At 69.7% G+C, this 42,729-nt stretch carries 46 protein-coding genes, 1 tRNA gene and 1 riboswitch (1 of these 48 running past the window's edge); of the genes, 27 read left to right on the plus strand and 20 right to left on the minus strand.

Annotation, left to right across the window (positions count from 1 at the left end; genetic code table 11):
- Window position 1 carries a 1-nt sliver of a YtxH domain-containing protein gene (locus LDL49_RS48675; RefSeq protein WP_225301767.1) on the minus strand. 500 nt of this gene lie to the left of the window's left edge, so just 1 of its 501 coding nucleotides falls inside the window; the start codon is cut by the window's left edge — 1 of its three bases falls inside, at window position 1; the stop codon falls past the left edge of the window.
- Window positions 2-159: 158 nt separating this feature from the next.
- Between LDL49_RS48675 and LDL49_RS48680 the strand changes: the two genes are divergently transcribed.
- Complete coding sequence (locus LDL49_RS48680) at window positions 160-696, plus strand: peptidylprolyl isomerase (RefSeq protein ID WP_225301768.1); 537 nt, start codon at window positions 160-162, stop codon at window positions 694-696.
- A 100-nt stretch (window positions 697-796) separates the two neighbouring features.
- Complete coding sequence (locus tag LDL49_RS48685) at window positions 797-1,666, plus strand: rhomboid family intramembrane serine protease (RefSeq protein ID WP_225301769.1); 870 nt, start codon at window positions 797-799, stop codon at window positions 1,664-1,666.
- A 33-nt stretch (window positions 1,667-1,699) separates the two neighbouring features.
- On the opposite strand, the gene LDL49_RS48690 is transcribed toward LDL49_RS48685, so the two are convergent.
- Entirely contained in the window at window positions 1,700-1,945 is a 246-nt protein-coding gene (locus LDL49_RS48690; protein ID WP_225301770.1) for a cell division protein CrgA, read from the minus strand.
- A 145-nt stretch (window positions 1,946-2,090) separates the two neighbouring features.
- On the opposite strand from LDL49_RS48690, the gene LDL49_RS48695 reads away from it, so the two are divergent.
- Genes LDL49_RS48695 through LDL49_RS48705 form a run of 3 tightly spaced genes read left to right on the plus strand, consistent with a single transcriptional unit; the run spans window position 2,091 to window position 3,443 of the window.
- A complete protein-coding gene (locus LDL49_RS48695) occupies window positions 2,091-2,714 on the plus strand; it encodes a class E sortase (RefSeq protein ID WP_225301772.1) in 624 nt (207 codons plus the stop codon).
- A gap of 1 nt (window position 2,715) precedes the next feature.
- A complete protein-coding gene (locus LDL49_RS48700) occupies window positions 2,716-2,874 on the plus strand; it encodes a hypothetical protein (RefSeq protein ID WP_225301773.1) in 159 nt (52 codons plus the stop codon).
- Entirely contained in the window at window positions 2,871-3,443 is a 573-nt protein-coding gene (locus LDL49_RS48705; protein WP_225301774.1) for an anthranilate synthase component II, read from the plus strand. Before LDL49_RS48700 ends, LDL49_RS48705 begins: the two co-directional genes overlap by 4 nt.
- A gap of 202 nt (window positions 3,444-3,645) precedes the next feature.
- On the opposite strand, the gene pknB is transcribed toward LDL49_RS48705, so the two are convergent.
- The 7 genes from pknB to LDL49_RS48740 all read right to left on the minus strand — a co-directional run bounded on the left by pknB (window position 3,646) and on the right by LDL49_RS48740 (window position 12,424).
- The gene (gene pknB / locus LDL49_RS48710; protein ID WP_225301775.1) at window positions 3,646-5,502 is read right to left on the minus strand and encodes a Stk1 family PASTA domain-containing Ser/Thr kinase; all 1,857 of its coding nucleotides are present in this window, start codon (window positions 5,500-5,502) and stop codon (window positions 3,646-3,648) included.
- 82 nt (window positions 5,503-5,584) lie between these two features.
- Window positions 5,585-7,036 (minus strand): serine/threonine-protein kinase, encoded by a 1,452-nt coding sequence (locus tag LDL49_RS48715; RefSeq protein ID WP_225301776.1) that lies wholly within the window; start codon window positions 7,034-7,036, stop codon window positions 5,585-5,587.
- Window positions 7,037-7,057: 21 nt separating this feature from the next.
- Complete coding sequence (locus tag LDL49_RS48720) at window positions 7,058-8,521, minus strand: peptidoglycan D,D-transpeptidase FtsI family protein (protein WP_225301778.1); 1,464 nt, start codon at window positions 8,519-8,521, stop codon at window positions 7,058-7,060.
- The gene (locus LDL49_RS48725; RefSeq protein WP_225301779.1) at window positions 8,518-9,897 is read right to left on the minus strand and encodes an FtsW/RodA/SpoVE family cell cycle protein; all 1,380 of its coding nucleotides are present in this window, start codon (window positions 9,895-9,897) and stop codon (window positions 8,518-8,520) included. Before LDL49_RS48725 ends, LDL49_RS48720 begins: the two co-directional genes overlap by 4 nt.
- The gene (locus LDL49_RS48730; RefSeq protein ID WP_225301780.1) at window positions 9,898-11,199 is read right to left on the minus strand and encodes a Stp1/IreP family PP2C-type Ser/Thr phosphatase; all 1,302 of its coding nucleotides are present in this window, start codon (window positions 11,197-11,199) and stop codon (window positions 9,898-9,900) included. It abuts the gene before it with no gap.
- Entirely contained in the window at window positions 11,196-11,666 is a 471-nt protein-coding gene (locus LDL49_RS48735) for an FHA domain-containing protein FhaB/FipA (RefSeq protein WP_225301781.1), read from the minus strand. The genes LDL49_RS48730 and LDL49_RS48735 overlap by 4 nt, the downstream gene beginning before the upstream one ends.
- Window positions 11,667-11,683: 17 nt before the next feature.
- A complete protein-coding gene (locus LDL49_RS48740) occupies window positions 11,684-12,424 on the minus strand; it encodes an FHA domain-containing protein (RefSeq protein ID WP_214635378.1) in 741 nt (246 codons plus the stop codon).
- Between the two features lie 199 nt (window positions 12,425-12,623).
- On the opposite strand from LDL49_RS48740, the gene LDL49_RS48745 reads away from it, so the two are divergent.
- Window positions 12,624-12,706, plus strand: a tRNA-Leu gene (locus LDL49_RS48745).
- 517 nt (window positions 12,707-13,223) lie between these two features.
- Here the strand turns inward: LDL49_RS48745 and LDL49_RS48750 are convergent.
- Both LDL49_RS48750 and LDL49_RS48755 read right to left on the minus strand, forming a co-directional pair.
- Entirely contained in the window at window positions 13,224-14,240 is a 1,017-nt protein-coding gene (locus LDL49_RS48750; protein ID WP_225301782.1) for a hemolysin family protein, read from the minus strand.
- Window positions 14,237-15,583, minus strand: coding sequence for a hemolysin family protein (locus LDL49_RS48755; protein ID WP_225301784.1), 1,347 nt, complete (start codon window positions 15,581-15,583; stop codon window positions 14,237-14,239). Before LDL49_RS48755 ends, LDL49_RS48750 begins: the two co-directional genes overlap by 4 nt.
- A 260-nt stretch (window positions 15,584-15,843) precedes the next feature.
- Here LDL49_RS48755 and LDL49_RS48760 point away from each other — a divergent pair, with 260 nt between their 5' ends.
- On the plus strand, window positions 15,844-17,094 hold the full coding sequence (locus tag LDL49_RS48760; protein WP_225301785.1) for an LCP family protein: 1,251 nt from the start codon (window positions 15,844-15,846) through the stop codon (window positions 17,092-17,094).
- A gap of 50 nt (window positions 17,095-17,144) precedes the next feature.
- Here LDL49_RS48760 and LDL49_RS48765 read toward each other — a convergent pair whose 3' ends face one another.
- On the minus strand, window positions 17,145-17,798 hold the full coding sequence (locus LDL49_RS48765) for a GOLPH3/VPS74 family protein (RefSeq protein WP_225301786.1): 654 nt from the start codon (window positions 17,796-17,798) through the stop codon (window positions 17,145-17,147).
- 23 nt (window positions 17,799-17,821) lie between these two features.
- On the opposite strand from LDL49_RS48765, the gene LDL49_RS48770 reads away from it, so the two are divergent.
- The gene (locus LDL49_RS48770; RefSeq protein ID WP_225301787.1) at window positions 17,822-18,427 is read left to right on the plus strand and encodes a TenA family protein; all 606 of its coding nucleotides are present in this window, start codon (window positions 17,822-17,824) and stop codon (window positions 18,425-18,427) included.
- A gap of 43 nt (window positions 18,428-18,470) precedes the next feature.
- Window positions 18,471-19,349, plus strand: a complete 879-nt coding sequence (locus LDL49_RS48775) for an Fpg/Nei family DNA glycosylase (RefSeq protein WP_225301788.1) — start codon at window positions 18,471-18,473, stop codon at window positions 19,347-19,349.
- 8 nt (window positions 19,350-19,357) lie between these two features.
- Here LDL49_RS48775 and LDL49_RS48780 read toward each other — a convergent pair whose 3' ends face one another.
- Window positions 19,358-19,918, minus strand: a complete 561-nt coding sequence (locus LDL49_RS48780; protein WP_225301789.1) for an MFS transporter — start codon at window positions 19,916-19,918, stop codon at window positions 19,358-19,360.
- A gap of 98 nt (window positions 19,919-20,016) precedes the next feature.
- Here LDL49_RS48780 and LDL49_RS48785 point away from each other — a divergent pair, with 98 nt between their 5' ends.
- A complete protein-coding gene (locus LDL49_RS48785; RefSeq protein WP_225301790.1) occupies window positions 20,017-20,340 on the plus strand; it encodes a rhodanese-like domain-containing protein in 324 nt (107 codons plus the stop codon).
- Between the two features lie 25 nt (window positions 20,341-20,365).
- Window positions 20,366-20,478, plus strand: a riboswitch (TPP riboswitch).
- Window positions 20,469-21,812, plus strand: coding sequence for a purine-cytosine permease family protein (locus LDL49_RS48790; RefSeq protein WP_225301791.1), 1,344 nt, complete (start codon window positions 20,469-20,471; stop codon window positions 21,810-21,812). Its footprint overlaps the riboswitch before it by 10 nt.
- A 9-nt stretch (window positions 21,813-21,821) precedes the next feature.
- On the opposite strand, the gene LDL49_RS48795 is transcribed toward LDL49_RS48790, so the two are convergent.
- Complete coding sequence (locus LDL49_RS48795; protein ID WP_225301792.1) at window positions 21,822-22,388, minus strand: methylated-DNA--[protein]-cysteine S-methyltransferase; 567 nt, start codon at window positions 22,386-22,388, stop codon at window positions 21,822-21,824.
- 96 nt (window positions 22,389-22,484) lie between these two features.
- On the opposite strand from LDL49_RS48795, the gene LDL49_RS48800 reads away from it, so the two are divergent.
- Together LDL49_RS48800 and LDL49_RS48805 are read left to right on the plus strand one after the other, a co-directional pair.
- Window positions 22,485-24,353, plus strand: coding sequence for a sensor histidine kinase (locus LDL49_RS48800; protein ID WP_225301793.1), 1,869 nt, complete (start codon window positions 22,485-22,487; stop codon window positions 24,351-24,353).
- A 142-nt stretch (window positions 24,354-24,495) separates the two neighbouring features.
- Window positions 24,496-24,927, plus strand: a complete 432-nt coding sequence (locus LDL49_RS48805; RefSeq protein WP_225301794.1) for an ATP-binding protein — start codon at window positions 24,496-24,498, stop codon at window positions 24,925-24,927.
- An 11-nt stretch (window positions 24,928-24,938) separates the two neighbouring features.
- Here the strand turns inward: LDL49_RS48805 and LDL49_RS48810 are convergent, their stop codons facing one another.
- The 3 genes from LDL49_RS48810 to LDL49_RS48820 are packed head-to-tail and all read right to left on the minus strand — an operon-like array spanning window position 24,939 to window position 26,030.
- Entirely contained in the window at window positions 24,939-25,586 is a 648-nt protein-coding gene (locus LDL49_RS48810) for a YidC/Oxa1 family membrane protein insertase (RefSeq protein ID WP_225301795.1), read from the minus strand.
- Window positions 25,587-25,638: 52 nt separating this feature from the next.
- Complete coding sequence (locus LDL49_RS48815) at window positions 25,639-25,860, minus strand: DUF6412 domain-containing protein (RefSeq protein ID WP_225301796.1); 222 nt, start codon at window positions 25,858-25,860, stop codon at window positions 25,639-25,641.
- On the minus strand, window positions 25,857-26,030 hold the full coding sequence (locus LDL49_RS48820) for a hypothetical protein (RefSeq protein ID WP_214635541.1): 174 nt from the start codon (window positions 26,028-26,030) through the stop codon (window positions 25,857-25,859). Before LDL49_RS48820 ends, LDL49_RS48815 begins: the two co-directional genes overlap by 4 nt.
- A gap of 94 nt (window positions 26,031-26,124) precedes the next feature.
- Between LDL49_RS48820 and LDL49_RS48825 the strand changes: the two genes are divergently transcribed.
- Both LDL49_RS48825 and LDL49_RS48830 read left to right on the plus strand, forming a co-directional pair.
- Entirely contained in the window at window positions 26,125-26,838 is a 714-nt protein-coding gene (locus LDL49_RS48825) for a response regulator transcription factor (protein WP_225301797.1), read from the plus strand.
- Entirely contained in the window at window positions 26,835-27,947 is a 1,113-nt protein-coding gene (locus LDL49_RS48830; RefSeq protein WP_225301798.1) for a sensor histidine kinase, read from the plus strand. The genes LDL49_RS48825 and LDL49_RS48830 overlap by 4 nt, the downstream gene beginning before the upstream one ends.
- A 31-nt stretch (window positions 27,948-27,978) precedes the next feature.
- Here the strand turns inward: LDL49_RS48830 and LDL49_RS48835 are convergent, their stop codons facing one another.
- Window positions 27,979-28,278 (minus strand): hypothetical protein, encoded by a 300-nt coding sequence (locus tag LDL49_RS48835; protein ID WP_225301799.1) that lies wholly within the window; start codon window positions 28,276-28,278, stop codon window positions 27,979-27,981.
- Between the two features lie 326 nt (window positions 28,279-28,604).
- Between LDL49_RS48835 and LDL49_RS48840 the strand changes: the two genes are divergently transcribed.
- The 11 genes from LDL49_RS48840 to LDL49_RS48890 all read left to right on the plus strand — a co-directional run bounded on the left by LDL49_RS48840 (window position 28,605) and on the right by LDL49_RS48890 (window position 38,630).
- Entirely contained in the window at window positions 28,605-28,952 is a 348-nt protein-coding gene (locus tag LDL49_RS48840) for an STAS domain-containing protein (protein WP_214635395.1), read from the plus strand.
- Window positions 28,949-29,671, plus strand: a complete 723-nt coding sequence (locus LDL49_RS48845) for a glycosyltransferase family 2 protein (RefSeq protein ID WP_225301800.1) — start codon at window positions 28,949-28,951, stop codon at window positions 29,669-29,671. The genes LDL49_RS48840 and LDL49_RS48845 overlap by 4 nt, the downstream gene beginning before the upstream one ends.
- A 185-nt stretch (window positions 29,672-29,856) precedes the next feature.
- Window positions 29,857-30,297 (plus strand): PaaI family thioesterase, encoded by a 441-nt coding sequence (locus LDL49_RS48850; protein ID WP_225301801.1) that lies wholly within the window; start codon window positions 29,857-29,859, stop codon window positions 30,295-30,297.
- 259 nt (window positions 30,298-30,556) lie between these two features.
- Complete coding sequence (locus tag LDL49_RS48855; RefSeq protein ID WP_225301802.1) at window positions 30,557-31,372, plus strand: SAM-dependent methyltransferase; 816 nt, start codon at window positions 30,557-30,559, stop codon at window positions 31,370-31,372.
- A 330-nt stretch (window positions 31,373-31,702) separates the two neighbouring features.
- Window positions 31,703-32,230 carry an ECF RNA polymerase sigma factor SigK gene (gene sigK / locus LDL49_RS48860; RefSeq protein ID WP_225301803.1) on the plus strand — a complete coding sequence of 176 codons (528 nt, stop codon included), beginning with the start codon at window positions 31,703-31,705 and terminating at the stop codon, window positions 32,228-32,230.
- Window positions 32,227-33,036 (plus strand): anti-sigma factor, encoded by an 810-nt coding sequence (locus LDL49_RS48865; RefSeq protein ID WP_225301804.1) that lies wholly within the window; start codon window positions 32,227-32,229, stop codon window positions 33,034-33,036. Before sigK ends, LDL49_RS48865 begins: the two co-directional genes overlap by 4 nt.
- Before the next feature lie 192 nt (window positions 33,037-33,228).
- Window positions 33,229-33,750 carry a DUF305 domain-containing protein gene (locus LDL49_RS48870; RefSeq protein WP_225301805.1) on the plus strand — a complete coding sequence of 174 codons (522 nt, stop codon included), beginning with the start codon at window positions 33,229-33,231 and terminating at the stop codon, window positions 33,748-33,750.
- A 2-nt stretch (window positions 33,751-33,752) separates the two neighbouring features.
- On the plus strand, window positions 33,753-34,331 hold the full coding sequence (locus tag LDL49_RS48875; RefSeq protein ID WP_225301806.1) for an MFS transporter: 579 nt from the start codon (window positions 33,753-33,755) through the stop codon (window positions 34,329-34,331).
- A gap of 66 nt (window positions 34,332-34,397) precedes the next feature.
- The gene (locus tag LDL49_RS48880; protein WP_225301807.1) at window positions 34,398-35,132 is read left to right on the plus strand and encodes a YcnI family copper-binding membrane protein; all 735 of its coding nucleotides are present in this window, start codon (window positions 34,398-34,400) and stop codon (window positions 35,130-35,132) included.
- Between the two features lie 158 nt (window positions 35,133-35,290).
- On the plus strand, window positions 35,291-36,388 hold the full coding sequence (locus LDL49_RS48885; protein WP_225301808.1) for a serine hydrolase domain-containing protein: 1,098 nt from the start codon (window positions 35,291-35,293) through the stop codon (window positions 36,386-36,388).
- Window positions 36,389-36,395: 7 nt separating this feature from the next.
- On the plus strand, window positions 36,396-38,630 hold the full coding sequence (locus tag LDL49_RS48890; RefSeq protein WP_225301809.1) for a polysaccharide lyase 8 family protein: 2,235 nt from the start codon (window positions 36,396-36,398) through the stop codon (window positions 38,628-38,630).
- Window positions 38,631-38,641: 11 nt separating this feature from the next.
- Here the strand turns inward: LDL49_RS48890 and asnB are convergent, their stop codons facing one another.
- Window positions 38,642-40,456 carry an asparagine synthase (glutamine-hydrolyzing) gene (gene asnB, locus LDL49_RS48895; RefSeq protein WP_225301810.1) on the minus strand — a complete coding sequence of 605 codons (1,815 nt, stop codon included), beginning with the start codon at window positions 40,454-40,456 and terminating at the stop codon, window positions 38,642-38,644.
- A 135-nt stretch (window positions 40,457-40,591) separates the two neighbouring features.
- A complete protein-coding gene (locus LDL49_RS48900; protein WP_225301811.1) occupies window positions 40,592-41,005 on the minus strand; it encodes a hypothetical protein in 414 nt (137 codons plus the stop codon).
- 115 nt (window positions 41,006-41,120) lie between these two features.
- Between LDL49_RS48900 and LDL49_RS48905 the strand changes: the two genes are divergently transcribed.
- On the plus strand, window positions 41,121-42,614 hold the full coding sequence (locus tag LDL49_RS48905; RefSeq protein ID WP_225301812.1) for an NB-ARC domain-containing protein: 1,494 nt from the start codon (window positions 41,121-41,123) through the stop codon (window positions 42,612-42,614).
- The last annotated feature ends 115 nt before the right edge of the window (window positions 42,615-42,729 follow it).

Consider the following 42,729-nt stretch of genomic DNA (forward strand, 5'->3'; position numbering starts at 1 on the left):
CAACAACCTCCCCTGCTCGATGGGGCCCCGAGCCTGACCTTCCCGTAGCGAAGCGGCTCAATCATGGCCGTCCGTGGCAGGATGGCTTTCGCGGCCTAACGACCGTGGTCATCAAAATCCACAAAACCAACCCTGTACATAGAGGGGGGCAGCTGTCTCGTGGCCGAGAAGCTGATCGCAAACCTGCAGACAAATCGCGGAAATATCAAGATAGAGCTCTTCCCCAACAAGGCTCCCAAGACGGTCCGCAACTTCGTCGAGCTCGCCGAAGGCGGCCGTGAGTGGACCCACCCGGGCACCGGGGAGACGAGCACCGGCCGTTACTACGACGGCACGATCTTCCATCGGGTGATCCCCGGCTTCATGATCCAGGGCGGTGACCCGCTGGGCGAGGGCATCGGCGGCCCCGGTTACGACTTCGACGACGAGATCCACCCGGAGCTCTACTTCAACCGCCCTTACCTCCTGGCCATGGCCAATGCCGGCATCCGGTTCGGCAAGGGCACCAACGGCTCGCAGTTCTTCGTCACGGTCGTGCCCACGCCGCATCTCAACGGCAAGCACACCATCTTCGGCGAGGTGATCGAGGGCCAGGACGTCGTCGACGCGATCGCCAAGACGCCGACCGGCCAGCGCGACAAGCCGATCGACGCGGTGGTCCTGGAGTCGGTCACGATCGACCGCGTCCAGGGCTGACCAAGACGCACCGTCCAAGGCCCTCCAAGGCTGCCAAAGGCGCACGGGGCGGGCTGAACACGCCAGCGCGGCGATGCCGCGCAGGCCATAGGCTGCGGTCATGACCAGCCAGCCGCCCAGCCCGCCCCCGCAGCCAGAGCAGCCCGCGGAGACCGTGCCGACGTGCTACCGGCACCCCGACAAAGAGACCTGGGTCCGCTGCCAGCGCTGTGAGCGCCCCATCTGCCCCGACTGCATGCGCGACGCCGCCGTGGGCTTCCAGTGCCCCGAGTGCGTGAGCGCGGGCAATCGAGGGGTACGCCAGGCGCGGTCGGCGTTCGGCGGCGCCGTGGTCACGACGCCATACGTCACCTGGGTGACCCTGGCGCTCAACGTGCTCGTCTTCGGCGCCCAATATGTGACGAGCAACGCGGTCACCGAGCAACTGGCCATGCGGCCGTACAACGTCGTCGCCGGGCATGAGTACTATCGGCTGCTCACGTCGGCGTTCGTGCACGACGGGCCGTTCCACATCCTGTTCAACTGCTGGGCGCTCTACGTCATCGGCCCCTACCTGGAGCGGGCCTTCGGACACACCCGCTACCTGGCCGTCTACCTGGTCAGCGCGCTGGGCGGCTCGGTGCTCGGCTACTGGATCGACCCGCTCGGCCAGTACACGGTCGGGGCGTCAGGAGCCATCTTCGGCCTGTTCGGCGCCGTGTTCGTGGTGGGGCGCAAGCTGAACATGGACGTACGCGGCATCGCCGTGCTGATCGCGATCAACCTGGCGATAACCTTCCTGGTCTCCGGCATCAGCTGGACCGGCCACATCGGCGGCCTGATCACCGGATCGGTCCTCGCCGGAGCCCTGGCCTACGCTCCCAAGAGCAACAGGACCCTCTGGCAGGTGCTGACGGTCGTGGGAGCGCTGGCCATCCTGGTCGTGCTCGTGGCCGTCAGATCCTCGGCCCTTCTGAGCGGCGTGGGCTGACTTCCCCAGGGTGTGGAAAAACTGTGGAAAAAACTAACGCCAGCGGGTGGAGAGCACCACCCCGAAGATGATGAAGACGAACCCGATCAGCAGATTCCAGTTGTGGAGATCGCCGATGAAGGGTGCGCTGGGCGCCACGTAGTAGACGGCGATCCACAGGATGCCGATGATCCACGACACCACCATCGTGGGAGCCAGCCAGCGCGGGCTGACCGTGACCTGCTGGGACTTCTGCGGCGGCGTGTAGACCGCCTTCTTGCGAGCCTTGGACTTGGGCACTGGAAACTCCTGCTGGGCGCCTGGGCATCCGGGTTGTCCACAGGCTATTAGTTTTGAGCGTAGTGGAAGCGTGCCCCAGGATAGTCGCCACGCGCATGAGATGGCGATCCCCGGCCTCCGGTTAGGCCGCGCTTACGCTGGGTGAGTGAGGGCCGTGCTGCGGGCCGCGGGGGAATCGAGCATCACCGCGGGCCTGATCCTGTTGTTGTTCTGCGCCTACCTGCTGTGGGGGACGGGCGTCTATACCCAGCGCATGCAGCTGCAACTGCAGCAGGAGCTGGTGGAGGAACACGCGCGCCCGGAGCCGGCCAAGCTCCGGAAGATCGAGCTGGGCCGGGCCGTGGCCATGCTGCGCATCCCGAGGCTCGGGCGCGACTACCACTACGCCGTGGTCGAGGGCGTGGACGCGGAGCACCTGAAGAAGGGCCCGGGCCACTACCCCGGCACCGCCCTCCCCGGACAGATCGGAAATTTCGTCATATCGGGTCATCGGACCACGTACCTGGCGCCGTTCAACCGGATCGATGAGCTCCAACGCGGCGACGAGATCATCGTCGACGCCCCCGAGGCCCGCTACACCTACCGGGTGACCTCGCAGGACATCGTGTACCCCGACGAGGTGGACGTGCTCGCCTCGGTGCCCGGCAAGCCCGACATCGAGCCGATCAGGGCCTACATCACGCTGTCGACCTGCCATCCCGAATACTCCGCCGCCCAGCGGCTCATCGTGTTCGGCGTGCTGAAGAAGACCGAGCCCAGGAAGGAATGACATGTACGGATGGCTCTGGGACAGGCTGCCGGGCGGCATGGGCACCAAGCTGCTGACGGCCACCGTGCTGGTCGCCGTGGCGGGCGTCGTACTCTGGTATGCCGTGTTCCCGCTTCTCGAACCCGCGGTGACGCTCGACGAGGTGACCGTACGGAAATGACCCGCGTGCTGGTCGTGGACAACCACGACAGCTTCGTCCACACGATCGTCCAATACCTGCGTGAGCTGGGCGCCACGTGTCAGGTGCGCCCGCGCGACGACGTCCGTGTGAGCGACGCCGACGGCTTCGACGGCGTCCTGGTGAGCCCCGGGCCCGGCACGCCGGAGGCGGCGGGCGTGAGCGTCCCCCTGGTGCGCCACGCGGCCCTGTGCGGCCTGCCGCTGCTCGGCGTCTGCCTCGGGCACCAGGCGATCGGCCTGGCCTACGGTGCCACCGTGTCGCGGGCGCCCGAGCTCGTACACGGGCGGACCAGCGCGGTCTCGCACGACGGGCTCGGCGTGTTCGCCGGGATCCCCTCGCCGGTGCGGATGACCCGCTACCACTCGCTGGCCGTACGGCCCGACACGGTGCCCGCCGAGCTCGACGTGACCGCCCGCACCGCGGACGGCGTCATCATGGGGCTACGGCACCGCACGGCGCCCATCGAGGGCATCCAGTTCCACCCCGAGTCCGTGCTGTCGGAGCACGGGCACCGGCTGCTCGGCAACTGGCTGCGCGGGATCGTGTAACACTCGGCCGCCGCCGGACGACAGACAGATGAGCGTCCCCGCCGTCGCCCCCGAGCGGCGGGGACGCTCTTTTACGTGTCCGACGTGCCAGGGCCGCCCCGGCGTGGGAAGGCGGCCCTCTTTTCCCTGCCCGACGTGCCAGGGCCGCCCTCCCGGTGTGGGAAGGCGGCCCTGTTGCCGGCTCTGCTCAACGCCTCTCGGGTCAGCCTCCGAGGCTGTCGTCGTCGATCGGTGAGTCGTCGGTCGGCTGCGTGTCGTCCGTGGGCGAGTCGGTCGGCTGTGGCTGGTCCGTCGGTTGGTCCGTCGGCTGTGGCTGCTCCGTCGGCTGCTGCTCCGGCCCCGTGGAGACCACGATCGTTATGGTGGTGTTGGGGTTGACCTTCGTGCCCTCACCGGGAACCTGCTGGATGACCGTGCCCTCAGGCTGCTCATTCGCCTGCTCGACCGCCTTGACCTTGAAGCCTGACGCCCTGAGCATCTTGGTGGCGTCCTGCTGGGTCAGGCCGATCACGCTCGGGACGGCAGTCTGGTCCTTGGGCACGTAAAGGATGACCGTGCCGTCCTTCTCGACCTCCTCGCCGGCCTTGGGATCGGTCTCGATGACCTTGCCCTGCGGCTTGCTGGAGACCTTGGTCTTGATCGTGCCGGTCAGCCCGGCGTCCTCAAGGAGCTTGTTGGCGTCCTCGGTTGTGGCACCGACGAGACCATCGGGGACCTTCACCTTCGGCGGCCCCTTGGACACGATCAGCTTGACCGTGGAGTTCTTCGCGACCTCGGTGTCTTGAGGGGGATCGGTCTTGATCACCGTGCCCTTGTCGTACTCGGTGCTGGCCTCCTGCACCACCTCGGACTTCAGCTGCAGCGCGGTGAGCTGTGCCTGGGCGGCCTTCACCGTCTGTGTGGCGAGCGCGGGGATCTTGACCTGCCCGGTGGGCTTTTCGCCGCCGCTGCTGAACACCGCATAACCGATGCCGATGAACGCCCCGATGATCAGGAGCGGAATGACGATCCAGGCCGCGGTCTTGAGCGCGGTGTTGCCGCCGCCGTTGTTGGCGCGCCGCCGGCCGCCTCGGCCGCCGCCCTGCCCGTCGTCGTACTCGTACGGGGGCACCGCGCGGGTGCCCTGAGTGGCCGGGCCGGTGGCGGCCTGGGTGGCCGTCATCATGCGGGTGCCCGCGCCGTAGTTGCTGGTCATCGCCATCGTCTGGGCGTCGACCGGCATGCCGGACATCGCCCGCTGGATGTCGGCCCGCATCTCGCCCGCGTTCTGGTAGCGGTGCGCGGGGTCCTTGGCCATGGCCTTCAGGACGATCGCGTCGCACCAGGCGGGGATCTCGGGGTCGATCTGCGACGGCGGGATGGGCTCCTCGCGTACGTGCTGGTAGGCGATCGCCACGGGAGAGTCGCCGGTGAACGGCGGCTGGCCGGTGAGCAGCTCGTAGAACACGCACCCGGTGGAGTAGATGTCGCTGCGGGCGTCGACCCGCTCGCCGCGCGCCTGCTCGGGCGACAGGTATTGGGCGGTCCCTATCACCTGCGCCGTCTGCGTCATCGTCGCGGCCGAGTCGGCCATCGCGCGGGCGATGCCGAAGTCCATCACCTTGACGTCACCGTTGCGGGTGATCATGACGTTGGCCGGCTTGATGTCGCGGTGGACGATGCCGCCGCGGTGGCTGTAGTCGAGCGCCCGCAGGATGCCGTCGACCAATTCGGCCGCCCGCTCCGGCAACAGCCGCCGGTCGGCCCGCAGCAGGTCGCGCAGCGTCCTGCCGTCGACGTACTCCATCACGATGTAGGGGACCGGGGCACCCTCGCTGACGTCCTCGCCGGTGTCGTAGACCGCGACGACCGCCGGGTGGTTCAGCGAAGCCGCGGACTGCGCCTCACGGCGGAAACGGGCCTGGAAGGTGTGATCGCGCGCCAAGTCAGAGCGGAGGGTCTTGATCGCGACTATGCGGTCCAGCCGGATGTCTCGGGCGCGATAGACCTCGGCCATGCCGCCGCGCCCGACGACGCCGTCGAGCTCGTAACGACCTCCGAGTCGCCGAGGCTGAGTCATTTCCTGCACTGTCCCTTACCGTTCATCTTGGGTACCGGCCTGCTCGCGGGCCGCCGGTGTCCATCATCGACCCCGTGGCGCATCACGTCTCCTCCTTCGGCGGGTTTGTGACACCCGGGTCAGGCGAAGCACTTGGTGTCGGAGTTGTCGGTGTAGTGGTGGGCCTGGGGGTCGGCGTGGGAGTCGGGGTACGGGTTGTCGGGGTGGACTTGGGGGTTGGCTTCCTGGTTGGAATTGCCGTCACGCTTACCGTAGCCGAACGTGAGGGTACCGGCCGCTTCGACTTCCCCGTAACGACGGGAGGTCGGCGTGTGTGAGGCGTCTTGGCCCGGGACGGCTTCCATATCGGAGTCACGCTCACCGACTCCGACGGGTCGGCGACGCTGGGCGGGTCGGGCACCGCGTCGCGGTCCATGTAAGTGAAGGCGCTGAGCCCGACGGCGGCGGCGCAGCCCGCGCTGGCGAACAGCGCCAGCGTCAGCCTGCCCCTGCGGCGCCGGGGCCTGGCGGGCGCCGGACCGGCGGGCCGCCCGGTGATCGAGCCGGGGGACGGCGAGCGCAACGTCGTGGCCGTCGGCGCGGCGAGGTCGTCGGTGACCGACCCCTCTCCCTGCCGCCACTCCTGGAAGCCCTCCTGCTGCGGCTGTCTCCGGGAGCCCTCCGCCTGCTGGCGTACGCGGAAGCCCGCCGGATCGGTGAGCATGCTGAGCTCGGCACCCGACTTGTTGGCGGCCAGGGACTGGCGCAGCCGCTGGGAGCGGTCGGCGACCTCCATGGCCGATGCGGGCCGCTGCCGCGGATCCTTGGACAGCAGCACCATGACCAGCTCGCGCACCGCCGCGGGCACGTCGACGCCGAGCGGCGACGGCGGCTCGTTGAGGTGCATGAGCGCGATGGCCACCGGACCCTCGGCCTGGAACGGCGTGCGCCCCGACAGGCACTCGTAGGCCACCACGCCCAGCGAGTAGAGGTCGGTCGACGGAGTGAGAGGTAGACCCTGCGCCTGCTCCGGGCTGACGTATTGGGCCGTGCCGAGCACGGTACCGGTCAGCGTCACCGGAGCCGACTCTATGGCGCGGGCGATGCCGAAGTCGGTCACCTTGATGGTGCCCTCGGGCGTGACGAGCAGGTTGCCCGGCTTGATGTCGCGGTGGATGACCCCCGCCGAGTGGGCGGCGTGCAGCGCCTTGGCCGTCTGGTGCACGACGTCGAGCGTCACCTCGGGCATGAGCGAGCCGTTGCGGGTCAGGATGGCGGACAGCGGCTCGCCGTGCACCAGCTCCATCACCAGGTAGGCCAGGTCGCGCTGCTCGCCGTAGTCGAAGATCTGCGCGATGCCCGGGTCGGCCAGCGCGGCGGTGATCCTGGCCTCGTTGCGGAAGCGGCCGCGGAAGGACTGGTCGTCCTGGATGTGGCTGCGCAGCACCTTGACGGCGACCTCACGGCCGAGCAACTCGTCGCGAGCACGCCAGACGTCCCCCATACCGCCCGAGGCGATGCGGGAGAGCAAGAGGTAGCGGTTACCGAGCCGCATGATCCAGCAGAGTAGCGGTCATCACTTGTTCAGCACCGCCTCCATCACGGCTTTGCCGATCGGCGCGGCGGTGTGGCCGCCCGTCGCCTCGGCGCCGACGTTGGCCGCGCCCGACTCGACGATGATCGCGACCGCGACCTTCGGGTCGTTGGCCGGTGCGAAGCTGATGAACCAGGCGTGCGGCGGCTGACCGTTGGACGTCTCGGCCGTGCCGGTCTTGCCCGCCACGTCGACGCCGGGGATCTGCGCCAGGTTGGCGGTGCCGTTGTTGACGACGCTGACCATCATCTCGCGCAGCTTGCCCGCCGTCTCGGAGCTGACCGCCTCCGTCAGCTCCTCCGGCTTGGCGTCCTCGACCGAGTCGCCCTTCGAGTCAGTGATCTTGTTGACCAGGTACGGCTTCATGACCTTGCCGTCGTTGGCGATGCCCGCGGCGATCATGGCCATCTGCAGCGGCGTCATCTGGTTGCTGCGCTGGCCGATGGAGGCCTGGGCGAGTGCCGCCTGGTCCTCCTTCTGGCCGAAACTGCTCTGGGCCACGGACATCGGGATGCCGATCTGCTCGCCCATGCCGAACTTCTTCGCCTGCTCCTGCATCTTGTCGTAGCCGAGCTCCATACCGATCTTGCCGAACGGCGTGTTGCAGGACTTCTCCAGCGCGTAGACCAGCGGGACCTGTCCGGAGCCGCAGGCCGCGCCACCGTAGTTGGGCAGGCTGGCAGTGGTGTTGGGCAGCTGGAGCACCTGCGGGGCGTCCACGACCGTCTGGGGGCCGCGGCTGGAGTCGTCTTCGAGGTAGGCCGCCGCGGTCACCACCTTGAACGTGGAGCCGGGCGGGTAGGTGCGGTCGATGTTGCGGTTGAGGAGCGGCTGGCCCTTGTCCTTGGCCAGCTTGTCGTAAAGGGGGAAGACCTTGCCCTTGTCGGTGCCCGACAGCTCAGTCGGGTCGTAGGTGGGCAGCGACACCATCGCCAGGATCGCCCCGGTCTTCGGGTCGAGCGCGACGACCGCGCCGCGCTTGCCGCTCTCGCGCAGCGCGTCGTAGGCCGCCCGCTGGGCCTTGGGGTTGATCGTCACGTCGACGTTGGCGCCCCTGGTGGGCTCACCGGTGAACAGGTCGATGCTCCGGCGCAGCAGCAGGTCGGAGCTGGAGCCGTCGAGCAGTGCGTTCTCGGAACGCTCGATGTTCGAGGCGCTCTCCGGCGAGAAGAAGCCGGTGATGTGCGCGTAGAGCTTGCCGTCGGGGTATTCCCTGAGAAAGCGGAAGTCGCCGTCCTTCTTCTCCACTGACTGCGCCAGGATCACCTTGCCGCCGGCGGTGATGCGACCGCGCTCCACGGCGTAGCGCGCGTAGTAGTTGCGCTGGTTGCGGGAGTCTTCGCTGTAGTGGTCCGCACGTACGGCCTGCACGTAGTTCACGTTGATCATCAGAAGGGCGAACATGGCCAGACAGGCCACGGCCGCACGCTTCAGAGTGCCGTTCATCGCTGGAACACCTGCGTCATTCCCTCGTTCTGGATCGCCTGGGGCGGAGGTCGCCGTGCCGAGTCTGACATGCGTACCAATAGTGCGATAAGGATCCAGTTAGCCAGCAGCGCCGAGCCACCCTGGGACATGAACGGGGTGACCAGACCGGTCAGGGGGATGAGGTTCGTCACGCCGCCGACGATGATGAACACCTGCCAGGCCAGGATGAACGACAAGCCGCCCGCCAGCAGCTTGGAGTAGGGGTCGCGGGCCGCGAGCGCGGTGCGCAGCCCGCGCTGCACGATCAGCGCGTAGACCATGAGCAGCGCCATCAGGCCGGTCAGACCGAGTTCCTCGCCGGTCGCGGGGAAGATGAAGTCGGAGAACGACAGCGGGATGAGGTAGGGGTGACCCTGGCCGAGGCCGGTGCCGAGGATGCCGCCCGCGCCCATCGCGAACAGGCCCTGCATGAGCTGTGCGCTGCCACCGAGCTCGCGGTCGAAGAACTCGGGGTTTCCCGGGTCGAGCCAGACCTCGATGCGGGCGTGCACGTGGTCGAAGATCTGGCCGGCGAGGAACGCGCCGCCGACGAACAGCAGGATGCCGATCAGCACCCAGGAGGTGCGCTGGGTGGCGATGTACAGCATCACGATGAACGTGCCGAACAGCAGCAGCGAGGAGCCAAGGTCCTTCTGCAGCACGAGCACGCCCAGGCTGACCGCCCAGGTGATGAGCACCGGCCCGAGGTCGCGGGCGCGGGGCAGGTCGATGAAGAGCAGCCGGCGTCCGGCCAGGGCCAGCACGTCGCGCTTGGCCACGAGGTAACCGGCGAAGAAGATGACCAGAGCGATCTTGGCCAGCTCCGCGGGCTGGATGATGGCGGGGCCGAAACCGATCCAGATGGTGGCGCCGTTGACGCTCTTGCCCAGCCCGGGAATCAGCGGGGAGATCAGCAGGAATAGCCCGGCGAAGCCCGCGGTGTAGGTCAGGCGCTGCAGCGTGCGATGGTCGCGCAGCACGATCAGCGTGATGGCGAACAGGACCACGCCCGCGCCGGTCATGATCAGCTGGTTGGTGGCGGACGCGCCTCTCGCGCCCGCGGCCTCGAGCCGGTAGATCATCACCAGGCCGAGGCCGTTGACCACCGTGACCAGCGGGAGGATCAAGGGGTCGGCCCACGGCGCGAACTTGGCCAGCACCAGATAGGCGGCCAGCATGAATCCGCCCAGCCCCAGACCGTAGGTCAGCATGCCCGAGGGGATCGCGCCGTCGAGAGCTAGCCCGACGTTGGCATAGGCGCCCATCACGATCACGACCGCGAACGCGAGCATGGCCAGCTGGGCCCCACGCCGCTTGGCCGGCATGAGGACGGGGGCTTCCGCCACTTCACTCATCTACTGCGGTTTCGCCTTCGTCTTCGTCGCGCTCGCGCTGGGCGAGGCGGTCGCGGTCGGGGTGGCGGCCTTCTGGTCGGTCGGCTCCGCGGTGGCCTTGAAACCGTTGATCTTCGTCATGCCCTCCGCCAAGGTCGTGACCTCGATGCCGCCCTTGATCAGTGCCTGGTCGGGTGCGGAGAGCTGGGAGAGCGGCTTGCCGGTGTGCTGGGCGACCGAGAAGAACTGGAACGGCCCCACCTCCTGGCGGATGCCACGGAACACGACCACCTCGTCGCCCTTGGCCCCGACGAAGAACTGGTCCTGGGTCCACTGCCAGCCGAAATAGCCGCCGGCGCCAATGGCGACGACGGCCACACCCAGGACCGAGACCAGCATGGGCCACGCCCGGCGCCGCTTGACCGGCCGCCGGGCCGCCTGCGGGCCCGGCTCGTCGAAGTCGTCGTCGGTGAGCACCGGCTGGGGCGCGGTCACCGCGCCCGCCCGCCCCGGCGAGGTGTCGTGCGCTTCGAACCGCAGCCGGGTCATGCCCGCCGCACCGACGGTCGCCGACTCGGTGGTGGGCGCCTGCTGCCCGTCGGTGAGTTCCAGGACGTCGGCCAGGACACAGGTGATGTTGTCGGGCCCGCCGCCCCTGTTGGCCAGGTCGATCAGCTGGCGCACGACCTCTTCCGGGTCGTCGATGTTGGTGAGCGTGGCATGCAGGGTCTCCGCGCTCACCACTCCGGACAGGCCGTCGGAGCAGAGGAGATAGCGGTCACCCACCTGCGCCTCGCGCAACGTGAGGTCGGGATCGACCTCGCCGCTCCCGTCGAGTGCCCGCAGCAGGATCGAGCGCTGCGGATGTGTCGCGGCCTCCTCCGGCGTGATGCGCCCGTCGTCGACCAGCTGCTGCACCAGCGTGTGGTCGTGGGTGATCTGGTAGAGCTCCCCGCGTCTGAGCAGGTAGGCGCGCGAGTCGCCGACGTGCACCAGGGCCACCGAGGTGCCGCTCCAGAGCATGGCGGTCAGTGTGGTGCCCATGCCCTTGAGGCTGGGGTCCCGGCCCACCATCTCGTGCAGCTTGCGGTTGGCGTCGCGTACCGCTGCCTCGATGGCGTTGAGCAGGTCACCACCCTGCTGGGCCTCGTCGAGAGAGGCCATTGCGGCGATGGCGACAGAACTCGCCACTTCACCGTGTGCGTGTCCGCCCATACCGTCTGCGACGGCTAGCAGACGGCCGCTCGCGTACGCCGAGTCCTCGTTCCCTTCGCGGAGGAGGCCGACGTCCGAGCGGGCGGCGTAGCGGAGTGCGATGGTCATTTGCGCAATTCAATGACTGTCTTGCCGACGCGGATCGGAACACCGAGCGGCACCGGGGTCGGGCGGGTGACTTTTGAGCGGTCGAGGTATGTGCCGTTGGTCGAACCGAGATCTTCCACGATCCACTGACCGTCCTGAGGGAAGAGCCGGGCATGCCGGCTGGAAGCGTAGTCGTCGGTGACTACCAGCGTGGCGTCGTTAGCCCGGCCAATGGTGATGGGCGTCTCCGTGAGATTAATGGTGGTGCCTTGCAGCGGGCCACCCGTCACAACGAGCTGGCGTGGCTCGCCCTTCTTATTCTTCGGCTTAGCCGCCGGGTTGGTGGGCTTGATGCCCTTGCGTGGACCCGCGGGGGCCGTACGTGATCCGAACAAGTCAGTCCGGATCACGCCGACTGCGGCAATGACGAAGAACCACAGCACAGCCAGGAAGGCGAGCCGGATCAGCAGCAGCGTGAGCTCGGACATGGACCGTCTGTCTACCCCTAATCGCGCCGGAACACCAGTGTCGTACGCCCCAGGGTCACTCGCGTGCCGTTCTGGAGCTCGACTCTGCGTACCGGCTGGCCATTGACGAACGTGCCGTTCGTCGATCCGAGATCGACTAGGGCGACTAGCTGACCCTCGACGCGCAACTCCGCGTGGTGGCGAGAGACGCCGGGGTCGACGAGACGAAGATCGCAGTCGGTGCCCCTGCCCAGCAAGGTCACCGGAGTGGTGAGCTCGTAGGAGCGGTCGCCCTGCGGATCGTCCTGAGTGGACACGAGCAGCCGGGGCCGCCCGTTGAACGCGTTGGGCCTGGATGGTGGCAGATCACTCGCCGGCTGGCGAATCTCGTCCTGCTCCACCGTGGCGCCGCGGATGACTCCCGACCTGATGCGGAACAATCCCACTGCCAGGTCGGCGGCGGTTTCGAAACGAACCCGGACCGGTCCCACGAAGGAGTAGCCCTGTTCTTTGGCGTACTCCCTGGCGAGGTTGGCCAGCTCGTGGCTGATGCTGTCGGCATAGACCTCAAGCCGCTCGCTGTCGGTCGTGGACAGTTCAACCACGAAGTCGTTGGGCACGAGCGTCCGACCTTGAGCGACGATCGCCGCACGCTCATCCATCTCCCGCTGAACCGCGCTGGCGACCTCGACCGGCTGAAGGTCAGATTTGAACGCCCGCGCAAAGGCCCCCTCAACCAAGCCTTCGAGCCTTCGCTCGAAGCGCTGAAGGACTCCCACCGGGTACCTCCCTTCCTCCGTGCATATGATCGCGGCCACCAAACGCGCACCGCGCCTGGCCTCCGCTCCTCCCACGTCGCGGGTGGTCCCGGCGCTCGTCGGCTGTCGCGCCCAGCTCCTCCGCTCCCGTGTCTTATGCGATCGTATCCGGGTTCAGTACCAGCGGCTGTTCCGTGCTACTGTTTCTCCGCACCCACAAGGGCGGGTGGCGGAACGGCAGACGCGCACGGTTCAGGTCCGTGTGTCCGAAAGGACGTGAGGGTTCAAATCCCTCCTCGCCCACTCGTTGACGGGGACCCTATGGTCGCCAGCCCCCCTCCCGGGGGGCTTGCTTCCCTCGGGTCCCCTCGTCGTTTACACCGGGGGGCGACCCCCGGACCCCCAGCAGGAAACCCGCTGGTGGTTGCTCATCGGTCGAGATCCTTGCGTTAACCCGACCCGCCTGTGGTGCTCGCCGGTCGAGATCCTTGCGTTAACCCGACCCGCCTGTGGTGCTCGCCGGTCGAGATCCTCGCGTTAACCCGACCGACCGTGGTGCTCGTCGGGCGGTTCCTTGCGTTAATGCCTGTAGTGCTGCTCTTCTGGCGGGTTTTGCGTTAACCGCCCGTCGTGCGCTTGGGGCTTCGTCTTCTGTACGGGCAGACCCACACTGGCGAAAGAGGACCCGGATCGCAAGGGGCGGGGCTTCTTGTTTTTGGGAACCTTGTGGGTGGCGTTGGGAACGGTACGCCCGGCCGGTTGCAGATCGCTTTCGGATGGCTTTCCGGCCGGGCGTGTGTTATTGCCCACACTAGTGGGGTTAGGCGGCCATTGCTCGGGTGTCGAGGAGTTCGCCCACCAGGTCGGTCAGGCTGACCATCCCGATGACCGTGCCGCCCTGGCCCGTGACCAGCGCCAGGTGGGCGTGGGCCTCCTGGAGTGCGGTCACCGCCTCGGGCACCTGGGTGACGCAGGGCAGGCGGGAGACCGGACGGGCCAGGTCGCCCGCTGCGCGGCTGGGGTGGATGAGGGCGTCTCGGGCATGCAGCACGCCCTGTACGTCCTCTGGAGTGCCCACCAGGAGGCGTAGGTGGCCGCTCTCCGCCGCCACCTGCTTGATGCGCGCGGCGTCGGCCGAGGCCGGCACGGTGACCACCTGGTCGATGGGGACCATGAGGCGCTCGATGCCTTCTGCCTGGAGGCGGAGGGCTCTGGTGAGCAGGTCATGCTCCTCCCTGTCCAGGAGGCCCATCCGGCCCGACTCTCCTACGAGCATGGCGAGCTGGCGTGGGGTTCTGGTGGTGGCCAGTTCGTCACGTGCTACTACGCCGAACAGGCGCAGTATCACGTTGGTCAGGCCGTTGAGCGCCGACAGAAGTGGGCTCATCAGCGACGTGAAGCCGCGGAAGGGCAGCGTCAGCAGCAGGGCGGCCCGCTCGGGGTGGGTCAGCGCCCAGGACTTGGGCGCCATCTCGCCCACCACCATGTGGAGGAACGTGACCAACGCCAGCGCGATGGTCAGGGCGATCGGCATCCGCATCGACTCGGGCACGCCGACGGCGGCGAAGACCGGCTCCAGGTAGTGCTCGATCGCGGGCTCGGTTACCTGGCCCAGGCCCAGCGTGCAGAGCGTGATGCCGAGCTGGGCGCCGGCCAGCATCAGGGACAGTCGCCGGCCGCCGCCCACCGCCGACTTCGCGGCGATCCGCACCAGGCGGTTGCCGTTGACGGCCATCTCCTCCAGGCGGTGCCGCTTGGCGGAGACGAAGGCGAACTCGGCCGCCACGAACAGCGCGTTCAGCAGGAGCAGAGCCAGGCTGATCAGGATCATCGTCATCGGACGGCCTCCGCGTGCTGAACCGGTGCCAGCCGTACCCATTCGGGCACGCGGCGGTTGAGGGACAGGACGGTGAGTTCGGCCTGGTGCTCCTGTTCGTCCGCGGCGAACGGGTCCGTCTCCGGAACGACGGGCACGGTCACGATGTCACCGGGCTCCGGCATGCGCCCCAGCCTGGCGAGGACCAGCCCGGCGAGCGTGTCGTAGTCGTCGCTCTCGGGCAGCGAGACGCCGGTGGCCCGCTCGACCTCGTCGAGCCTGAACCGGCCCGGCACCTCCCAGATGCCGCCCGGCCGCTCGACCGCGCCGTCGGGCTCCGGGTCGTTCTCGTCGATGAGCTCGCCGACCAGCTCCTCCGCCAGGTCCTCGACGGTGATGACGCCGGCGAGGTCGCCGTACTCGTCGATCACGCAGACGAGGTCGTCCTTGGCCGAGCGCATCTGGTCCAGTACGGCGGGCAGCGGCAGCGAGTCGGGCACCAGCACCGCGGGACGGGTGATGCCGATGATCGGGCCGTCTTCGAGACCGGAGGTGATCAGCTCGCGCACGCCCGTCACGCCCACCACGTCGCCGTCGGCGCCGAGCACCGGGTAGCGGGAGTGGCCGCACTCGCGTATGACCTCCACGAGGTCGGAGATCGGCTGGGAGTCGCGGACCACGACCACGCGCGGGCGCGGGACCATGATCTCCTCCGCGTTGCGGTCGCCGAACTCCAGCGCCCGCTCCAGCAGCTCCGACAGGCGCGGGGGCAGCTCGCCCGCCAGGGTGGACTCGGCGATGATCCGCGAGAGCTCCTCAGGGGTCGCGCCGTGCTCCACCTCCTCGACGGGTTCGATGCCGATGCGCCTGAGCAGTCCCGTGGCCGCAGAGTCGAACAAGCGGACCACCGGGCCGACCACGGCCAGGTAGACCAGCGTCGATCCGGCGAGGAACTTGGCGACGGGCTCCGGCCTGGCGATGCCGAGGTTCTTGGGCGCCAGCTCGCCGAGGACCATCTGGACGACGGTCGCGACGAACACGCCGATGACCACGGACAGGCCGGTGACGACACCGTCGGGCATGCCGGTGTCCGTCAGCCACGGACGAACGATCGTCGCTATGGCGGGTTCGGCCAGGAAGCCGACCAGCAGCGCGGTGACGGTGATGCCGAGCTGCGCGCCGGAGAGCATGAACGACAGGCGGGAGGTAACCTGGAGGGCCTTCTCCGCGGCCTGGTCGCCGGCGGCGGCCTGCTCGCGCAGGAGGCCCCGGTCGGCGGCCACGAAGGCGAACTCCTGCGCGACGAAGTAGCCGGTCGCGGCGGTGAGCAGGAAGAGGGCGAGTAGCCCGAGGTACGCGCTCACCGTGACAAGCTCCGAAAAGGTGAGCTATCAGGGGATCCCGTGCGTGTGCACGGGCGAATATTCCAAGGGTCCGGGGCGGACACGATCATCCTTTCGATGGCGGAAGTCCATAAACCGTAACGATGCAGTTGGCAGCAATGTTTCCGACGTGACCCTCCGCTAGTTCTGCGTACTTTTCCGTGGGAAAACCTTGGCGAGACGTCTTCACTGGTGGGGGGTTGGACGTAGCGTCTATGACAACCGAAGGGGAAAGAGGCCAAGTGTCTGAGGAAGACCGGACGCGAGCCATGCGCTCGCCGGGCGATGGCCGCCCGCTGCCCGGCAGGAACGGCGACGGGCCGCGGTCGGGTGGTGCCCCCGCGCATCGGATTCCGTCGACGCAGCAGGTCCCTCCGCCGGCTCAGCAGGCGCCGCCAACGCACCAGTCGCCCTCCGACGCGCCGCGCGCCGGCGGTTCGCGCGTGTACGGCCGGGAGCGCTCAGGCGGCAGCCCGATCAAGCCGTTCACGCCCAAGGCGGAGGCGGCCCCGTCGGGCCCCAAGCCGCCGCGCAGGCGGATCAACGGCCGCACCATCCTGAAGATCGTCGCCGCCGTGGTGGCGCTGCTGCTCGTGGTGGCCGTGGGCCTGTTCTTCTGGATCGACTCGCGGCTGACCGGGATCCCCGGCGTGCTCGACGACTACCAGGGCCGTCCGGCCGACTCCCCGGGTACCAACTGGCTGCTGGTCGGCTCCGACAGCCGCAAGGGCCTGTCGGCGGCCGACCGCAAGAAGCTCGCCACCGGCAAGGCGGCCGGCCAGCGCACCGACTCGATGATGCTGCTGCACATCCCCGCGGGCAGCGACAAGCCGACCCTCGTCAGCCTGCCGCGCGACTCGGCGGTCACCATCCCCGGCAAGGGCCGCAACAAGCTCAACGCCGCGTACGCCATCGGCGGCCCCAAACTGCTCGCCCAGACGATCGAGACCGTCACCGGGGTGCGCGTCGACAACTACATGGAGATCGGCTTCGCCGGGTTCGTGGACATCGTCGACGCGGTCGGCGGCGTCGAGATCAACGTCCGCGCCGCGGTCGACGACCCCAAGGCGGGGCTGAAGCTCAAGAAGGGCGTCCAGACGCTGACCGGCGCCCAGGCGCTCGGCTACGTCCGTACCCGCAAGGGCGGCGCGCTGCCCGACTTCGAGCGGACCAAGCGGCAGCGCCAGTTCCTCGGCGCGGTCGTGAAGAAGGCGGCCAGCCCCGGCACGCTGATCAACCCGTTCACCTCGATCCCGCTGGCCATGAGCGCCACCGACGCGGTGGCCGTCGATTCGAGCACAGGCGCGTTCGACATGCTCTCGCTGGGCCTGGCCATGGGCGACAGCCCGGTGACCACGGTCGTGCCGTTCGGCGGCAACGAGATCGCGGGCGGCGGCAGCGCGGTCAAGTGGGACAGGGAGAAGGCCACCGCCCTGTTCAACGCGATCAAGCAGGACAAGCCGGTGCCGAAGGAGATCCTCGACGCCGGCTGACCCACCCCTGCCACGGCGGACCGTCGCAGGGGTATGGCCCTTGGGGGTACCTAGCTTCCTGTGCTGGCGGCGCCGATGGCGGCGCTGGTGGCGGCGATGACGATGACCGAGTTGATCGCGGCGATCGTCTTGGCCACCGCGTCGCCCGCCCAGTCGCCCTCGGCGATCTCCTCGATGCGGGCCTTGTCCGCGCCGGGGAACGCCTTGCGGTCGAGCTTGGCGGCGTGCATGACGGCGATGAGCACCGCGGTGCGCCCGTCGGGCTCGGCGCCGGCCAGCACGCCGCTCACGCGCCGCCTGACCTCCGCCTCGACGCTGCCGTCGGCCTCCGGCCAGCGGGTGGTGGGGAAGATGCCGAGCACCGTGCCGCGCTCCTCGGCCAGCACGCCCGTCTCGGCGAGCCGGATGAGCAGGCGCCGGCGCAGCTTGGTGGAGTGGAGCCGCTGGACCCACCAGTCGGGCTTGCGCTCCTTGCCCTCCTCCGCGATGCGGGCCAGCGCGGCGTCGAGTTCGTCGTCACCCAGCGGCGTGGCGTCCTCGACCGACACCTTCTTGCCGGTCAGGGCCACCCGCTCGTTGATGGCCAGCTCCGCGAGGATCGCGCCGCCGAGCGCCGGATCGAGTTGGCTGCCGCTGATGAGCTGCTTGCCCTCCTCCTCGCTGTAGGCGAGCAAGAGGAGTTCTTCCGCGATCGTCACACTCATTCCCTGACACTAGCCTGCCGCTCATGGGTATCTCCGAGAAGTTGCACGCGGCCGGGCGCCCCCTCCTCGACGCGCAGCTCGCGCATCCCACGGTCGTCGGCATCGGGCGCGGCGATCTGGCGGAGCCGGTGTTCCGGTCGTGGCTGGAGCAGGACTACCTGTTCCTGCTGGACTATGTGCGGGTGTTCGCGCGGCTGGCCTGGCAGGCGCCGGCCGCGCATCTGGGCGATCTCGTGGACCTGGCGCACACGACCTTCCACGACGAGCTGAGGCTGCACCGGGAGCTGTCGGCCTCGTTCGGGGCGGATCTGGAAGGCGCGCGGAAGGGGCCGGCGTGCGCGGCCTACACGGCGTTCCTGCTGGAGTCTGCTGCTGACTATGGCGAAGGGCTTGCCGCGCTCTATCCCTGCATGTGGGGATATTCGACGCTTGGCCGGTTGTTGGCCGAGGATTTGCCCGCCGAGCCGCGCTATCGGAGGTGGGTGGAGACGTACGCCGATCCCGGCTTCGCGGCGCTGACCGTGCGGATCGCCGAGATGATCGACCAGGCCGATCCCGATCCCGTACGGGCGGAGGCGCTGTTCCGCGAGGGAATGGCGCACGAGCTGGCGTTCTGGGACGTGCCATAGTTATCCACAGGCTGTGGACGACGGCGCGTCGTACCCTGGTGGCATGCCGGAACTCCCCGAAGTGGAATCGCTCGCCGGTTTCCTGCGCGAGCGGGCGGTCGGTCGCACCCTCCTGGGCGTCGACGTGGTCGCCTTCTCGGCGCTCAAGACGTTCGATCCGCCGGTCACCGCGCTCGGCGGGCTGACCATCACGGGCGTGGCCAGGCACGGCAAGTTCCTCGACTTCGACTGCGACGGCCTGCACCTGGTCATCCACCTGGCCCGCGCGGGGTGGCTGCGCTGGCGCGACGACCTCTCGGGCGCGAAGCCGGTCCGTCCGGGCAAGGGCCCGCTGGCGGTACGGGTACGCCTGGCGCCCGACGATGAGGGCCTGGCGCCCGGGTTCGAGCTGACCGAGGCGGGAACGCAGAAGCGCCTAGCCGTCTATGTCACGAAAAATCCGGATGACGTGCCGGGTGTCGCCGCCCTCGGCCCAGACCCCCTCGACGACGCCTTCACCGTGGCCACGCTCAAGGGCATCCTGAACGGCAGCCGCACCCAGGTGAAGGGCCTGCTGCGCGATCAGAAGGTCATCGCGGGCATCGGCAACGCCTACTCCGACGAGGTGCTGCACGCGGCCAAGATGTCACCGTTCAAGATCGCCTCGACCCTCACCGACGCCCAGATCGCCGACCTGCACGAGGCCATCGTCACCACGCTGCGCGAGGCGGTCGAGCGGGCGCACGGCCTGGCCGCCAAGGACCTCAAGGCGGAGAAGAAGTCCGGCCTTCGCGTGCACAACCGCGCCGGTCAGCCGTGCGATGTGTGCGGCGACACGATCCGCGAGGTGTCCTTCGCGGACTCCTCGCTCCAGTACTGCCCCACCTGCCAGACGGGCGGCAAGCCGCTGGCCGACCGCCGCCTGTCCCGCCTGCTGAAGTGATGCCCTTGTCACGCGCTGATGGTGACGGGCTCGTCGGCCTCCCCGGACTCGGCTGCGGGGGTGGGCGGGCGCCGGCGTAGGCCGGTGGCCATGATGAGGGCGGCGACGGCCGTGGCGGCCAGCGGCACCAGGAGCGTCGTCCTGATGGCCGACAGCCCGGCCTCGGGGGAGGTCGCGTCGCCGAGCGCCGCCACGCTGACGGCCGTGACCATCGACAGCCCGAGCGCCGCGCCGAACTGGAAGGCCGAGTTCAGCAGCCCACCGGCCAAGCCCTGCTCGTCCTCCGCGATGCCCTCCGTGGCGACGATCGTCAGCGGGCCGTACACGAAGGCGAACATCAGCCCGATCAGCAGCATCGACGGCAGCATGGCCGCGTACGACCAGTCCATCCCGATCCCCACGAACAGGGCGTAAGCCGCGAGCCCCGACAGCAGGCCGCCGAAGATCACCCGGGCGTTGCCGTACCTCTGGACCAGCCAGGGGGTCAGCGTGGGCGCGAGCACCACGGTCCACCCCGTGGTGCCCCCCGGGTCGACTACGCGCTCACGCCGCTCGGCCGGACCCTGCACCAGACGATCAAGAGCTTGGTCACTTGGACCGAGGAGCACCGGCAGGAGATCGCCACGGCGCGTGCTGCCTACGACCAGCGACGCGAGATGATGGAGGCATGACGGTTCCAGAGATTCCGGCAAGCGACGTTCCCGCCGACGCCTACCTGCTCGACGTGCGCGAACAGGACGAATGGGTGGCCGGGCACGCCCCCGAGGCGGTGCACATCCCGATGACGCAGATCCAGGGGCGGGTCGAGGAGGTGCCGGGCGACCGGACCGTCTACGTGGTCTGCCGGGTCGGCGGCCGGTCGTTCCAGGTCGCGGCGTGGCTCAACCAGCTCGGGCGCGAGGCGGTCAACGTCGACGGCGGCATGGAGTCCTGGGCGGGCGCGCGCCGCCCGATGGTCAGTGAGACGGGGCGCCCACCGTTCGTCGCCTGACGGATGGCATAATCCGCTCGACAACTACACAAACCGCGGGAGCTCGGGGTGCACCGGGCTGAGAGGGCGACTGACCTGTCGCCGACCGCATGAACCTGTCCGGGTAATGCCGGCGTAGGGAGTGTGAGATGACGCATGTCGTCGACGAAGTCCCGCTGACCCTCGAAGGGGCGCCCCCCAAGACGCTCGGGCTGCTCGACCAGGGGGCCCTGTGGGCGAACCTGGCCGTGAGCCTGCTGGGGTTCAGCGGTGCGCTGTTCCTGCTCGACCCGCTCAAGGGGAGCCCGCTCAGCCTGGCCGCCGCCCTGCTCGCCGCGCTCGTCGGCAGCCTGATCGGGTCGGCCATGGTGGGGCTGGCGGCCATCCCGGGAACGCAGACCGGGCGGCCGGCGATGGTGCTGCTGCGCGGGTTGTTCGGGGCGCGGCTGTCCTACATCCCGACCGTGCTCAACATCGTCCAGATGATCGGGTGGGGCGCCTTCGAGCTGTGGGTGATCGCCAAGGGCGCGATGGCCATCTTCGGCGTCGTGGTGCCGTACCAGGTGTGGGTGGTACTGGCGGGGGTGCTGACCACGACGCTGACCATCTGGCCGCTCGGGTCGGTCCGGCTGCTGCGGCGCTACGTCACCATCGGGGTGATCATCTCGCTCGTCTGGTTCGCGGTGGCGTTCCTGTCGAAGGCTCCGCCGCAGGGCGGCGGGTCGTGGACGGCGTTCGCGCCCGCGGTCGACTACGTCATCGCGCTGTCGGTCTCGTGGGTGCCGATCGCCGCCGACTTCGCCCGGCACTCCAGGTCGAGCCGGGCGGCCTTCGCGGGCGTGGTCGGCGGCTACACGCTGGCGCAGGTCGCCTGCCTGGGGCTGGGAGTCTACGCGGTGGCCATCGCCGGGTCCGCCGCGGTGGCCGCCGACGGCACGGCCGTGTTCGGGGCGTTCGTCGCGGTGCCGCTGGGCGCGCTGTTCTTCGCGATCCTGGTGTTGCGGGAGGCCGACCAGTCGTTCGCGAACGTCTACTCCACGACCATGTCCCTGCAGAACCTCATGCCGCGCGTCGACCGGCGGGTCTTCTCGATCGCCATCGGCGTGCTGACCACCGCCATCGCGCTGGTGGTCGACGTGAACTCGTACGGGGCGTTCCTGGGGGTGATCGGGGCGGTGTTCGTGCCGATGTTCGCGGTGCTGGCGGTCGACTACTTCCTGCTCGGCGGATCCTCGGGGTGGAACACCGACGAGGACGCGCCCGCCCGCTGGTCCATGCTGGTGCCCTGGGCGCTCGGCTTCGTGGCCTACTGGCTGACCACCTCCACGCCCACGGTCGCGCAGTGGGATGGCCTCTGGGCGGCGGTGCGCGCGGCCATCGGGTTCACCAGGCAGCCGTGGATGAACGGGGCCCTGGGCGCGGCTCTCGTCGCGGCTCTGGTGACGCTGGCGATCGGCTGGGCGACCAGGCGCGGGTCGATCACGCGTCGCTGAGTCCGTACGTCAGGCCCGTGAGCGTTTCTCGATGTTGAGGAGGTGGCGCTTGGCGGCCTGGCCGCCCGCGTAGTCGCCGAGCTCGCCGTCACCTGGCACGATCCGGTGGCACGGCACGACCACGCAGACGGGGTTGGCGTTGAGCGCGTTGCCGACCGCGCGCAGCGCGCGCGGTCGGCCGATGCTCTCGCCGATCTCGTCGAGGGTCGCCGTCTCCCCGTAGGGCACGGCCATCGTCTTCTGCAGCACCGTGCGGGCGAACGTCGTGGCGATGGACAGGTCGACCGGCGTGGCGAAGGTCCGCAGGCGCCCGGAGAAGTAGGCGTCGAGCTCCCTGCGCACCGGGTCGAGCCGCCCGGGGTCGGGCCCGACGAACGCGCCCACATGCCGGACGACCAGCTCGAAGACGGTGTCCTCCGCCTCGAAGCTGCACGCCACGATGCCCTTGCCGCTCACCGCGAGCACGAGACGGCCGACCGCGCCGTCATAGGTGCCGAACGCCACATCGGGCGGCACCTCGCCGCGATAGGTGGCGGAAGTCACCCGCAGCAGGGCATCGAGGTCTCCACTGGACATACCCGCCACCCTCTTCCGCCGCCCTGAAAGGCCGTGCCCGCAGCGTATCGGACGGATCGCCCGACGAACGCCGCACGCCACAGGCACTATGGAGGTGTGGGTGACGACAGAGCAGGTAGTGACGATGAGATCGCTCGCGCGGTGCTCGCCAGCTCGCCCAACGCCGTGATCGCGCTCGACAGGGATCAGACCGTACTCGTCTGGAACCGCGCGGCGGAGCGGCTCTTCGGCTGGTCGGCCGAGGAGATGCTGGGCCGCAGGGCGCCGATCGTGCCGGGGGAGCTGACAGCGGAGCACAACGCGGTGCTCGAACGGGTGCGCACGGGCGGCCAGGTGTCCCTGCGCACCAAACGGTTGCGCAGGGACGGCACCGTGCTCGACCTGAGGGTCGACACGAGCGCGCTGCTCACGGGCAGCGCCGTGGCGGGCTACGTCTTCGTGCACCATCTGACCGAGGCCGACGAGGCCGCCAGGAACCGCATGGCGCGGCGGGCCCGGCTGGTGCGCCGGCTCACCGACGTGGTCGGCGACATCAACGCCGAGCTGGAGCTGTCCACGGTGCTCGATCGCATCGCGGCCAGCCTGACCGAGCTGACCGGTGCCGACGCGGGCGGCTTCGTGCTCATCGAGGGCGAGCGGCTGCGGCTGGTGAGCGCGTACCAGTTGCCCGACTCGCTCAAGGACGTGACGGCCGAGCTGCGTACCAGCCTGGTCGGCAAGCTCTTACGCACCGGGAAGACGGTGATGCTGGAGTCGCAGGGCCTCGGCGACCTGGTGTGGGCCGAGCTCGACGGGCTGCACACGATCGCGCTCGGCCTGGCCGCGGTCGGCGGCCGTCCCTACGGCGCGCTGTACGCGTTGTTCGCCGAGCGCAAGCCCGGCCACCTTGAGCTCGAGCTCCTGGAGCTGCTGGCCGGGCACGCCGGCATCGCGGTCGGCAACGCGGTGGCCTATCAGGAGGCCGTCCGGCAGCGGGCGCACGAGCGCGCGGTGTTCGACGCCAGCGCCGACGGCATCGCCGTGCTCGACCGCGCCGGGCGGGTCAGTCAGTGGAACCCGGCCGCCGCCGAGCTCACCGCCACGCCGAGAGAGGCCGTCATCGGCGGGCCGCTGCCCTTCCCGCTGCCCAGCCCGGGAGAGAAGCTCACCTACCAGCTGGAGAGCGGGCGCTGGCTGGACGTGGTCAGCGCCCAGATCGAGGAGACCGGAGAGGTGGTCGTCGACTTCCGCGACGTGACCACGGCGAAGGAACTGGAGGAGGCCAAGGACCTGTTCCTGGCCACGACCAGCCACGAGTTGCGCACACCCATCACGATCGTGCGCGGGTTCGCCAGCACGCTCGACGCGCGCTGGGACAAGCTGAACGACACCGAGCGGCGCTCGGCCGTCCACACGATCGCCGAGCGGGCCAGGTCGCTCGGGCAGCTCATGGATCATCTGCTGCTCGGCGCCAGGGCGGGCGCCGACGAGCCGCCGGTGCGCATCGAGGCGTTCGATCTGGCCGAGCGGATCCACGCGGCCACGCTCGGGCTGCCCGTGCTGTCCGACAGGCACCGGGTGGAGGTGGCCATCCCCGACGCGCTGCCGCACGTCAGAGGCGACGCGCTCGCCACCGACATCATCCTCGGCCAGCTGCTGGAGAACGCCTTCAAGTACTCGCCGACGGGCGGCCTGATCAGCGTCGGCGCCTGGCCCGAGGACGACGCCGTGGTCGTGGTGGTGGACGACGAGGGCGTCGGCATCGCCGCGCCGGACCGGGAGCGGGTCTTCGAGCGGTTCGTCCAGGTCGACAGCGGTGACCGCCGCAGGTTCGGCGGGGTCGGCCTCGGGCTCTACATCGTGCGCAGTCTGGCGAGGGCTCAGGGCGGCGATGTGAGTGCCCATCCGCGACCCGGCGGAGGCACTCGAATGCGGCTCGTGTTGGGCAACGCTTCCCCTATCCGATCCGACACACCGATGCGGTAACGACGTGGTAACGGTTGCGCTGATCTATCGTCCGATGTGTACAAGCTGTGATCGAGATGCGGTTTCTGGGATCGAGTAACGGGGCATTTCGGTCGTACCGGGGAGTGTTCCCGTGGGGGGCACTGGGAGCGGGGAGGTGGGTGTGTCAAGCGTGGTGCTACTGCCGTACGCGCCGTCCAGTGTCGCCGTCGCCCGCCAGCGTCTGAGCACTGACCTGCAAGATCGCGGGGTTTTCGCCACCGCGATCGACGATGCCGTCCTCGTGGTGAGCGAGCTGCTGAGCAACGCGCTACGGCATGCGCATCCGCTGCCGTCGGGCATGGTCAGGGTGGCCTGGCTGCGGAGCGACGAACACATCGAGGTCGCTGTGAGCGATGGCGGCGCGGCCACCGAGCCCCGCGCCGGCCGGCCGACTCTGTCGTCGCTCGGGGGCAGGGGGCTCGGCATCGTCGAGTACGTCGCGGAGAGCTGGGGAGTCCGCCACGACGGTGACATCACGACGGTGTGGGCGATCTTGCACGCCCCCGACGGATTGATGAACGGGCAGGTCCACGCACTGAGAGAGGCCGGGTAGCGGCCGCGCGCTCAGAGGGGACGGGCGGCCAGGACCGCGCGCTCTCCCACGGTCCACGCCGTGGAGATCAGCAGGTAGAGCCCCGCGGCCAGCGGTAGCACAGCGGCGGCCAGCACCGTGGCGAACGGCATCAGCGGCATGATCCTCCGCATCAGCGCGGGCTGCTCGTCGGGCAGTGAGGCGCTGACTTTGCGCGCCGAAAGCCACGCCACGACCGCGATCAGCGCGATAACTACGACAAAGACCAAAAATGGCCCACTAGCCAGACCGTAATTGGTGACGATTCCCGCCATATGCTGCCCCAAAGGGGCGCCCAGCAGGTCATGGCCCAGGAAAGCGGTCGGGTGTGTGGCGACCCGATACATCACCCACATGAACGGAAGCTGCCCCAATCCCGGCAGGATCGTGGCCAGAGGCGAGGTGCCTTCCTTCGCGTACAGCTTGGTGGTCTCCTTGGCCAGTCGCTCGGGATTGCGCGACCACCGCTTCCGCAACTCCAGCAGCTTGGGCGCCAGGCGCTTCTGTACCTGCGTGGCGCGGGCCTGGCGGATGCCGAGCGGCAGCAGCAGGAGGCGTACGGCCACGGTGAACAGCAGGATGGCCACGGCGGCGTTGTCGCCGGAGACGGCCAGCAGAAAGGAGACGAGAGAGTCGAACATGAGCCCTTCAATCAAAGAGAGATGGATCAGGGCTCACTGAAGAGAGCCCCGCTCAGCCGGAAGCGGGGCGCGATGACGGAGCTCGTGGCCGTGGCCGGCCGGCCGCCGCGGGGTGGCGCTGGCGCTGGAAGGCCGTGCGCCGGGCATAGATCAGCGGGAAGCCGGGCGCGTCGCCGCCGGTGGCGGGCAGCAGCCGGGCGGCCCAGGTGGCGAGCAGCAGGATCGCCACCATGGTCACGCCGATGAGCCAGGGGTCGAACAGGAAGAGCGTCACCGTGACGAGGAGGACTTACCGACCAAGGTGACGGCGATGAACACCAGAAGGGCGACCACCCCGATGATGAGGGCGACCTTGAGCAGCCCCATGATCATGGGCAGCACGAAATTGAACAGCACGAAGAGGCCCAGAAGGGCACCCAGCACGAGCATGACGACGCGACTCATGCGCCCACCGTACGTCCTGCGAGCATGATCCGCGAGGCTTACGAACCAATGACGTAAGTGTCGATTCGGCACGCCCCCGCCGTACGGTGAAAGAGTGAACACGCGCATCCTGGTGGTCGACGACGACCCGACCGTGGCCGAGGTAGTGGCGCGATATCTGGAGCGCGACGGCCACGAGGTCGAGTGCGTGGGCGACGGCGCCGAGGCGCTGCGGCGGGCGCTCGCCAGCCCGCCCGATCTGATGGTGCTCGACCTGATGCTGCCGAAGATCGACGGGCTGCAGGTGTGCAGGAAGCTCAGGGAGCGCTGGCCGGTCCCGGTGATCATGCTGACCGCGCTCGGCGAGGAGATCGACCGCGTGGTCGGGCTCGAAACCGGCGCCGACGACTACGTGACCAAGCCCTTCAGCCCGCGTGAGCTGGCGCTGCGCGTCCAGTCGGTGCTGCGCCGCGCCCGCGGCGCCTCCGTCACGGGCGGTACGGGCGTGCTGCGTGACGGCGATCTGGTGGTCGACGTCGGGGCCCACGAGGTACGGCTGGGCGGGGCCGAGGTGATGCTCACCGCCCGCGAGTTCGACCTGCTGGCCTATCTCGTGCGCAACCCTCGGCAGGCGTTCAGCCGGTCGGCGCTGCTCAACCAGGTGTGGGGATGGTCGTTCGGGGACTCCTCCACGGTGACCGTGCACGTCCGGCGGCTACGGGAGAAGATCGAGCCGGATCCGACCGCGCCGCGGCGGATCGTCACGGTCTGGGGCGTGGGATACCGGTACGAACCGCTCGAAGGCCTGCCACCCGAGGGTGAGTCATGACTCCCCATCCCGCGGTGATGAGCGATCTGGGGATGATCGTGGCGGTCACGGCAGGGCTGGGGCTGCTGGTGGGGGTCCTGGGCGTGTCCGTGATGTGGCGGCTGCGTACCCGCTCGATCGGGGTCATGCTGGCCGTCGTCATGGTGGTCGCGATCGTGGCGACGCTGGCCGGCGTGGTGGCGATCACGCTCAAGATGATCATCGAGGGCGCGGTCAGGGACATCGTGCTCAGCGTGGTGGCCGTCGGCGGGCTGGTCGGGCTGGGGGTGGCGTTCGTGCTGGCCAGGCGGGTCGTGGGCGAGAGCAGGCGGCTGGTGGCGGCCGTACGCGACCTGCCGTTCACCGCGCCCAAGGGGCTGCCGTCGGAGCTGCAGACGATCGCGAACACGCTGGAGGAGGCGTACGAGCGGGAGCGCGCCCTGGAAGGGGCGCGGCGCGAGCTCGTCGCCTGGGTGAGCCACGACCTGCGCACCCCGCTCGCCGGGATGCGGGCCATGGCCGAGGCGCTCGAAGACGGCGTGGTGTCCGACCCCAGGACCGTCGCGCGCTATCACGGCCAGATCAAGCTGGAGGTGGAGCGGCTGTCGGCGATGGTCGACGACCTGTTCGAGCTGTCGCGGATCCACGCCGGGGCGCTGCGGCTCACTCCTGCCCGGATCGGGCTCGCCGACCTGGTCGCCGACACGATCGCGGGGGCCGAGCCGCTGGCCCGCGCCAAGGGAGTGCGGCTGACCGCCGAGGCCGCCGAGGCGGTCCCCGTGCGGGCGGACCCGAACGCGCTGAGCCGGGCCCTGGGCAACCTCGTCGTGAACGCGATCAGGCACACGCCGTCGGACCGCACGGTCGTGCTGCGGGCGGCCGTCGACTCGGGCATGGCGTGCCTGTCGGTCAGCGACTGCTGCGGGGGGATCCCCGACGAGGACCTGCACCGGGTGTTCGAGGTGGCCTTCAGGGGTGAGGCGGCCCGGACCCCGACCAAAGACGGCGGGGCCGGGCTCGGCCTGGCGATCGCGCAGGGCATCGTGGAGGCGCACGACGGGGTGATCGGTGTGGTCAACGACGGGCCGGGCTGCCGCTTCGAGATCCGGCTGCCGCTGGTCTCGGGATAGCGCGCCCGTCAGGTCGCTCAGGTCGGGATGTTCAGCCGGACTCCGGGAGGGCACTGTCGTGGCCGGCGCCGAACGACTCGGCCATCGCGCGGAACGTCGGGCACGGCCAGCGCCACATGCAACTCCGGCACCGCAGGATGGGGTGCTCGGCGTCGCTCGTGATGCCGCCCGCGTCGCGCGGCTGGTGGAGGTCGAACAGCCGCAGCCCGAGCTCGGAGAATCTGAGCAGGTCGTCGCGGGCGTCGGCGAGGAAGTCGAGGTCTTCGCCGGCGAGTTTCGTGTGTACGGGGACGAAGCCTTCGTGATTGATCAGGCTACGCAGGCGCCCCACTCTGTCATGCCACGAGGTGGCCTTCTCTGTGCGGATGAGGATGGCTTCCAGTCGTTCGCGGAGCCGTCGTCGGTGCGGGTCTTCGGGTTTCTCTGTTCTCATGAATGCTCGGGCCCGTGGGTCTCGCCCGGCCCCTCCTTCTCAAGTGAAGTACGTGACCAGAAGCGAGGTGCCGGGCCGCCCCCCTCTCCGGCCATGCCGGTGTCACACAGTCAAGCTTCGCGTACTCTCTGTTTTCATGGAGTCCAAACGGAGGACAAAATCCTGAGGTTGCCCTATCGGCGTGACAACGTGACCGGAAGCCTCCGCGCCGCTAGCCTGCCCATGTGGAGCTCAAGGTCTCGACTCGATCACATGCCGGCCATGCGCTAGTCGCCATCACCGGTGAAATCGACCTCTATACGGCACCCCACCTGCAGGCGGAGTTCGCTCGGCTGCTGCAGGACGGGCCCAGCCGCGTGGTCATAGACATGTCCGGCGTGGATTTCTGCGACTCCACGGGGATGAACGTCTTGCTGTCCGCGCTGAAACGCGTCAAGGAGCAGGGCGGGGCGCTCGACGTCGCCGCCCCACGGCCGGCCGTACGCAAGATTCTGCAGGTCACCGGTCTCGATTCGGTCTTCACCGTGCATGACGAGGTGCCGCAGGAGTTCCTCATCTCCGAGGGGTCATGAAGGATACGGCGGTCATCGTCCCGGCCAAGGACGAGGCCGACCGCATCGGTGCCACGGTCACCGCGGCCCTCGCCCTGCCCGGCGTCGATCTGGTCGTGGTCGTCGACGACGGCTCGACCGACCAGACCGGCCGGGTGGCGCGGGCGGCGGGGGCCAGGGTGGTGCGTCACAGCCGCAACCGCGGCAAGGCGGCGGCCATGGAGTCGGGCGCCGAAGCCGTGCGCCTGCTCGACGGTGAGACGCCGCACCACTTACTCTTCCTGGACGCCGACCTGGGCGACACCGCCCGGGCCGCCTCCCCGCTGATCGAGCCGGTACGCGCCGGCAAGGCCGACATGACCATCGCGGTCTTCGTCACCCGCGTCAAGCTGGGCGGCCACGGCCTGGTCGTCCGCCTGTCCAGGGACGGCATCCGCAGGGCCACCGGCTTCGAACCCGCTCAGCCGCTCAACGGCCAGCGCTGCATCACCAGAGACGCCTTCGAGGCCGCCCGGCCGCTGGCGCACGGGTTCGGCGTGGAGACGGCGCTGACGATCGACCTGCTGCGCAAGGGCTATCGGGTCGAGGAGGTCCAGGTGGAGATGGCTCATCGGGCGTCCGGTACGGACTGGCGGGCTCAGGTGCATCGGGCCAGGCAGCTACGGGATGTGGCACGCGCGCTCGCCACTCGGGAGCCGCTAATCACCCAAAACCTCGACAAACTCTGGCCAAAGCGCTGACTCCCTCCGCCCCTTTGCCCGGCAAACTTCCCCAACTTTCCTGATCGGCCGGGAAATGTGCCGGTTTGCTGGCTTGTGAGCATTGGTTGTGGGCGTCGGGGTGCGCTGCCTGCCGGAGGGTTTGTTCGGGCTGCCGATGGCGGAATTGTGGCGGAAGTGTCGGTGCGGGTCTGTTCACTGTGTTCGTGGACACTGAACCGCGGAGGCGCGGGCCGTTCTGGGATGTGCTGGCCGGGCGGGTCCCGCCGCCGGCCGCGGCCGAGACTCTGGGCTGGCAGTTGATCGAGGTGGATCCCGAGCAGGGCACCATCGAGGTGGCGTTCGAGGCCAGCGAGCGGTTCGTCAATCCCGTCGGCGTGATCCAGGGTGGATTCCTCGCCGCGATGCTCGACGACACGCTGGGTCCCGCGCTGGTCGCGACGCTGCCGGAAGACCAGTTCGCGGTCACCCTCGACCTCCACGTCCAATACCTGCGCCCGGCGCGGCCGGGGCGGCTCACCGGCCGGGGGCGGGTGGTGCGGCGCGGCAGGGAGGTGTGCTTCCTGGCCGGCGAGCTCATCGCACCCGACGGCAAGACCGTGGCCGTGGCGACCGCGACCGCCCACCTCCAGGCCCGCCGGGACTGAGGGGGATGTGGACCTCGTGTGGTCGAGCGCGCGCGATCGGGGTCGGGTGGTCGGGTGCTGGGTAGGCGGATGGGGCTCGTGTGGTCGGGTGCGCGTAGATCGAACACGCGTCCGGACTCCGGCGTGTGACGTCCGGCATGCGCGTGGTGGACGGCGATCGCGGCTGACATCTCGTACGCGTTATGCCCGAAGAGCCCACTAAAGTGGGTCTTGGACGAGCGTGGCCGGGGGCCGCGCTCAACCTCAGGAATGGAGTGTCATGAGCGATGACAGCCCCGCCGGCCAGTCGGCCTGGGAGCGCATTGACACGACCATCCCCCATTCAGCCCGCGTGTGGAACTATCTGCTCGGCGGCAAGGACCACTTCGCGCCCGACCGCGAGGCCGGTGAGCTGCTGCTCCGGACATTTCCTGACTTCGCCGAAGTTGCTCGGCTGCAGCGGGAGTTCCTCATCCGCGCGGTCACATACCTGGTGGAAGAGGCCGGGATCCGGCAATTTCTGGACATCGGCACCGGGTTGCCGACGGCCAACAACATCCACGAGGTCGCCCAGCGCACCGCCCCCGAGAGCCGGGTCGTCTACGTCGACAACGATCCCATCGTGCTGGTCCACGCCCGTGCCCTGTTGACCAGCACCGAGCCGGGCGTCACCGCGTACATCGACGCCGACGTACGCCACCCCGACGTGATCCTCCAAGGCGCGGCCAAGACGCTCGACTTCAGCCGGCCGATCGCCCTGGTGATGCTGAGCATTGCCGGGCAGGTGCCCGACGAGGACAACCCGTGGGGGATCGTCGACCGGCTGATGGCCGCGTTATCGCCGGGCAGCTACCTCGTGCTCAGCGACGGCACCAACACCAACCCGGCCCTGATGGAGGCCGTCGCCGCCTACAACAAGGCGGCCGCCAACTCCTATCACCTGCGCAGTCCCGCCCAGATGGGCACCTTCTTCGAGGGTCTCGAACTCGTCGAGCCCGGTGTCGTACCCACTCCCCAGTGGCGGCGGGCCACCGACGCGTGGGACGAGCCGTCCAAGCTGGTGAGCGCGGTGTGCGGGGTCGCGCGCAAGCCGTAGGAGCTCCAGGACATCCATCGCGCTGTCTGATCCGAACCACCTGTAGCCGGCGCCGCGCCGGCCACGGCGGGAGGGTGCATGGAAGCGGGACGCGAACCGGGCCGCACCGAACCGGGACCCACGTCGGGCCGCATCGAACCGGGACGTGCGTCGGGGGGAATCGAAGCCCGGTATGGGTCGGCTAGCCACGGCGAGGCGGGACGTGGGTCGGGCGGTATTGATGCCCGGCGTGCGCCGCCTGGCCGTAGCGAGGCGGGACGTGCCTCGGGCCGCGTCGACGCGGGACGTGAGCCGGGCTGGGGAGGTGAGCGGGTCCCTGGGGTCGAGGAGTTGCTGGAGGACGTCGCGCGGGGGGACAGGGCGGCGTTCGAGCGGCTGTACGAGGTGGTGGCGCCGCGCGTGTTCGGGCTCGTGCTGCGGGTGCTCCGGGACCGGGCCCAGAGCGAAGAGGTGGCTCAGGAGGTTCTGGTGGAGGTGTGGCGCAACGCCGCGCGCTTCCAGCCGGGCCGGGGCTCGGGGCTGGCATGGGTGCTGACGATCGCGCATCGCCGGGCGATCGACCGGGTCCGCTCGGCTCAGGCGAGTATGGACCGCGAGGAGCGGGCGGCCCGGATGGACGTGCACCGGCCCTTCGACGAGGTCGCCGAATCCGTCGAGGCCCGGCTCGAACGCGAGCGCTTACGCCGCTGCCTGCAGGGCCTGACCGCGTTGCAGCGGGAGTCGGTCACCATCGCCTATTACGGCGGATACTCCTATCGTGAGGTCGCTGAGCTGGTCAAAGTCCCGCTCGCGACGGTGAAGACCAGGATGCGCGACGGGCTGATCCGGCTGCGCGACTGCCTGGGGGTGGAGCGATGAGAGGTACGGCAGGCGGGTCCGACCCGCACACGCTGGTCGGCGCGTACGCGCTGGACGCCGTCGACGACGAGCTGGAGCGGCGCCACTTCGAGGACCATCTGACCGGGTGCGCCGAGTGCGCGCTGGAGGTCGCCGCGTTCACCGAGACGGCGGCCCGGCTGGGTTCCGCCGCGGCCGTCGAGCCGCCGCCCGGCCTCAAGGAGCGGGTATTCGCCCAGGTCGACCAGGTTAGGCAGGTCCCGCCGACCGTCGCCGCCCCTGCCCAGAAAGACCGCCCCTCATGGGAGACGCAGCGGCGCCCCGCGCGGCGGGCCGGGCGGCGGCCCCGGCGGCTGCACCGATGGCGGCCGCTGGTGGCGGCCGTGGGCGTCGCGGCCTGCCTGGCGGCGGTCGTCGTGTTCGGTGCGAGCGCCTTGCAGGCCCGTGACGAGCTGGACCAGGTACGGCGTATGAACCAGGAGGTCGCCGCGGTGCTGACCGCGCCGGACTCCCGCATCGCCACGGCCTCGGCCCGGCAGGGCGGTCGCGGCACGGTGATCGTGTCGCGCTCGCGGGGCAAGATGGTGTTCCTGGCCGCCGGGCTGGCCGACCTGCCGGAAGGCGAGGTCTATCAGCTCTGGCAGCTGGCCCCTGGGCGGATCAGGTCGGCCGGGCTGCTCAGCGCCGACGCCGCCGGCCGCACGCTGCCGGTGATCGCCGCGCCGGGACCCGGGGTGGCCAAGCTCGGCGTCACCGTCGAACCGGCCGGCGGCTCCGCACAACCGACCACCCGGCCGCTGTTCCTGGTGAACCTGCCCGCCACCTGACCCTCGACCGCCACCCATCCACCGGCGCCCATCCATCCGGAGGGCGGCTTCGAATACCTGGTACGGCAGCGCCGGCGAGCGCGTCACTCCAGGCCATCTCGTGAGTGACGCGCCGACCGGCCCGTTGTTGAACTGTTATCCGGCGCACCGCGTATCTCCACGTGACCCATCCCCACACCCCCAAGGGGAAGCATGCGTTGGACCACGATCGCCGGCGCGCTGCTGTGCGCGACGCTGGCCGGTGGGTGTGCCGCGTCGGCGGCGGAGACGCCCGCCGCCATGGCCGCCTACGACCAGCAGGACGTCACCTTCAGCCAGGAGATGATCACTCACCACCGGCAGACCATTCAGCTGGCCGAGCTGGTCGCGAAGCGCACCGACACGCCGTACGTACGCGAACTGAGCCAGAAGCTGGAGACCAACGAGAAGGCCGACATCGAGAAGATGTCGTCGTGGCTGAAGTCCTGGCAGGTGGCCGTGCCGGCCGAGGACACCAAGGGCGTCGCCCAGCAGGTCGCCCAGCTGAGCCCGAAGTCCGGTAAGGCCTTCGACACGCTCTGGCTGTCGCTGATCTCGCGGCACCTCGACCACGGCGTCATGATGGCCTCGTCCGCCCAGAGCGGCGGGAAGCACGGGCCCACGATCGAGATGGCGGCCCGGCTCGTCACCGAGCAGACCGCCCAGATCGCGGAGATCAAGGAGCACCAGGCCTGATCGTGACCCGTACACAGGACTCGCAGCGGCAGGTGGGTGCGACGCGCGCCAGGCTGCCGATGCGTCTTGCGCGGTCGGCCTCGTTCACGGTCGTCTGCGTGGCCCTGTCCGCCATCGGGCACTGGCTGGCGGGCGGCATCGCCCCCGGGCCGGCCACGGTCGCGGGCGCGGGCGCCGTCGTGCTGGTCGCGGCCACCGCGATGGCCGGCAGGGAGCGATCCCAGCCGCTGATCATCGGGCTGCTCGGCACGGCGCAGGTGGGCCTGCACGTGCTGTTCGCCTCGACGGGCGAGTCGCCACACCTGGCCGCTGTCCACGGTCAGAGCACCTGGCCCGGCATGTTCCTGTGTCACGCCGTCGCCACGCTGCTGACCGCGTGGTGGCTGGCCGGCGGTGAGGCCGCCCTCTGGTCGTTGCTGCGCCGTCTCGGCTCGCGCGCCGTACGGATCCTCACGCCTGTCGCCGGCCCTCTGTGGCCGCCCGCCGCCCCCGTGGCCGCGGAACTCGTTCTCGACCGGCCGCGCGAGCGCATGTTGCGGTACGCGGTCGTCCGGCGCGGTCCACCACTTCGTTCTGCCTGACCCCCCACCGACGCGAGGAGTTCAGCGCGTCGTGTCCGGCATTTCCAAAAACGAAGTGGAGACTCCATGTTCTACCGCCGAATCGGCACCGTAGCCGCGGCAGCCCTGGCCCTCACGGTGGGCCTCGCACTACCCGCCCTCGCACATGTCACGATCAACCCCGGGACAGCGGAGAAGGGCGGCTGGACCAAGCTCGCCTTCCGGGTGCCCAACGAGCGTGACGACGCCTCGACCACCAAACTCGTCGTCACCTTCCCCACCGACCACCCCCTGCCCTTCGTCTCGGTCAAGCCCGTGCCCGGCTGGAAGGCCGAGCTGACCGAGGGCAAGCTGCCCGAGCCGGTGGTCGCCGACGACGGGGACAAGGTCACCGAATCCGTCCTGAAGGTCACGTGGACCGGCGGCAAGATCGAGCCGGGGCAGTTCCAGGAGTTCGAGGTGTCGGTCGGGCCCCTGCCCAAGGACGTGGACGAGATCGCCTTCCCGACCGAGCAGACCTACACCGGCGGTGAGGTCGTCAAGTGGGCGGACGCGCCCAAGAGCGACGGCACGGAGGCGGAGCACCCGATCCCCACGCTGAAGCTGGTGGCGGCGGCGTCCGGCGAGGTGCACGCCGGGATGGCCATGACCACGGCGGCACCGCCCGCCGCGCAGCAGACGGTCGCCGTGATGAAGCAGTCCGCCTCGTCGCCGGCGTCCGACGGCACCGCCCGGATCATGGGCGTGGCGGGCATCATCGTCGGGCTCCTGGGCGGCGGCTTGGGGCTGATCAGCCTCAGACGCCGCTCCCCGGCCGCCTGACGAGCCGCCTACCGGCCGGCCGCCTCGCGCGCCCGGCCGCCTGACCAGCCGCTCCCCGGCTGCCTGACAAGCCGATGTCATCCCCTCCCCGACGAGTTTCCGGCCGTTAGCCTGTCTACACCCGCGACAGCGGTGGCAGCAGGCGGAGGGGCGCGGTGATGGGCGACATCCAGCAGCAGGTCGAGCAGGCCATTGACCGGATGGTCGAGTCCGGGGCGGAGCGTGGCGTGCAGGTCGCCGTCTACCTGCACGGCGAGCAGGTGGTGGACGCGGTCGCCGGGGTGGCCGATCCGGCGACCGGGCGGCCGGTGACGCCGGGCACCGTGTTCTACAACTATTCGATCGGGAAGGCGGCGACCGCGACGGTGGCACACGTGCTGGCCGAGCGCGGCGCCTTCTCGTACGACACGCGCGTGGCCGAGCTGTGGCCGGAGTTCGCCGCGCACGGGAAGGGCGCGGTGACCGTCCGGCACGTGCTGACCCACGCGGCCGGGGTGCCGGGCCTGCCCGCGGACACCACGGCGGCGGACCTGTGCGACTGGGACAAGATGTGCGCGGCCCTCGCCGACGCCGAGCCGTGGTGGGAGCCGGGCACCGCGGTCGGCTATCACGGCTACACCTTCGGCTACCTCGTCGGTGAGATCGTCCGCCGGGCGACCGGCAAGCCCATCTCGCAGGTGCTGCGGGAGGAGGTCACCGGGCCGCTGGGCGTGGCCGACGAGCTCTACTTCGGCGTGCCGGCCGCCGAGCACGGCCGCCTGGCCCGGCTGGAGGACCAGGAGGGCGCCGCGGACATGACGGCGGGCATGCCGGCGGACTCGCCGATGTTCAGGGCGGGCCCGCCGGCCACGTTCCCGTCGGCCGCTCTCGGCAACCGGGCGGACATTCTGGCGGCCGACATCCCGGCGGGCGGCAAGACCTCGGCCCGCGCCATCGCGCGCGTGTACGCCGCGCTCATGGGCGACGTCCCCGGTGTGCGGCTGATCTCTCCGGAGCGGCTGCGCGAGGTCACGGCGGTCACGGCCGAGGGCGTCGACCAGATCTTCGGCAATCAGTCCTCGTGGGGGCTGGGGTTCTCCATCGGCCTGCCGGGGGCCGCCGAGCCGGTCATGAGCGCGTTCGGGATGGGCGGTGCGGGTGGGAGCTTCGCGTACGGGGACACGGCAAGTGGCCTCGCGTTCGCGGTGACCAAGAACCGGCTGACCGCCGACTTCTCCGCCGCCACCCAGCTCATCCAGATCGTCGCCGGCCGCTGATCCCTGCGTGAACGGATACTCCAGGCGGTTGTTCCTCCGGCTCGGCGGTGCCGCCGTGGCCAGCGGGCTGATCCCCACCACGCGGGGATCAGCCGGCCCGGCGGACTTCGCCCTCCTGCGCCGCCGGTGGCGGGACGTGACGGCGGGAGCGGGGTTCGACGCGACCGCGGAGCCGTACCGGACCAGGCTCTTACGGCTGGGCAGCACGGCGGCCGGCTACCGGGACACCATGGCGCCGACCGGCACGTCGCTCTGGCCCGGCCTGGCGTTCCCGTCCTTCGTCCAGACCCCGGTGCGCCTGCAGACCATGGCTCGCGCGTACGCCTTACCCGGGACCGGCCTGACCGGCGACGCGAGCCTGGCCGCGGCCGTCGCCACCGGCCTCGACCACTACCGGCGGCAGGTGTATGCGGCGGGCACCCGCCCGGTCGGCAACTGGTGGCTCTGGCAGATCGGCACCCCGAAGCGGCTCCTCGACGTGGCCCTGCTGATCGGCCCGCATCTGACGGACCCGCAGAGCCGGGCGCTGAGCGAGGCCGTGGACCACTTCGTGCCCGAATGGCGCCTGGACGACTACAGCGGCAACAGCACCGGCGCCAACCGGGTGGACCTGTGCACGGTGATGCTGCTGCGCGCTATCCTCAGATCCGACGCGGACAAGGCGGCGCTGGCCGTCTCGGCTCTGGCCCCGGTCTTCCCGTACGTCACCGAAGGCGACGGCTTATACCGGGACGGCTCGTTCATTCAGCACACCTTCATCCCCTACCAGGGCGGATACGGAATGGTGATGCTGTCCGGCCTGGCGACGCTGTTCGCGGTGCTGCGCGGCACTCCGTGGGAGCTCACCGCCCCGAACCTCTTCGACATGGTCGATCGGTCGTTCGCGCCGTTCGTCCACGACGGCTTCTGCATGGACCTGGTCAGCGGGCGGGGGGTCGGCCGGGATCCGTACGGTGACCACAGGAGGGGGCGGCTGATCGCCTCGGCGATCCTGCTGCTGGGGGACGCGGCGCCCGTCGCGGCGCGGACCCGCTGGCAGGGCATGGTCAAGGGCTGGGCGGTACGTGACACGGTCCAGCCGATGCTCGAAGAGGCCGACCTCGGGTTCCATGCCCGCCTCACCGCGATCCTGGACGACGAGACGATCCCCGCCGCGCCGGAACCGGCCGGGCACAGGTTGCTGCCGATGAGCGCCCGCGCCGTCCACCGGGGGCCGGGCTGGTGCGCTGGGCTCAGCATGGCCTCCTACCGGATCGGCCACTACGAGCACGGCAACGGCGAGAACCTACGCGGCTGGCACACCGGCTCGGGAATGCTCTACTGGTGGGCCAAGGGCCACGGCGACCAGTACTCCGACTCCTTCTGGGCCACCGTCGACCCTTACCGGCTGCCGGGCACGACCGTCTCCACCAAGCGGCTGGCCGACGGCGCCGGCGCGGCGTGGGGTGACACCTGCCCGCCGGGCCGCTGGGTGGGCGGCGCCACCGACGGCAGGTACGCGACGGTCGGCCAGCACCTGAACGGCCTCCAGAGCACGATGGAGGCGTTCAAGTCGTGGTTCTTCCTCGACGACGCCGTGGTCTGCCTGGGCGCCGGGATCACCGGGCGGGACGGCGTACCGGTGGAGACCATCGTGGACAACCGCCGGACCGGTGCGCTCCTCACCCTCGACCAGAAGGCGGGCTGGGCGCACCTGGCCGGCCACGGCGGCTACGTCTTCCACGGCCTCCTGCGCACGCTGCGCGAGAACCGCGCCGCAGACTCGGTGAACAGGAGCTATGTGACCCTCTGGCTCGATCACGGGATCGACCCTGATGCGGCCGGTTACTTCTACCTGCTCCTCCCTGGGGCGACCCCGGCTCAGACCCGCGCCCGCGCCACCGACCCGACCTGGCTGCGCGTCCTGGCCAACACCGCCCGCCAGCAGGGTGTCCAGGTGCCGTCGCTCGGTCTGACCGCCGTCAACTTCTGGAACGCCGGAGCGGCCGGTAACCTCACCGCCTCCGCCCCGTGCGCGGTCCTCGTCAAGGAGTACGGCGACGGCACGGCCACGCTGACCGTGTCGGATCCCCGGCGTGACCTGAGCGAGCTGACCGTGACCTGGGACCGGCCGGTGACCCGGGTGCTGCGCGGCCATCCGCTGCTGGTGAGCGCCACGACGGGCGCGCGGCTCACCCTCCGGTGGGGGCGGCTGTCGGACCGGGGCGGCAGCTCGAAGACGATCACCGTACGACTGGGCTGAGGCGACCTGGTCTACAGCTCCAGCCGGACGCCGTAGGACTCGAGCCAGACGTTCAGGTCCAGGGCCAGCTCCAGGCTCATCCTCGACATCGTCGTGGTCGTCTTGCCGACCGGGGCCGTGGTGAGCTCCCTGATGGCCGCCGCGTCGAGCAGCGGCAGGACCGGCGCCTTCCCGGCGCTGACGAGGTCGCTCAACGTGTCGCGGAGCGCCTGCTCGTAGGCGACGTCCTGGGTCGCCGGGTAGGGGCTCTTGACCCGCCGCAGGATCGACTCGGGCACCAGGTCGCCGGCGGCGGCACGGAGCAGGCTCTTCTCCCGGCCGTCGAAGGTCTTCATCGCCCACGGCGTGTTGAAGACGTACTCGACCAGCCGGTGATCGCAGAACGGCACCCGGACCTCCAGACCGACGGCCATGCTCAACCGGTCCTTGCGGTCCAGCAGGACCGGCAGGAACCGGCTCAGGTGCAGGTAGCAGACCTCCCGCATCCGCCGTTCGAGGCCGTTCTGACCAGGCAGGTACGGCACCTCGGCCAGCGCGCTCCGGTAGGTGTCGGCGGTGTACGAGGGTAGGTCGAGCCGGTCGAACAGCCCCCTGTCGAGCAGGTCGGCCGGATCGTGGTCACGCAGCACCATCGCGAGCCACGGGAAGGTGTCGGCCTCGACCGCCTGCGGCAGGTGGAACCACGCGTACCCACCGAACAGCTCATCGGCCGACTCGCCGGACAGGGCCACGGTGGAGTGCTCGCGGATCGCCCTGAACAGCATGTACAGGGAGCCGTTCATGTCACCGAGGAAGTTCGGGATGTCGAAGGCACGCACCACCGACGACCGCAGGCGCGGGTCGGTCAGCTCCGCGGTGTCGAGCGTGATGTCGGTGTGGTCGGCGTCGACGTAGCGCGCGAGCTCCTGTACGAACGGCGCGTCCGGATCACCGCGCAGCTCGTCGGGCTGGAACTTCTCCGCGTATCCGGCGAAGTCCACGGCGAAGGACCGGATCTGCCCGTGCTTCCTGGCCAGCGCGGTGATGGTGCTGGAGTCCAGGCCGCCCGACAGCAGGCTGCACAGAGGCACGTCCGAGATGAGCTGGCGGCCCACGATGTCCTCGAGCAGGGCGCGGATCGTGCCGACGGTGACGTCCAGGTCGTCGGTGTGCTCGCGCGGCTCCAGCGCCCAGTAGCGGCGGACGGACTGCCCTTCCCGGCGTACCCGCAGCAGGTGGCCAGGGCGCAGCTCGCGCATGCCCTTGAAGACGGCCCGCTCCGGGCTCCTGCCCAAGGTGAGCAGCTCGCGCAGGCCGTCGGTGTCCACCAGCGGCTCGGCCAGCGGGTTGGCGAGGATCGCCTTCGGCTCGGAGCCGAACAGAACGCCGTCGCGCAGCGGGTAGTAGTAGAGCGGCTTGACGCCCAGGCGGTCGCGCACCAGCAGGAGCTCCTGGTCGCGGTCGTCCCAGATGGCGAAGGCGTACATGCCGTTGAGCCGGTCGGCGACGCCCGCACCCCATTCGAGATAGCCGTGGAGCACGACCTCGGTGTCGCTCCTGGTGCGGAAGCGGTGCCCCTTGGCCGCCAGTTCGGCCCGCAGCTCGACGAAGTTGTAGATCTCCCCGCTGTAGGTGATGACGACCGGGCCCTCGGCCGTCATGGGCATGTGGCCGCCCTCGACGTCGATGACAGCGAGCCGCCGGTTGCCGAGTATGGCGTGCGGTGACAGCCAGAGGCCGCGATCGTCCGGGCCTCGGCAGCTCATGGTCTCGGTCATGGCCTGGGCGGTGCCGTCTTCATCGGCCAGGTCGCGGCTGAAGTCCACCCATCCGGCGATTCCGCACATGCGAGAGTCCTCCCAAGGGTTTGGGGGTGTCGTCATATCGGGATACGTGCAACGTATCCGCGCGTAGGCGGTTGGTCTATGGACGGGATCGGAAGGACTCGTACAAATCAGACGTTTAACAGCTGAAATGACATTTCAGGTCGAACTGGATTTGCCGAAATTGATCGACCCGAAAATGTCACCTGCTTGGAGCACCGGGCCGGTGATCCGGGCCTCGCCGCTGATCGTGTTGGACACGTCGTGCTTGGTCTGGACGAGCCGGGCCGTCTCCGTGGTCCCCGACGTCAAGTGCTGCCCGAACTCGGCATCTTCCTGGGCGCGTTCGACCAGGCTTGTGGCGGTTTCCTCCGGCGTCTGCGCCGTTTCGATGGCGGCCACGGCGTCGTCGCCGAAACGGCGGCGTACGAGGCCCGTCAAAGAGGTCCAGGCATTCTTGCCGGCTTCGCCCGCGGCGCCGCCGACTATCGCGGAGATGACCGCCGCCAGCGCGGGAATGACGCTCGGATCCATCGCATCTCTTTTCGCAGCAGGCCTTTTCGCCAAGCTCATTTCATGAAGGACGTTCTTCCCAGACTAGCGCTCCGCTTGCCACGATCCAGTGCGGCCGGAACACTACTGAACCGTGGCTGGGCCGGAGAGCGGTGGGCAGGCGAATGACGCTGATATGCGCAACGAAGTGTCCGGACAGGTGTCCGGCGGGGTGGTGCAGGCCAGGGACATAGGGTCCGTGACCATAGGCGCCACGCCTCCGCCGCCCGTACGGATCCCCCGGCAGTTGCCCGGCGCGCCGCCCGGCTTCGTCAACAGGACCACGGAGCTGGCGCTGCTCGACCGCCTCCTTCTCCTTGAGGAAGGGCCCGCGATCGCGGTGGTCAGCGGTCTCAAGGGAGTCGGCAAGAGCGCGGTCAGCCGCCGCTGGGCGCACCAGGTCCATGAGCGGTTCAGTGACGGCCAGCTGTACGCCGATTTCGGCGCGCTGCGGCACCGGGGCGGCACGGAGGTCAGCGACGTCCTCGGCGGGTTCCTGCGCGCGTTCGGCGTCCATGAGGAGTGGATCCCGGCTGAGCTGCCGGAACGGGCGGCCATGTTCCGCTCCATGACGGCCGACCTGCGGCTGCTCGTGCTGCTGGACGACGCCGAGCACGCCGCCGAGGTGACGCCGCTGTTCCCCGCCTCCGCCGCGAGCGCGGTCGTCGTGACCAGCCACCACCAGCTCGGCGAGCTGCTCGTCGCGGGCGCGCGGCCGGTCAGGGTCGCGCCGCTCCAGGACGAGGAGGGGGTACGCCTCCTGTCCGGCATGCTCGGCGAGGACCGGGTCGCCGCCGAGCGGGAGCGGGTGGGCGAGCTCGTACGGCTGTGCGGCGGCCTGCCCATCGCCCTGCGCGTGGCCGGGGCGCGGCTGGTCCAACGGCCGACGTGGACGGTCGATCGGCTGGTCGGCGAGCTGCGGGATGCCGAACGGCGGCTGGACCACCTGATGACGGAGGGCAGAGCGATCGTCGAAGCGGTTTTCGACTCCGCGTACGCCGGGCTGCCGGAGCAGGCGGCCCGGCTCTACCGCCTGCTGGGCACGCTGCCCGGCCCCGGCTTCTCGGCCGGAGTGGCCCGGGCCGTCCTGGAGAGCGAGCCGGATCACCTGCTGGACCTGCTGCTCGACGCGAGTCTCGTCGAGGAACTCGACGGCGACACGTACCGCTTCCATGACCTGGTCCGGCTGCACGCGGCCCGGTGCGCGCGGCGCGTGGACCCGCCCGAGGCGCGGGAGGCGGCGCTGCGGCGGGTGGCGGAGTGGTACCTGGGGCAGGTGGCCGCCGCCGACGCCGCCATGGGTCCCCGGCTGCGCCTGGCCGACCATCGGGAGCGGCTGTCGGCCGTCGGCCTGCCGTTCGCCACACCCGGCGCGGCCCTCGACTGGCTGGAGAAGGAGCGCGCCAACATGCTCGCGCTGCTGCGCGCGGCGGCGGCCCGTGAATGGGACGAGCTGGTCTGGCAGCTGGCCGAGGCCCTGTGGCCGCTCTATCACGAGCGCAAGCACTACGCGGACTGGATCGAGACCAACCGGCTGGGCGTGGCCGCGGCGCTCCGCGTCGGCGACCGCGCCGTGGAGGCCAGGATGCGGAACCAGGTGGCCCGCGCCCACCTGGAGCTAGTGCTGTGACCGGAAACGATCACCGGGTTGGCGTGTAAGTCGCTCCTGCCGATTGGATGGTGCTGATCACGTTCGATCGGCGCTCAGGAGGCCAGGTGACGCAACCGGTCAAGGTCCGCAGGCT

The organism is Nonomuraea aurantiaca (genome assembly GCF_020215705.1).
GTDB lineage: Bacteria > Actinomycetota > Actinomycetes > Streptosporangiales > Streptosporangiaceae > Nonomuraea > Nonomuraea aurantiaca.

Bases quoted from the DNA above. Each gene is read 5' to 3' on its own strand.
- LDL49_RS48885 (WP_225301808.1), top strand. From the start codon at position 35,291: ATGGGCGACATCCAGCAGCAGGTCGAGCAGGCCATTGACCGGATGGTC.
- LDL49_RS48870 (WP_225301805.1), top strand. From the start codon at position 33,229: ATGCGTTGGACCACGATCGCCGGCGCGCTGCTGTGCGCGACGCTGGCC.
- LDL49_RS48700 (WP_225301773.1), top strand. From the start codon at position 2,716: ATGTACGGATGGCTCTGGGACAGGCTGCCGGGCGGCATGGGCACCAAG.
- LDL49_RS48730 (WP_225301780.1), bottom strand. From the start codon at position 11,199: ATGACCATCGCACTCCGCTACGCCGCCCGCTCGGACGTCGGCCTCCTC.
- asnB (WP_225301810.1), bottom strand. From the start codon at position 40,456: ATGTGCGGAATCGCCGGATGGGTGGACTTCAGCCGCGACCTGGCCGAT.
- LDL49_RS48725 (WP_225301779.1), bottom strand. From the start codon at position 9,897: ATGAGTGAAGTGGCGGAAGCCCCCGTCCTCATGCCGGCCAAGCGGCGT.
- LDL49_RS48880 (WP_225301807.1), top strand. From the start codon at position 34,398: ATGTTCTACCGCCGAATCGGCACCGTAGCCGCGGCAGCCCTGGCCCTC.
- pknB (WP_225301775.1), bottom strand. From the start codon at position 5,502: ATGACTCAGCCTCGGCGACTCGGAGGTCGTTACGAGCTCGACGGCGTC.
- LDL49_RS48845 (WP_225301800.1), top strand. From the start codon at position 28,949: ATGAAGGATACGGCGGTCATCGTCCCGGCCAAGGACGAGGCCGACCGC.
- LDL49_RS48810 (WP_225301795.1), bottom strand. From the start codon at position 25,586: ATGTTCGACTCTCTCGTCTCCTTTCTGCTGGCCGTCTCCGGCGACAAC.
- LDL49_RS48750 (WP_225301782.1), bottom strand. From the start codon at position 14,240: ATGACGATGATCCTGATCAGCCTGGCTCTGCTCCTGCTGAACGCGCTG.
- LDL49_RS48715 (WP_225301776.1), bottom strand. From the start codon at position 7,036: ATGCGGCTCGGTAACCGCTACCTCTTGCTCTCCCGCATCGCCTCGGGC.
- LDL49_RS48775 (WP_225301788.1), top strand. From the start codon at position 18,471: ATGCCGGAACTCCCCGAAGTGGAATCGCTCGCCGGTTTCCTGCGCGAG.
- LDL49_RS48735 (WP_225301781.1), bottom strand. From the start codon at position 11,666: ATGTCCGAGCTCACGCTGCTGCTGATCCGGCTCGCCTTCCTGGCTGTG.
- LDL49_RS48830 (WP_225301798.1), top strand. From the start codon at position 26,835: ATGACTCCCCATCCCGCGGTGATGAGCGATCTGGGGATGATCGTGGCG.
- LDL49_RS48785 (WP_225301790.1), top strand. From the start codon at position 20,017: ATGACGGTTCCAGAGATTCCGGCAAGCGACGTTCCCGCCGACGCCTAC.
- LDL49_RS48790 (WP_225301791.1), top strand. From the start codon at position 20,469: ATGACGCATGTCGTCGACGAAGTCCCGCTGACCCTCGAAGGGGCGCCC.
- LDL49_RS48685 (WP_225301769.1), top strand. From the start codon at position 797: ATGACCAGCCAGCCGCCCAGCCCGCCCCCGCAGCCAGAGCAGCCCGCG.
- LDL49_RS48720 (WP_225301778.1), bottom strand. From the start codon at position 8,521: ATGAACGGCACTCTGAAGCGTGCGGCCGTGGCCTGTCTGGCCATGTTC.
- LDL49_RS48905 (WP_225301812.1), top strand. From the start codon at position 41,121: ATGCGCAACGAAGTGTCCGGACAGGTGTCCGGCGGGGTGGTGCAGGCC.
- LDL49_RS48900 (WP_225301811.1), bottom strand. From the start codon at position 41,005: ATGAGCTTGGCGAAAAGGCCTGCTGCGAAAAGAGATGCGATGGATCCG.
- LDL49_RS48865 (WP_225301804.1), top strand. From the start codon at position 32,227: ATGAGAGGTACGGCAGGCGGGTCCGACCCGCACACGCTGGTCGGCGCG.
- LDL49_RS48770 (WP_225301787.1), top strand. From the start codon at position 17,822: ATGGGTATCTCCGAGAAGTTGCACGCGGCCGGGCGCCCCCTCCTCGAC.
- LDL49_RS48765 (WP_225301786.1), bottom strand. From the start codon at position 17,798: ATGAGTGTGACGATCGCGGAAGAACTCCTCTTGCTCGCCTACAGCGAG.
- LDL49_RS48820 (WP_214635541.1), bottom strand. From the start codon at position 26,030: ATGAGTCGCGTCGTCATGCTCGTGCTGGGTGCCCTTCTGGGCCTCTTC.
- LDL49_RS48705 (WP_225301774.1), top strand. From the start codon at position 2,871: ATGACCCGCGTGCTGGTCGTGGACAACCACGACAGCTTCGTCCACACG.
- LDL49_RS48855 (WP_225301802.1), top strand. From the start codon at position 30,557: ATGAGCGATGACAGCCCCGCCGGCCAGTCGGCCTGGGAGCGCATTGAC.
- LDL49_RS48795 (WP_225301792.1), bottom strand. From the start codon at position 22,388: ATGTCCAGTGGAGACCTCGATGCCCTGCTGCGGGTGACTTCCGCCACC.